Origin of the sequence: Paenibacillus sp. RUD330, from assembly GCF_002243345.2 — a bacterium.
Classification (GTDB): Bacteria; Bacillota; Bacilli; order Paenibacillales; family Paenibacillaceae; genus Paenibacillus_O.
Genome location: NZ_CP022655.2, coordinates 5269730 through 5327400, shown reverse-complemented (window position 1 = coordinate 5327400; position 57671 = coordinate 5269730). Strand labels below are relative to the sequence as shown.

Sequence of the window (57671 nt, the reverse complement as noted above, 5' to 3'; positions counted from 1 at the left end):
CCGCCTTCAGCCCGGATTCAATCCCGTTCCCGAGCCGTTTCCCGCTCTCACTTCCGCCGGGTATGCTAGATACTGGCTTTCATACAGAGACAGAGACAGAGACAATCGGATGAGGAGAGGATTCAAGGGATGAGGTCGTTGATCGAAGGGGCTTTCCGCAACAAAGCCGCGGTTGTTTTGTGTGTTGTTTTGGTGTTGGGACTCGGCATTTTCAGCTATAACAAGCTTCCGATGGAGTTTTTGCCGGAGGCGGACAATCCGCAAGTGACGATTACGGCCATCGGGCCCGGTTACGACGCAGCCTCTATGGAGACGCTTGTTACCAAGCCGATGGAGGAGGCGACGGCCGGCATTAAAGGCAAGACCGCCTCGTTCGCTTCTTCCGGAGACAGCTATTCGCAACTAAACCTGTCGTTCGATTCTTCGACCGACATGAAGCAGGCCAAGATCGAGGTCGACCGGGCGATCGCAACCGTGCCGCTGCCGGAGCGCGTCGGCGCGCCGTATGTCGTCCAGCTCAATACGTCGATGATTCCGATCAGCTGGGTGACGCTCACCTACGGCGACAGCCTGGATGCGGCCCGTCAGGAGCAGGCCCAGAAGGAGATCATGGAATCGTTCCAATCCATCGATGGCATCGGCTCCGTAACGGTGTCGGGCAGACCGCAGCCGCAAATCCGGATCGTGCCGGATGCGGCGCGTCTGAAGGAAAAGGGAGTGCCTCTTCAATCCCTTTATGCGGTCATGAACGGACGGTCCGCCTCCGCTTCGGTAGGCTCCGGCATATTGGATGGAGCGGCGGTCAACCTGAACGTCAGCTCCAGCCTCCATGACGAGGCCACGCTGAAGAAGCTGCCGGTGGCAGATGGAGTCGTACTTGGCGATGTGGCATCCGTCGAGCGGGAGAGCGGCAGGGAGAACGTCAGCCGCATCGACGGCAAGGATGCGATGGTGCTCACCTTCACCAAGGCTGCGGGAGCGAATGCGGTCGATGTCGGCAAGCAGGTCGAGCAGAAGTCGGAGCAGCTCAGCGAGGAGATGCCCGGCGTTCAGCTGAAGGTGCTCATGAGCACCTCCGAGCAGGTCGTTCATTCCGTGAACAGCATGATGCGCGAGGTGCTGATGGGCGCTCTGTTCGCGACGATCGTCATTCTCGTCTTCATGCGCAACATCCGGGCGACGCTGGTCACGATCGTGTCCATTCCGCTGTCGCTCGGCTTGACTCTGTACCTGCTCGACGTCTCAGGCGTCTCGCTCAACATCCTTACGCTCGGAGGCGTCGCCGTCGCCGTCGGACGGCTGGTGGACGACAGCATCGTCGTCATCGAAAATATATTCCGAAGGCTTCAGAAGGAAGCGTTCTCGCCGAAGCTGGTCATCGATGCGACGCGGGAGGTCGGAACCGCTATTACAGCATCTACGCTGACGACTGTCGCCGTATTCTTGCCCATGGGCCTGCTGCGAGGTTCGCTGCAGTCGTTCCTGCTGCCGTTCGCTTTGACGGTCACTTATTCCCTGCTGTCCTCGCTGCTTGTGGCGCTGACCGTCATTCCGCTCATGAGCTCCCGCATGTTCCGCAATGTCCGGATCACCGAGCATGCGCCGTCGCGGCGCTTCCAGAACATACTGGAGTGGAACCTGCGACGCAAGTGGGTTCCGCTGACGGCTGCCGTCATTCTTCTTGCCGGCTCGATCGGCGCGTACGCGGCCATGCCGAAGGGGGCGATCGACTCCTCGGACGCCTCCAACGTCAACATCACGCTTGCGTTCAAGGCCGACGCCACACAGGAGCATTTGCTGGAGGAAGGCAAAAGGATGGAGACGTTTCTGAAAGGCCTGGACGGACAGGACTGGGTCTATATGTCGGCCGGCAACAGCTCTGACGGCGCCAGATTCGGAAACGTCTCCTCCCCGACGGAGGTCACCTTCCTGCTTGGCATGAAAAAGGGCGCGGATGCCCAGGCCGTCATCGACTTGGTCAAATCCAAGCAGTCCGACTACGCGGATGCGGAGCTGACCGCTTCGGCGATGAGCATGATGTCCGGAGGCGGCGGATCGCAGGTATTCGTTGATGTCGCTGGCTCCGATCTCGCGGCCGTGTCGAAAACGGCGGACGAGGTGATGGCCCGGATCAAGCCCGTCAAGGACGTGCTCAAGGTCGAAAGCAATCAGCAGGAGCGCAAGCAGGTCTATACGCTGGAGGTCGATCCGGCGCAAGCCAAGGCCGCCGAGATCGCTCAGCAGCTGCAAGGCATGCTGAACCCGGTTCCGGTCGGCCAGCTCATGGAAGCGGACGGCAGGCAGACACCGGTCATACTGGAGCCGATGCTGAAGCCGGAGAAGGCATCCGAGCTGCCCGGCCTGACGGTGATGACGGATGCGGGGCCGAAGCAAGCATCGGCCGTCGCCCAGTGGAAGAAGGAAGAAAAGGCGGCCGTGTACTATCTCAAGGACGGCAAGCCGTACGTGAGGATTACCGCCTCGGCGGAGCCGAGCCGCCTGTCGGTCGTAGGCGCCGACATCAAGAAGGCGGCCGATGAAGTGAAGGCTCCGGCCGGAGTCCAGATCCTCGTCGGAGGAGCTTCCAGCGACCAGTCGCAGGACTTCGCCGATCTCGGCATGATCGCGCTCGTCTCCATCGGAATCGTGTACCTCATCATGGTGCTTACATTCAAGACGCTGCGGGCTCCGCTGGCGATCATGTTCACGCTGCCTCTGGCCGCGATCGGTGCGGTGCTGGGTCTGATCGTCACGCAGGTGACGCCGGACTTCACGGCGATGTTCGGGGCGCTCATGCTGATCGGCATCGTCGTCACCAATGCGATCGTGCTCATCGACCGCGTCAAGCAGAATGAAGAGCGGATGACAATCCGCGAGGCGCTGCTCGAGGCGGCGGGCACCCGCATGAGGCCGATTCTGATGACGGCCGTCGCTACCGTCTGCGCCATGCTTCCGCTCGTCTTCGGCTCGCCGGAGAGCGGCAGCATCGTGTCGCAGAGCCTCGCCATCGTCGTGATTGGCGGTCTGATCGTGGCGACCGTGCTGACGCTGATCATCGTGCCGTGCATCTACGAGCTGCTGTTCTTCCGCAAGTCGGCTCGCCAGCGCCGCGATGCGGCCGCGGCTGCCGCTGCGGGAAAAGCTTCTGCTTCTGGCCAGCCGGCCGTGCAGGCCGAGCTCTGATCCAAGCGCCGGAGCCTCCATCCATTGGATGCAGCCGGGCATCGAACGCAATGAAACCCGACCCCTTCAGGCAATCTGCCGAAGGGGTCGGGTTTTTTCTCGGCTGTCTGTCTGGGAGCCTCTAGGAGACGGAAATGCCTTTCCAGTCGCGGCTGGATTCCGCTTTGGCGCGCAGAATTTCCTCGTATTGATCCACGATGCCCCCCAGCACCTGGTCCCAGGATCGGCCCAGCGCCTCTCTTCTGCCCGCCTCTCCCATGGATGAGGCCTCCTCGGGGCGGGCAAGCAGCCGCTCAAGCGCGTCGATGAAGGAGGCCGGATCGCCCGGCGGACACAGGAGGCCGGTGCGTCCTTGGCGGACGAGCTCCTTGACGCCGCCGGCTTCCGCTCCGATGACCGGAAGCCCGCTCGCCATGGCTTCCAGGACGACGTTGCCGAAAGTCTCCGTGCTGGAGGGGAAGAGGAACATGTCTGCCGAAGCGTATAGGCGCGCCAGCTCCGCGCCTTCCCGGTATCCGGCAAAGGTGACGTTGTCCGGCATCTGGCGGCGCAGCTCGGGCAGCAGCGGGCCGTCGCCGACGACGAGCAGATGGAGCTGCTCGCGGGTTTCGCCGGACAGCCCGTTCATGACGGCTGCGAGGGTGGCGAGATCCTTTTCCGGCGCGAGCCTCCCGACATAGAGAGCCAGCTTTTTCCCCGGCAGGCCGAATTGCCCGCGGATCTCGTCCGGCGACCTGAGATTCGGGCGGTAGGCGCTGCAGTCCACTCCCCGCTGCCATAACCGGAGGCCGCCGAAGCGCTGCCGGTAGAGGGAGAACAGCGTCTCCCGCGAAGGGACGAAGGTGGCGGCGCATGTCCGATGGAACCAATGGGCATAGCGCCAATAGAGCCGAGAGGCATGCTGAAGGCCGTAGTAGGCCAGATACCGGTCGAAGTGGGTGTGGTAGGAGGCGACATGGGGGATGGCGTTTTTGCGGGCATAAAGAAGTCCGCTCAAGCCGATGTTGAACGGAGTCGCCAGGTGGATCAGGTCGGGACGGAAACGGTTCAGCTCGGCTTTGAGGGAGATGGGATTGGGCACGGCGATCCGGCATTCGGGATACAGGAAGAAGGGGATGCTGGGGTAGCTCCTTACGAAGCTCTGTTCCGTATCGGCGGAGCAGCGGGGCGTCAGCACAAGCGGCTCGATGCCCCTCTTTTCCAGGTAAGCGGCCAGACGTCCGAGCGTGCGCGCGGCTCCGTTTCTCTGAGGCACATAGGTATCGGTGAACAAGGCGACTCGCATGGCTCATCCCTCCGTTCTCGGTTGGGAAGAGAGTACCATGGGATTGTCAGGGGATGATCAAGGAATTGTATAGAGCCTTTGAAGATGGCAAGCCGCGTCCAGGCCTCGGAAGTGTTTGAAGGGCAGGAGCATCGCCATCGTCGGGATAGATCCTTTATCCGAAAAAGACACGGAAGCAAAAGAAGGGAATTCGGTCCAACGACCGGATTCCCTTCCGCCCATTCCGAAGCGGCCGGCGGATGCGCCGGCCGCTTCGGAACGGATGTTATGCCGGCTGCCTTTGGCGGCGCCAAAGGCCGGCAAGCCCGCTAAGCCTGCTCCGGCGCGAGCGCGACGATCCGGATGATGACCTCAGCCGCCTTCTCCATGCTCTCGGCGGATACGAATTCGTACCGGCCGTGGAAGTTCTCGCCGCCGGCAAAGATATTCGGCGTCGGCAGGCCCATGTAGCTGAGCTGGGAGCCGTCGGTGCCGCCGCGGATCGGCTTGATGATCGGCTCCACGCCGGAATCCAGCAGCGCCTGGCGGGCCAGCTCCACGATTTCCATGACCGGCTCGATCTTCTCCCGCATGTTGTAGTACTGATCCGTCAGCTCCAGCGTGATGCTGTCCTTGCCGTAGGTTTGGCGGAACTCATCGGCGATGGTCTCCATGGCGCTCTTGCGGTTCTCGAAGCTCTGGCGGTCGAAATCGCGGATGATGTACTTCAGCCGGGTTTTGTCGACGGTGCCTTCGATCGAGCTCAAGTGATAGAAGCCTTCGTAGCCTTCCGTGAATTCCGGCACCTCGCCGGCGGGCAGCCTGCCGTGGAAAGCCATCCCGATTGCGGCGGAGTTGATCATCTTGCCCTTGGCCGTGCCGGGATGGACGCTCTTGCCCTGGATCGTGACGACCGCCTGGGCGGCGTTGAAGCTCTCGTACTCCAGCTCGCCCAGCGGGCCGCCGTCCATCGTGTAGGCGAATTGCGCATCGAAGGCCGCGACGTCGAAGCGATGCGGGCCGCGGCCGATCTCCTCGTCCGGGAGGAAGCCGACGCGCACCTTGCCGTGGGGGATTTCCGGATGGGCGGCCAGATAAGCCATAGCCGTCATGATTTCGGCGATGCCGGCTTTGTCGTCCGCCCCGAGCAGCGTGCGGCCGTCCGTCGTAATCAACGTCTGGCCCTTGTAGGCGGCCAGCTCGGGGAATTCGCGGGGGGAGAGCAGGATGCCGTTCTCCGCATCGAGAACGATATCGCCGCCGTCGTAGCCCTCGACGATCTGCGGCCGCACACCGGTCCCGGTAAGGTCGGGAGAAGTGTCCATGTGGGCGAGGAAGCCGATCGTAGGCGCCGGCTTGTCCGTCGTAGCTGGAAGGGTCGCCATGACATAGCCGTTGTCGTCCAGCGACACCTCCGTCAATCCGATTTCCTTCAGCTCGGCGGCGAGCTGCCGGGCGAGCTCAAGCTGGCCGGGCGTGGAAGGGCAAGTCTCGCTGTTCTCGTCCGACTGCGTGTCCACCTGCGCATAGGCGATGAGCCTGCGGATCAAATCCTGCTTCAATTCCATCGTAATCCTCCTTCGGAATGCTCTTGGTCCTTTCATCATAGCAGGCAGGGACAGGCGAAGCCAACATGGCCGGCCGGCCGTGCCCAAGGCGGACGCCTCTTCATGCCGCTTGCCCAACCGCTGCGGGAGGCGACGGCATATGTTGGTGGCAAAGCCATGGAGCCAGCTTCCCGCACAGGAGATGATGATATGCCCAGCCATTCCGTCCCATCCGGCGGCGCCAGCACCCGGATCGACGTGCTTATCCCCGCAATCGAGAAGGACCTCGGGACGCTGCCTCATGCCGTCCAAGCCGTTCGCCGCCAATCTCTGCACCCCATCGGCGAGATTGTCGTCGTCGCGCCGCGTACGGAAGCGATGCAGTCGGCCTGCCGCACCCATGGATGGAGGTTCGTGGACGAAAATACGGTGCTTCCCCTGACGAAGAAGGATATCACCTACCGCTCGGCCAAGTGGGACCGTTCCGGCTGGCTGTTCCAGCAGCTGCTCAAGCTGAGCGGCGACAAGATCGTCAAGGCCGAGCATTTTCTCGTTCTCGACGCCGATACGGTGCTGATTCGTCCCCATTCGTTCCGCTCGGGGGGGAAGACGACATTTTATACCCGGAGCTGGAGCCAGCCGGAGTATTTCCGCACGTACAAAAAGCTGATGGGACGCGCTCCGTCGGCTCCCCGTTCGCTCGTCACGCACTATATGCTGTTCGAGAAAAGCAAGCTGCGCGAGCTGAAGCGCGATATCGAGCGGAGGCACGGCATGAGCTGGCATCGCGCCATTCTCAAAAGCATCGACCGGACGAAGCAATTCGGCTTCAGCGAATATGAGACGTATGGCAATTTTGTCTACAGCCGCTATCCCGGCAGCGTCCAGCTCCGCAAAGCGTTGAACCGCGGGCTTCATGGGCGGGCGAGCCGGCTGACGCCGCAGCGCAGCAAGGAGCTTGCCGCGAAATACCGCTCCGTCAGCTTCCATGAACGCAAAGGCTATGTCCGCAGCGGAAGTAAGGCGGCGGGCCGGATCAGGCAGCTTTCCTTGCAGGGCCGGACATCTCTGCCCGGAGGAGCCGCTGCTTCCAAGAGGGTCTATCGCTGATGGCCTCCCGTGCTGAGCGGGACCGGAACAAGGAGGGGGCCGGAGGAAACGGCATGCCGAAGCAGGCTATGGCAATCGATTGGCGCGGCCCGATCGGCCGCGGCAGCGGGCTCGGCAGCGCCAGCAGGGAATATGCGCGAGCGCTGCGGAGGCAGGGGTTCCGGGTCGAGGCGCGCGACGGCATGGGCGTCTATGGAGGGAGGCGGAAGAGCACGGGCCGGCGCATGCTCGTTTACCATTATCCGCCCCATACGATGAATCCTGCGGCAGCCAGGGCGCAGTATGACAAGGTCGTCTTGAATACCGTCTGGGAGACGACCCGCATTCCCGTACGATGGCGCTCCTCCATCAACCGATATGACGCGGTGGTCGTCCCGAGCCGGCATAACCTCAAGGCGATGCGCGACAGCGGGGTGAAGGTGCCGCTGCACCTGGCTCCCCATGGGGTGGACACGGCTGCTTTCCGGCCGTCCAATCCGCCTTTCCCGATTCCCGGCGGCCAAGGCCGGTTCGTCTTCCTCTCCGTGTTCGGGTTCCAGCACCGCAAAAATCCGGAGGCGCTGCTTCGAGCTTATTGGGAAGAGTTCACCGACAAGGACAATGTGCTGCTGGTCATCAAGACCAGCGGGTACGGAGCCCGGGAGAGCGGGGCCTGGATTCGGGAGAAAATACGGCGCTATCGGCGCTCTCTGCGCATCGCCCATCGAACCGCGCCGATTGTCCTGCTCACCCGCCGCATGAGCGCTCGGGAGCTCAGAGGCCTGTACACGGCTGCGTCGGCCTTCGTGCTGCCGACGCGCGGCGAAGGGGTGGGCATGCCGTTCATGGAGGCGCTGGCGAGCGGGATTCCCGTCATTGCGACGGCATGGGGCGGCCAGATGGATTTCCTGAAGCCTTCCAATTCCTTTCTCGTGCCCTACTCGCTGAAAAGCCCCGCCGCCTCGATGGGCAAGCCTTCCGCCATCTCCCATACGTTCCGGAGCCTGTTCGCCGAGAAGGGCCAGCTGTGGGCGGAGGCCGATGCCTCCAAGCTCAAGGAGCAGATGCGAAAGGCGAGCTCGAATCCGGCCTTGTGCCGCGAGAAGGGAGCCAAGGGCCGCCGAGATATGATCGGCATGAGCTGGCGGAAGGCCGGCGAGGCGCTGGCGAAAGCGCTGGAAGCGGTCCGCTCCGGCAAGAAGGGGCAGCCGGCAGGAGCTTCATCCGGAAAGCGGCTGCCGGTCCGGGCGTCCGGAACCAAGTCCGGGGCGTCCCGCCAGACGCCGCAGCGAGCCTCGGCCCGGTTGGCGGGGACCGGCGCCGCTTCATCCCGGCAGGCTCCGGGCAGGGCTGTTCCGTCCCGGCGAGAGATGCTTGCGCCGCAGGGTGTCTGGCGGGCAAAGAAGCCGTGAGCAGGAAATGGAGCGGCCCGAGCAAGCAAGCCGCTCCGCATAGAGAATCCAAGCAGGTCAAGAAGCAAGGAGGCTTGTCATCAGTTGCGCATCATTTTGTTGTCCGGAGGATCCGGCAAGCGGCTCTGGCCGCTGTCCAACGACGTTCGCTCCAAGCTGTTCCTGAAGCTCCTTCCTGGAGAGGACGGACGCCTGGAGTCGATGATCCAACGAGTCTGCCGCCAGCTCGCCGCGGCAGGCCTCGCGGCCCAAGCGGCGATCGTGACGCATCGCAGCCAGGCCGAAATCACGCGGAGCCATGTCGGGCTCGGCATTCCCATTATCGAGGAGAGCCGCAAGCGGGGCACCTATGCCGCGGTGGCGCAGGCATGCTCCTATCTCGCAGGCGAGCTGAAGGCAGACCGGGATGAGATCGTCTGCGTCTTGCCCGTCGATTTGTTCGTGGAATCCGATTTCTTCGACCTGCTGCAGCGGCTGCCGCAGACGCTGCAGCAGGCGGGCGCGGACATCGCTCTCGTCGGCACCGCTCCCTCCCATCCCTCCAGCCAATATGGCTATATCGTTCCGGAGCGGAAGAAGCGGGCCTCGCGCGGGAAGAAGGAGGCGGCTGAAGCAGGAGATGGCAAGGAGCTGCCCTGGTTTTCCGTCGAAAGGTTCGCGGAAAAGCCCGATCCGCCGACAGCCGCGAGCCTGATTCGCCGGGGAGCGCTCTGGAACTGCGGGGTGTTCGCCTTTCGGCTCGGCTACATGCTGGAGAGGATGGGCGGCGACGAGCGGCTGGCCGCGGACGGTGAGCGGCGAGAGGGCTTCCGCGGGCTGCGGGAATCGAGCTTCGACGAGGAGGTCGTCGAGCGGTGCAGCCGCCGGGCTGCGCTTCTCTATGAGGGGCCTTGGCATGATCTGGGCAGCTGGGAAACGTTCGTCAGCCATATGGGCGGCACGCAGATCGGGCCTGGGCATGTCGCTGAAGGCTCGCACAACACCCATCTGATCAATGAGCTGAGCAGCCCGATCCATGTGATCGGCTTGTGCGATGTCATCGTGGCGGCAAGCCCGGACGGCATTCTCGTCGCCAGCAAGAGCGAGGCGAGCCGTATCAAGAGCATGCTGGGCGAGCAGGCGCGGCTGCCGATGTACGAGGAGAAGCGATGGGGAATATGCCGGACGATCGATTACGCCGAGACCGAGGACGGGGCGGTGCTGACGCGCCGCGTGGAATTGCAGCCGGGCAGCCACACAAGCTACCATCTGCATGAGCGCAAGGAAGAGGTGTGGACGGTGCTGGCCGGAACCGGCCGCTTCATGCTCGAGGACCAGATCTATACGGTCGGACCCGGGGATGTGATGCGGTTTCCTCCTGGCGCCAGGCACGGAGTGAAGGCCGTCACGGAGCTGCTCTGCATGCAGGTCGAGATCGGCGATGTGCTGGATGAAAAAGACATCGAGCGGCTGCTGATGAGCTGGTAGCGGCCCCATTCCATGCGAAAAAAGGGCCATCGGCCGCGCATCAGGTTCTGACTGCGCAGCCGATGGCCTTTTTAGGATGGAACGGAGGGAAGTGCCGATTCCGCGCCGCTGGCGGGCGGGATGGACTCCCCCTCTTTTCTGCGGCAGGTCCCGCAGGGAACGGCGCTCAGCGTCGGCCTCAGTCTCCGCAGGATCCTCGGTCCGGCGTCAATCGGGCTCATGCTCCGCGGGCGCATCGTCCCCCCTTGGCCCGGCACCGAGACGATTCCAGCTCCGCCCGTTATCCGTCCTAAAGCGGCAATCCCAGCCGCTTCATCCGGTTGTACAGCGTCGCCCGCGAGATATCGAGCTTTTTGGCGACGGCCCGCTTGTTGCCTTTTTCGGCCTCCAGCATTTCGAGAATCTTCTGCTTCTCGACCTCATCCTTCATGGACTGCAGCCGGGCGCCGGCCTGCGCTTCCTTGACGGGGGCGGCCGGCGGCGCCGAGCCCGGAGCGCTCAGCACCGGCCCTGGCAAGTACTCCGGCTTGAGCTCTCCGTCCGAGGACAGAATGACGAGCCTCTCGACCGCATTGCGCAGCTCCCGGACGTTGCCGGGCCAATCGTAGCTCATCATCGCCTGCACCACTTCGCTCGGACAAGCCTCGATGAATCGGCCGTAGGCGACGGAGAACTCCGGGAGGAAGGTCTGGATCAGCTCATAAATGTCGCTCTTCCGATGCCGAAGCGGAGGCACGTCGAGCGTGACGACATTGAGGCGGTAGTACAGATCCTCGCGGAATTTATTGTCGGCGATCATGGCTTTGAGATCGCGGTTCGTGGCGGCGATGATCCGGCAATCCGCAAGCTTCAAGGCCGAGCCGCCGACCGCGTAATACTTCTTCTCCTGCAGTACGCGCAGCAGCTTGACCTGCATGTCGAGAGGCATTTCCCCGATCTCGTCGAGAAAAAGAGTGCCGCCTCCGGCCATTTCGATCTTGCCCTTCTTGCCTCTGGGATCGGCGCCGGAGAACGCTCCGCGCTCATAGCCGAACAGCTCGCTCTCGAACAGCGAGGGAGGGATCGCGCCGCAGTTGATGGCGATGAACGGAGCTCCGGCCTTCTCCCTCGAATCGTGGATGGCGCGCGCGTACAGCTCCTTGCCGACACCGCTTTCGCCGAGGATGAGCGCCGTCGCCTGGGTGGAGCCGATCTTGCGGGCCGTCTCGACGGAGGTCTTGAGCGCCGCGCTCGTTCCCTTGATGGAGGCGAAAGGATCGCTCGTCGGGCTGAGCTTGGCGACCTCCCGCTCCAAATGCTGGACTTTGGCCGCCATCGTGAACAGCTGCTTGTTCATCCGGATCTGGGAGGTGATGTCGATCTCCGCCGCTACCGCCCCGATCACCTTGCCGTCCAGCTCGATCGGGCGGGCGTTGATCATGGCATGGATGTCCTGCCGCGGCTGGTGCTGCATCTGCCGGACGGCGTCGCCCGTATGCAGCGTGCGCAGCACCTGAAGACGCTCCTTGGGGAAAAAGTCCGATGCCTGCTTGCCGAGAATGTCATCGCGGCGGATGCCGAACATCCGCTCCGCGTCGGCGGTCCAAGCGATCACCTCGCTGTGCTCGTTGATGACCGTAATCGCAATCTCCGAGGCTTCCAGAGCCGCGTCGAAGCCCGCCTTGAGCTGCCGGTAGGCGAGCGCAAGCTCCCGGCGGACATCGCTCATGCGGACCATGCCGCTGGGCTGTCCGGATGTCCCGGTAAGCAGCGCGTAGGGACAGTCCCCGGCAATGTCGGCCAGCTCGCCGAGTCCGGTTCCTTCCGGAACGGCATGGACCGCGATTCGGCCGGAATTGCCGGGAGAGCCGGGCACGAGCCATTCGTAGAGCCCTTCCGCAGAGCGGATGAAGGTAACGATGCCCGCCTGGGGCAAAATGCCGGAGCCTGCCTCTTCCTCGGTCCATAGGGCAAAGTCTTGCGTCATGATGCTGCAGCCTGCTGGAAGCTGGTGCCTCATCTCATCCCTCCTCATCCGCGGCTCCCATATGTAACCGTTATCTTTATTATAAGAACTGGCGGCGAAAAGTGTACAAAAATGTGGACACTTTCGGTCGAAACGCAAAAACAGGCTGCTTGTCCCCTTCGGGAGGGAGCAGCCTGCACGGAACGGGAGATGAGATGCTGAGGCGCCGGATCTATCCAGAAGCCGGTCTCCAGAAGCGTATTCTTGCCGTCTGCGCCATGAGCATATCGGACAAGCCCCATGCGCTGCGTTCGGGGACGCTTGAGGGCGGGCTCTCGTCTTCTTCCACCCGAGATGTGCCTGGCAAGACATGTCAAAAAAAGTCCAAAGTGTCTAATAAATTATACACTTTGGAAAGGGCTAGTTGAACATGTTTTTGAGGACCATCATCAGGTTGGCCGGCTTCTCCGCCAGGCGGCGAGTGTAATAGGGGTACCACATCGCTCCGTAAGGCACATAACACCGGACGCGGTAGCCTTGCCGGGCGAGCTCGGCCTGGCAGGACATGCGGAGGCCGTACAGCATCTGGAATTCAAAGGCGTCCTTGGAGATGCCGTTCTCCTCCACATATTTTTTGGACCAGTCGATGATCGTGTCGTCGTGGGACGCGACGGCCGTATAGATGCCACGGTCCAGATGGGCGCGGATCATATCCTTGAAATTGTCGATGACGGCCGATTTCTTCTGAATGGCGACCTCGGCGGGCTCCTTGTAGGCTCCCTTCACGAGGCGCAGGCGGATCCCGGATTCGATCATGTCCTCGATATCCTGCTTGGTCCGGTGCAGGTAGGCTTGAATGACCGTGCCGACGTTGGTCAGCCCTTCGGCATGCAGACGCTTGACGATGTCGATCGTCGCCTGCGTGAACGGCGTGTCCTCCATGTCGATGCGGACGAAGTTGCCGCATTGCTGCGCTTCCTTCACGACCAGGCGGATATTTTCGTAGCAAGCGTGGGGGTCGAGGGCGAGGCCCATCTGAGTCGGCTTGAGAGAGATGTTGGAGACGACTCCGGCTGCGGCGATCGCCTGGACGAGCCGGACGTATTCCTTGCGGTAGCCCTCGGCCTCGCGCATGCTTTTGATTCCTTCGCCGAGATGGTCCAGCGTGGCCATGATGCCTTTGCCGTTCAACTCCCGGATGGCTTCTATCGCTTCGGGAAGCTCTTGCCCCGCTATGAATTTGCCGGCAAGCTTTTTGCCGTATTTGAGCGTCAGCTTCTCTACCAGGCTGTTGCCCGTAATGGTAAGCAAGGTTTTGCGGTACAGCTCGGATCCGATTTCCATCCTCGATTGCCCCTTCCGTCGAAAAAAATAGATTCCCGAAGCCTTGTCGCCGGGAATCGGCTGCCTGCAAATAATAGAAGCAAGCGCCGTGCCAACATGGAGGGAACCGAGCTTGGAAAATAAAAAAACATTTTGCATCAACGAATAGCGGAAGTTGGCATGAAACTTGCTTGAATACTTATCGTTGAGAAACAGAGAAATGTGCCGGCCATGCGGACGCAGGGCCAAGAACGATATCCAAGGAGGCTGTACCATGAGAGAGGAATTTGTGAACGAGCCGTTTTCCAACTTCAAGGACGAAAAGACCGCCAAAGCCTACGACGAAGCTTTGAAAAAGGTGGAAGCCCAGCTCGGCCGAACCTATCCGGTCGTCATCGGCGGCGAGAAGATCGAGACCGGCAGCCTGCTCGACTCCATCAATCCGGCGGATACGAAGCAGGTTGTCGGCCGCGTCCACCAGGCGGACCGCGAGCTTGCGGAGCGCGCCATCCAGAAGGCATCCGGCACGTTCAAGACGTGGAGGACGATGGCTCCGGAGTCCCGCGCCCGCTGCCTGTTCAAGGCTGCTGCGATCATGCGCCGCCGCAAGCATGAGTTCTCTGCGTGGCTGACGTTCGAATCCGGCAAAAACCGTGCGGAAGCGGATGCGGACACGGCCGAAGCGATCGACTTCATGGAATTCTACGCCCGTGAAATGCTTCGTCTGCACGCGCCTCAGCCGCTGACCCGCCTCGCGGATGAGGACAACGAGCTCTATTACATGCCGCTCGGCGTCGGCATCGTCATCCCGCCGTGGAACTTCCCGCTGGCCATCATGGCCGGCATGACGACGGCCGCGCTCGTATCCGGCAATACCGTCGTCCTTAAGCCTGCCAGCCCGACGGCGGTCATCGCAGCGAAGTTTGTGGAGCTGCTCGAAGAAGCGGGCGTTCCCGCGGGCGTCGTCAACTTTCTGCCCGGACCCGGAGGGGAAATCGGGGACTACCTCGTCGAGCATCCCCTGACCCGCTTCATCAGCTTCACCGGCTCCCGTGACGTGGGCCTGCGCATCAACGAGCGCGCGGCCAAGACGGCTCCCGGCCAGAAGTGGATCAAGCGCGTCATCGCCGAGATGGGCGGCAAGGATTCAATTGTCGTCGACTCCGACAGCGATCTCGACCTGGCGGTGGAAGCCATCACGGCATCGGCGTTCGGCTTCTCGGGACAGAAATGCTCCGCCTGCTCGCGCGCGATCATCCACGAGGACGTCTACGACACGGTGCTGGAGAAAGTAACGGCGCTGACGAAGCAGCTCCGGATCGGCAACCCGGCCGAGGCCGCTTCCAATATCGGTCCGGTAGTGGACGCGAACGCCTACCGCAAAATCCAGGAGTACATCGAGATCGGCAAGCAGGAAGGCCGGCTCGTGACGGGCGGCGGCACCGGCGATCCGTCCGGCTATTTCATCGAGCCGACGATTTTCGCCGATGTGGACTCTCAAGCCCGCATCGCGCAAGAAGAAATCTTCGGGCCGGTTGTCGCGTTCATCAAGGCGTCCTCCTTCGACGAGGCGCTCGAGTTCGCCAACAATACGGATTACGGCCTTACTGGAGCGGTCATATCGCGCAGCCGGGAGAACCTGGAGAAGGCCCGCCGCGAGTTTTTCGCCGGCAACCTGTATTTCAACCGCAAATGCACCGGCGCCCTCGTCGGGGTCCATCCGTTCGGCGGCTTCAACATGTCGGGCACCGATTCCAAGGCGGGCGGACGCGATTACCTGCTTCTGTTCACGCAGGCGAAGCTCGTATCGGAGAAAATGTAGCCCGTTCCTGATAGGAAGCGGCTGTATGGAGAGAAATCAGCCGACTCTGAGAGAAAGCGGCTGATCCCAAGAGAAAAGCAGCCGACCCTGAGGGAAAGCGGCTGGTTCTGAAGGTTAGCGGCTCATGCCGGAGAGAGCGCAGCGGAATGGAGAGGGAGCGGGGACTGTCATCGTCCGCTCCCCTTGGGTATACTGGGGGCATGAAGCGCCGCTGGAATCTGGACCTAGGAGGCAGAGGATGATGACAGGACTGGAACTGCGCCAGGAGCAGAGGCTCAGGCTGGCCGTAACGCCGGAGATCAGGCAATCGATCCATATGCTGACGCTTCCCGCATGCGAGCTGGACAGCTATGTGCGGGAACTGGCTGCGGAGAATCCGGTTCTGGAGTACGAGGGCACCCGCGCCGGAGGCGCCTTGCGCAGCGGCGGGGCATCCACCTTCCTCGCGGATCCGCTCTCCCGCGCTGCGGAGGCCCAGCCGACGCTGGAGGCCGAGCTGGCCGGCCAGCTGCGCCTGCTGTCCCTGCCCCGGCGCATCCATCGGGCAGCCGCTTACATGGCGGGCAACCTGAACGACGACGGGTATCTGCAGCTGGATCTGGGCGAGATCGCCTCCGAGCTCGGACTGGATCCGGCGGAGGCGGAGGAAGCGCTCCGGCGGCTGCAATCGCTGCATCCCGCCGGGGTCGGGGCGAGGAGCCTGCAGGAATGCCTCCTGCTGCAGATCGCGCGCGACGCCCGGAGCCCGGCGAAGGCCGCAGAGGCGGTGGAGCGGCATCTGGATCAGCTGGCCGGCCAGAAGTGGGAGGCCGTCTCGTCATCCCTGGGCCTCAGCCGATCCAAGGTGGTCGAGATCCGCGATTATATCCGCCGCTTGAGTCCTCGCCCCTGCTCCGGGATAGGTTCCGGCAAGCCGCAGACGATCATTCCGGATGCCCGGATCGAGCGCACGCCCTCCGGCTTCGGCATCGAGCTCAATGCCTCTTGGGAGCCGCGGCTGTCGGTGAATGCCGGTTACGGAAGGCTGCTCGGAGACAGGCTGGGGGAAGCGGGCGCCTATCTGGAGGAGTGTTACCGGTCGGCCAATTGGATCATGCAGAGCCTGGCGAAGCGCAAGCGGACGATACGCCGAGTCCTTCAAGCGATCATGGACGAGCAGCCTGGCTTTCTGGAGAAGGGCGCTTCAGCTCTTCGGCCGATGACGCTTGCGGATATCGCGGCCGTCGTGCAGGTGCATGAGTCGACGGTCAGCCGGGCGGTCAGCGGCAAATACGTGCTGACGCCGCACGGAGTGTTCAGCCTCCGCTCGTTGTTCTCCGCCAGCCTGTCTCCGGGCGGCGGCGACGGGACTGCGGCTGCGGCCGCGAAGCAGCGACTCCAGGCTATGATCGGCGCGGAGAGCAAGGCGCATCCCTGGTCGGACCAGCAGCTCGCGGCTCTGCTGGAGGGAGAAGGGATCTCCTTGTCCCGCCGGACCGTAGCCAAATACCGGGAAGAGCTCCGAATTCCGGCTTCTTCGGTCCGGAAGCGCCGATAAGGGAGGGTAAGAGCATGCCTCGCGGCATGCTCTTTTTTTGCGCGGACAGATGCGGCAAAGGGGAAGGAGGCAGCGAAGCACGGGGCTTTTTGCGGCAGCGGAAGGATAGGCAAAAATAAATTCCTGCATCCCCCTTGACAGACCGCTGGTCGGTTTGTATTCTAATCATAACAGACCGCTGGTCGGTATGGAATTTTTGCGTAAGCCTACCTAAAGGGAGAGATGAAACATGACCCAGCAGCAATGGGATTTGATCGGCCGCTACAGCTCCTGCAGACCGGCAGCCGGTCTGACTTGGAGAAAGGAGCTGAACTAGCATGCCGGCCATTTTGTCGCCGATCGTCATCATCCTTCTCTTTCTCCTGATGCTGCGCTCGCAGCTGAAAACCCGACTATTGAGCGCCAGGCTGTTCGTTCTTCCCCTGTTGCTGCTGGGAAGCGCTCTCGCGGCCTCCTCCGGCGCTGAGGCTGGAGAGGGAGAAGGAATTCTGCTGCTGCTGGAAGCTTTGATGGGGATAGGCATCGGCCTGCTTCAGGGCCATCTGAGCCTGATCTTCCAAGAAGGCTCCGTGTGGGTCATACGGGGCTCCGTTGCGGGCGCGGCAGTCTGGATCTTTTCCATTCCTTTGAGGCTGGGCATCGAGCTCGGCGCGGCCAGCGCTTTCGGGATTCCAATGGAGCTGTCGCATGAGCTTCCCTTCGTGCCTTATCTGCTCGGCATCGGGGGAATATTCCTGGGCCGCGCCCTTCTCGCCGCGCTGCGCTACCCGCTGCAGATGGCCCATCAGTCCATATGAGGCAAGGAGGAGATCGAAGGATGACCTTGAAGACGAGAGCGGGGCTCTGGTCGCTCACTGCCGCCGCGCTGCTGCTCGTATTCGGCTATGTGCTGGTGCAGTACGGCATTGCGGGAGCGAGGCAGGCGGGGTTCGTCAATTACAAGCTGCAGTCGGAGGGGTTCAGCTACACGCCGTGGATCTACATGCTGTATGTCCACATCGTCACGGCAAGCGCCGCCATGCTCGGCGGCTTGTACGCGCTGCTGCGCCCTGCGGCCGGGCAGGCAGGACGGACCGGCTCGCCGTCCTCGAGAACGGTGCGGCTGCACCGGCTCGCCGGTCGGATTTATGCGGTTTCCGTAGCGCTCAGCAGCCTGGCAAGCCTGTATCTGGCCTTCAAAGCCAGCGGTGGCTGGATCGCCGGCGCCGGCTTCCTCCTTATGGACGCATTATGGCTGGCGACGACGATTCGTGGCGTCAGGCAGGCGATGCTTGGCCGTATCGCCGAGCATCGCCGCTGGATGATCCGCAGTTATGCCCTCACTTTTTCCGGCGTATCCCTGCGCGTGCTGCTGGCGCCTTTAACGCTGCTGCTCGGCTCTTTCAATCCGGCTTATCAGGCTGCAAGCTGGCTGTGCTGGCTCGCCAATCTGGCCGCCGCCGAATGGATCATCCGCAGATCGCGGGAGCGCGGATCCGGCTTGACCGGACCGACGGTTGGGATACAATGAAAAAAGACGATCACAGACAAGCTGAAGGAGAGGACCCTTTATGAACGAACCATCAAGCCGAACCTCCAGCTTCCAGCTCATTTTGGATACGGCGGAGCAGATCATTCAGGAGAAGGGCTGCCGCCAGACGACGATGCAGGACATCATCGACCGCTCCGGGCTGTCGAAGGGCGCGATCTATCATTACGTATCGGGCAAGGACGAGCTGTTCGGCCTGATTCTGAAAGCCAAGATGGACCAGATGAATGACAGCTTCAAGCAATCCGTATCGGAAGCGCCCAAAGGAGAGGCGACTCCTCCCATCCGCATGATCGCGGAGGCGATCCGGCGCAATACGGACCGGAATGCCGTCACCAACAAAATCTTCACGTATTTGCTCAGCCAAATCGACAATCCGAAAATCGAAGCCATGATGAACGAGCTTCACCGGTTCAATCTGGAGCTCAGCCGCCGCTGGATCGAGACCGGCCAGCAGGCAGGGGCGATTCCGGGGGGGATCGACGCCGCGAAGATGGCCGGGCTGTTCATCGTATTCAGCTATGGCATGCGGACGCTGGGGACGCTGGAACAGGAGGAGGGCTTGGCGTCGGCAGATATTTTTTCCCTGATTTCAAAGGCGCTCCGTTGATTCATCATGTAGATGAAGTTCATTCGACAACGGGAGTGGATGGGTTGGATGGCAGGTTCGAGAGTCAAGGCGCTGCGCCGGATTCCTGCAGGAGCGGCGGCGACGATAGCAATGAACACGGTTTTGCCCTTTGCGGCCTATCGCCTCCTGAGCGAGGGGGGCATGGCCGGACTGCAGGCGCTGCTGACCGCGACGTGCATCCCGCTGCTGGAGCAGCTGTGGCATTTGACGCGGCGCCGGACGCCGGACGCATTCGGCCTGCTTATGGCCGGACTCTTCATGCTTGGAGCGGGGGCCGCTCTGGCCGGAGGGGGAGAGCGGGCCGTGCTGCTCCGCGAGTCGCTGGTCACGGGAGCCGCCGGAACCGCTTTCCTGCTGTCCCTGGGAGGACGGCGTCCGCTCGTTTACCGGCTGGCGGCGAGGTTCGTGCCGGCGGCGGATGCCGCAGCGATGGAGCAGAGATGGGAGCTCGCGGAATACCGGCGGGCCTCGCGGGTGTCGACCGTGTTCTGGGGAGCGCTGCTGCTGTCGGAAAGCCTGCTGAGGATAGGGCTGGTTTTCATTTTGAGCGTCGAGACTTTTTTGGCCGTATCCGGCCTGATCCTCTATGGCGGGCTTGGACTTGGAGCGTTGTGGAGCTTGGCATACCGCAGGCGTACGCTGAGACGAATCGGCGCGGAGAGTGCCGGCCTGAAGGCTTCGGAAGCATGAAGGAGCAGCAGGACGAGGGCTTGACGGCAAAAAAGCAGGAGGGCGAGAACCCTTCCTGCTTTTTTTGGCGATGCAGCGGCGGTCAGCGGCGGCTCTTGCTCCGGCTGCGGTAGAACAAATAGACGGCTGCTGCGGCGCCGGCGGCGAGCAGTCCATAAACGACGTTGGAGAAGACGTCCATGAACCCGACGACCGATTCCCAGGAAGCTCCGACCGATGCGCCGACGCTTACAAGCACGATATTCCAGATGAGAGAGCCGATCGTCGTATACAGCAGGAACAGGGGCAGATTCATGCCCGACATGCCGGCCGGAATCGAGATCAGGCTCCGCACGAGCGGGACGAGCCGGCAGAGCAGCACGGCCCAAGGGCCGTAGCGGTCGAACCAGCGGTCGGCCTTGCGCACATCCTCCGGCTTGAGGCGCAGCCAGCGGCCGTACCGTTCGACGATCCGCTCCAGCCGCTCGGCATGGAGCCAGGCGCCGATTCCGTATAGGATCAGCGCTCCGGAGACGGAGCCGATCGTGGCGGCGATGACCACTCCGGTCACGGTGAGGCTGGTCTGTGTCGTCATGAATCCTCCGAACGTAAGAATGACCTCGGAGGGAATCGGAGGGAACAGGTTCTCGAGGGCGATCAGCAGCGCGACGCCGACGTAGCCGAACTTGTCCATGACCTCCGTAATCCAGGCTTCCAAAAAAGCGCACTTCCTTTCGGGAGTCCCGCCTCGGTCGGCGGACATTGGTTTCCCCTTATACGCTTGATGCCGCCGCTAGGATTCAGAAGATGCTTCCATGGCGGCCGCTCGCTCGGAGGACTATCGGGAGGCGGGAGGACAGGTTCCTTTTGCTCCTTACAAAAAAAGGGCAGCCGCCAGTCATGTTCATGACTGGCCGGAGCTGCCCTTTTATCATTCCGCTGTGGCGGCAAATAGGCTATGGCTAAGGAGCTGTCTCGTGCCGGGTGGCGGCGGGAGACAGGAAGCCGGATCAGCCCAGATGCTGGAGATAAGGAGTCAGATCGACGCCCAGCTCCGCGGACAGCCGCTTGCCGAGCTCGGCATCCGCACGGAAGAAGTTGCAGATCGCGCGCAGCTGGGTGGACGCCTCGACGGAGGCGAGATCGGCGGACAGATTGCGCACAAGCGCATCCTGTTCGGCCGGGGAATAGCGGCGGAACACTTGGCCTGCCTGGCCGAAGTCGTTGGTCTTGGCGATGCGCTGGCGACCTGCGGCGGCTCCGGCTTCGAGAGGAGCGGCAGCTTCGGCATAGGCCGGATCCGGCTGAGGAGCGTCGAGGTGGCGGCTCGGCTCATAATTGACGGAGCCGCTGAACTTGCCGTGCTGCATGGCGCCGTCACGCTGGTTGTTGCTCACCTGGGCGAACGGGCAGTTGACCGGCAGCTGCAAATAGTTCGGGCCGATCCGGTAACGCTGCGTATCGGAGTAGGAGAAGAGGCGTCCTTGGAGCAGTTTGTCCTCGGACGGCTCGATGCCCGGGACGACGACGCCGGGATTGAAGCCGGCCTGCTCCGTCTCCGCGAAGACGTTGTCGGGATTGCGGTTCAGCTCCATGGTGCCGACATGCACGTAAGGGATATCCTCCTCGAACCAATCCTTGGTCGGATCGAGCGGGTCGAAGTCGAAGGAATCGAGATCGGCCGGATCGAGGATCTGGACGAACAGATCCCACTCCGGGAAGTCGCCGCGGTCGATGGCGTCGATGAGGTCGCGCGTGGCATGGTTGAAGTCGCGGCCCTGGATCTCCGATGCCTGCTCGGAGCTGAGGCTGCGAACGCCTTGCTTCGGCACCCACCGCAGCTTGGTGTACACGCGGTTGCCGTGCTCGTTCACCCACTTGAACGCGTGGACGCTGGAGCCGCGCATCTCGCGGTAGTTCGCGGGAATGCCCTCGTCGGAGAACAGATGCACAAGCATGTTGGTGGACTCGGGCGTCAGCGACATGAAATCCCAGTAGCGGTCGGCTGTCTGCAGGTTCGTGCTCGGATCCGGCTTCAGGGAGTGGACCATGTCCGGGAACTTCATCGCGTCGCGGATGAAGAAGACCGGCAGGTTGTTGCCGACAAAGTCGTAGTTCCCCTCCGTCGTGTAGAACTTGATGGCGAATCCGCGTGGATCGCGCAGCGTCTCGGGGGAGTGCTGGCCGTGGATGACGGTGGAGAAGCGGACGAAGACCGGCGTCTCGGTTCCGGCGTCCTGAAGGAACGCCGCCTTGGTCCAGCGCTTCATGCTGGCCGCAGCGCGGAATACGCCATGCGCGCCTGCGCCGCGGGCATGGACGACGCGCTCAGGCACGCGTTCCCGGTCGAAATGGGCCAGCTTCTCCAGCAGCTGGTAATCCTCCAGCAGCGTCGGGCCGTTCTGTCCGGCAGTTCTGGAATTCTGGTTGTCTCCGATCGGGACACCCTGGTTCGTCGTAAGTCTGTTCATCGCAAGCTCCCCTTCCTTCGGCTCGAATTTTTCGGCATAAGCGCCATGTATGAGTTCAATCTGTCGCCATAACTTTATATCTTTCTAATTTGATAGTCAATACTTTTTTATAATCATTATAATAAACTGTCGGAAGGATTTTTCTGGCAGGCCGTGAAGTAATATAGAGCATCGGGAGCCGCTGCGGAGCTGCCGCAATTCCATCGGCCGGGAGTGAGAATCATGTCGTCCAAACGCGTGAATTCCACCTTTATGTACGCGCTGGGAATGTTCGCCATCATGGTGCCGAGCCAGGCTTTCACGTCGTTCTACAGCTATTACTACGTGGAGAAGCTGGGGCTCGGCATCGGTCTTGCGACGCTGGCTCGGTCCGTCTATCTCGTATGGGACGCGGTCAACCAGCCGCTTCTGGGCTACTGGTCCGACCGGACCCGCTCTCCCCGCGGCCGGCGCAAGCCTTGGCTCTACGGAGGACTGCCGGCGTTCGCCATCCTGTTCGTGCTGATGTTCTCCGTCCCGCCCGGGCTTACCGGAGCATCGGCTGCCGGAGAGCTGTTCTGGTGGTTTCTGATCGTGCTGATTCTGTTCGAGAGCGCTTCATCCGTCCTTTGGGTCAATTACGGCTCCCTCCTTCCCGAGCTGTTCGCCGGAGCCGCGCTCCGGGCCAAAGCCTCCGCCGTCCAGCAGAGCTTCCAGATGCTGGCCATCCTGATCGGCACGGCGGCCACGCCGCTGCTGTTCAAGGCGGTCGGCTTCAGCGGCATGTCTGTCGCGTACGCCGCTCTCTTCCTTCTATGCATGCTTGTCTTTCTGAAGCATCTGCAGGAGAGCCCCGCAGCCCGCGTCCCCGCTCCGCTGCCGCTGCGGCAAGCATTCCGCGAAACGCTCCGCAACCGCAACTTCTGGATCTTCCATCTGGCGAATTCGTTCGCCCAAACCGTGAACGGGCTGCTCAGCTCCATGATTCCGTTTTATGCCAAGTATGCGCTGCATATTCCGGAGAGCCAGGTTTCCATTCTGCTCGCCTCCGTATTCGTTTCCGTCATACCGCTGGTCGTGGTCTGGTATCTCATTGCCCGGCGTCTCGGGGGCTTGCGGAGCTGGCGGCTGTCGCTGGCCGTGTACGGAGTCACGGCGATTCCGCTCTGGTTCGCGGGAAGCCTCGGGACGGGAATCGCGGCGGGAATCTCGATCGGCTTCGGTCTGGCCGGATTTCTGGTGACTCCGGCGGTGCTGAACGGGCATATCATCGATCAAGACGCGGAGCGCACCGGGAGGAGGCGGGAGGGAGTCTATACCGCAGTCGGAGGATTCATCAACCGTTCCAGCGGGCTCATATCCGCTCTGGCTTTCTGGATTGTGGGCGGCATGTTCGGGTATGTCAGCGGCCATGACCCGGGACCGGATCCGGAGCTGGCCTTCCGCTGGCTGATCAGTCTCGTGCCGCTCGGCCTCATGGCCGTATCGCTGGCGCTATCATTGCTGTACCGGGAGGAGAAGCGGCATGGGGAGCAAAAAACTGATTCTTAACTGCGACGACTTCGGCCAAAGCCGGGCCGCCAACGAAGCGATCATCTGCCTGCTGGAAGAGAAGCTCGTCTCCTCGGCGACGATCATGGCGCCCGCCCCCGCATTTTCCGAGGCGGCGGCATGGTGCAGGCGGACCGGCGCCGCCAACATCGGGGCCCATCTGACCTTCACGAGCGAATTTCCCGGATACAGATGGGGCAGCCTCACCGGAGGAAAGTCTCTGCAGGATGCGGAAGGGTACTTGCATCTCACCGTGGAGGAGTTCGAACGCCGCGTCGATGCGCGCGAGCTCCGCAGGGAGATGAGGGCGCAGTTCGAAGCGATCCGGGAGGCAGGCATCCCGGTCTCTCATGCGGACAATCACATGGGCAGCCTGTTCGGCCTTGCTACGGGCAGAAGCTTCCTCCCGATGGCGCTGCGGGAATGCTCCCGAAGAAGGCTGCCGTACCGGCTGTTCCGCCGGATCTGGGAGCAGGACCAGTTTCTGGCTTCGATACCGGGAGCCCAAGGGATATTGGATAAAGTCCTCGTGCTCGCCGACGCCTTGAACGTTCCCGTTCCCGACTATCTGGTCAGCCATTCCTATCATGCGGAGCCCGGAGAGACGTACGATTCCTTCAAGGAGATGATGATCCGCAAGCTGTATGCCCTGCCGGAAGGCATCGTCGAGACGTACATCCATCCCGCCGCGCCCGATCAGGCGATGGCGGCCATCATTCCATCCTGGGAAAAGCGGGAATGGGAGTTCCTTCTTCCGCAGGATGCCGACTTCCGATATGCGATCCGCGATGCCGGCATCGAGCTGACCACCTATGCGGAAGTCGACCGGGTGCAGCGTCAGCCGAGGCTGCGCTCCTGGCTCCGCCTCTGGCGCTTATTAGGTAAATAAGCAAGAAAAAGGCTATTATTCGACAAACAATCATTAGTTTCGCCAAAATCTAACAAAATGCAACTCTATGGGCGATAATAAGAAGAGCAATAGGTCCGGCCCTGAGGCTAGGACCCTCTTCGCTCATGTAAGGTGCTCCGAGTTGCGGCGCACGGAATCGAGGTCTTCATGTTGTCCAGCAGCTACCGTCAATTTCAACGGAACCTGGTTCGCAATTATTTGGCGGGCTCTCTCCTGGCCGTATTGGGGGTAGGGGGAGCTATCATATGGATCACGCTCGGCGTCGAGGGCGAGCAGCTGGCCGTTGTGACCGCCGTGCTGCTGATATCCCTGCTGATCATGGGATCGCTGGAGGGACTTGTGTTCCGCAGCCATCTTCAGCCGATCCGCAAGCTGTTCATGGCGGATCAGTTCAGCGAAACGGAGATTCGCGCCGCTTATCTGAGAGCCCATCGCCTGCCGATTCTCGCCGTGCTGCGGATCATGGGACCGCATATGCTAGGCTTCATGCTGCCTGCCCTGATCCTATCCTCGATCAGCATGGAATCGGGCTGGCTTGCGATCAGGCCCTACTTCCTGATCATTGCGGGAGTCGCTTCGTTTCTCGTCGCCTGCCTGCATGCGCTCGTGGAATTCTTCCTGACGGTGCAGGCGGTGCGGCCGGTGCTCGTGCAGATACGCGATTGCGCCGTCAAGGCGGGAATCAGCGGGCTGTCGCTTGAGGGCAAGGTGCTGGTGCCGATCCAGCAGAAGTTCCAGCTGAGCGTATTCGTCATCGGAACGCTGCCCGTCATCCTGTTCCTGCTCTCCACGCAGATCCGCCAGGCCGTCCATGGCAGCGGCCAGCACAACCAGGATTGGGGCTGGTCGGGATTCGTCCTGGTCGTCAGCCTCGGCTTCGCTTCCTTTGCCGCCTGGATGCTCGGACGCAACATCAAGCAGCCGATCGAGGAGCTGTACGGGACGATGCAGCAGGTCCGCCGAGGCGATCTGGGCGCAACCGTTCCGGATCTCTACTCGGATGAATTCTCCCGGCTCGTCGACGGGTTCAACGATATGATCCGCAGCCTGGAGGAGCGCGCCAAGATGAACGAGCAGCTGCTGCAGAGCTACTTCTCGACGCTTGCCGCCGCGCTCGATGCCCGGGATACCTATACGGCGGGCCATTCCGACCGGGTGGCCGGATATGCGCTCATGATCGGACGCTCCGCCGGCCTGAATGCCTGGACGCTCGATGCGCTGCACAAGACGGCGCTCCTGCATGACATCGGCAAGATCGGGGTCAGGGACAGCGTGCTGCTCAAGGAAGGCCGCCTGACCGACGAGGAGTTCGACCAGATCAAGCTCCATACGGTCATGGGCGAGAATATCCTGAGGCAGATCGAGCCTGCGGAGGCGATGGCCGCCTTCCTGCCGGGCGTCCGATCCCATCATGAACGCTACGACGGCCAAGGATACCCGGACGGCCTGAGCGGGATGGACATTCCGATGATGGGCAGAATCATCGCCGTGGCCGACGCCTTCGATGCGATGACCTCCGACCGCCCTTACAGGCGCGGGATGCCGATCGACCGTGCGCTCCGGATTCTGGAGGAAGGCAGCGGCACGCAGTGGGACCCGGAGTATGCCAAGCTGTTCATCGATGCGATGGGCGGAGTGGATCAAGCCGGCGCGTCCGATCCCGATTCTCCCGCCCGCGCGGGAGGGCTTCTGCCCGGCGGGAAAATGGAAGAACGGGGTCTGGGGAAGCGGAAGAGCTCCTGAAGGGGCAAGGTTTTCGGCAATCGGCCGGGCGGGCAGCCCGGTTTTTTTGCGTTTTCGGCTCAACGGGCGGGATTCGGCGATTCCGCTCGAGGCGATGCCCGGGGCGATGAATTTTTTGTTTCCTGACAACAAGCTGTCAGCATTGCATGGGTATAATGGGAAGTAGATCAGCATGGGGAAAAGACGGGAGAACATAAATGGCGGGAATGGACCATTCCGGATGGGAACGGAATCGCGGCAGCGGATCGCTGCGTCAGGACGGAGTGCGGCGGGGAAGGCAGCAGCCGGTGGATCTGGTCCGCATAAGGCTCAGCCATGGCTGAGCTCGGCGGCTACCGGCTGCGGGGGCTGGAACGCCTGCGCCGCCCGGATGCCTTCGTCCGTGCGGCGGAAGTGATGGCGTCTTTGCCGGAGCGCGACCGGTACGGGCGCGGCGAGCTGCTGGTCCCTGGCTTGCTGCTGAGAAGCGCAGGAAGACTGCAGGAATATTACGCGCCCCACAATGAAATCGCGAGCAGCCGGGCGAAGGTCTTGATCGCCGGACTCACTCCCGGCTGGAGGCAGATGGAGATCTCGCTTCGGACGATGCGCCGCGCCCTGCTCGATGGCCGGGATGCCCCCGAGGCTTGCCGGATGGCCAAGCGGGAAGCGAGATTCGCCGGCTCGATGAGGCGCGACTTGCTGGCCATGCTGGAGCGGCTCGGCCTTCCCGGCAAGCTGGCGGAATGGGAAGCGGCGGAGCAAGCGGCTCGCGGACCGGCGGGGAAGCCTTCGCCGGCCTCCGGCTGGCTTGCTGGTTCTCCGGCAGGCCTTGACGGGCATGGGGCTGCGGATGAGTTGAAGGAGCGGAATCCTGCCGCGCAGCCAGACCTGCATGGCTCGCCCGGGGAGCCATTTGAGCTGCTGGATCACCCCTTGATCCATACGACATCGGTGCTGCCTTGTCCGGTATTCATGGACGGGGCGAATTACTCGGGCCATCGTCCGCCGCTCGGACGAAGCCCGCTGCTGGCCGAGATCGCGATGGGCCATATGGGGACAGAGCTGAGCTCGGTGGACAAGCCTCTGATCATTCCCCTCGGCCGCGCCGTCGAGGATGCGCTGCGGCTGCTTGCCGCAGACGGAAGGCTTTCCGAAGCTCAGGTGCTGTGGGGCTTTCCGCATCCGTCGGGCGCGAATGGCAGCCGCCATTCGCAGTTTGAAGCCGCGCTGCCCGGCATGCTTGAGCGCATACGGGACTTCAAGCCGGATTTTGCCCATCAGCCTCATGGAATGGGAGCCGAGCGGTCTTTATTAAACCTAGAGGAGTTGTGAAGCCGAACGATGGAGCCATTGCGCAATTTGTACACCGATGAGAAGCTCGAAGCCGTCGCGGAGGCGTTCCGCAAGCTGGAGCCGGCCTTTCCGGCAGAACGGTTCATGGACCTGGTTCGCCGCGACCCTTGGGGAGAGGCTCCGTTCAAGGAGAGAATGAGGCTCGTCTCGCTCGCTCTGCGGGACACGCTGCCGGAATCCTATGAACGGGCTCTGCATCTCTTATGCCAGGCGGCCAAAGAGTTCCGGGGCGTCGAATATATTTTCTTTCCCGATTTCATCGAGCTCAGGGGCATGGAGAAGCCCGAGCATGAACCGGCCTCCCTCGCGGCATTGGCCGAGATCAGCCGGTATTCGACGTCGGAATTCGCGATCCGTCCGTTCCTGCTGCGCCGCCCGGAGGCGGTCATGGAGCGGCTCGCGGTCTGGTCGAAAAGCCCCGACGAGCATGTCAGGAGGCTCGCCAGCGAAGGCTGCCGCCCGCGGCTTCCCTGGGGGACGAGGCTGCCGGTGTTCGTCCGGGATCCCGAGCCTGTGCTGAGCCTGCTGGAGACGATGCTCGACGATGCCAGCGAGTACGTCAGGCGCAGCGTCGCCAACAATCTCAACGATATCGCCAAAGACCACCCGCAGCGGGTGCTGGCGCTGGCCGTCCGCGAGATCGGAAGCTCGGCCCGGACGGACTGGATCCTGAAGCACGGCTGCCGCACCTTGCTCAAGCAGGGATTGCCGGAGGCGCTGGCGCTGTTCGGCTATCCGGCCGCGGCCGATGCCGGCGTGGAGCAGTTCCGCATCCTGACGCCGTCGGTGGAATTCGGGGGCGAGCTTGAATTTTCCTTTGAAGTGCACAATCGGGGAGAGAAATCCGTGCCGCTGCGGATCGAATACGAGATCGGCTTCGTCAAGGCAAGCGGCAGCCTCTCGGGCAAGCGGTTCAAGCTGTCGGAGCGCAGCTACCCGCCGGGAATCTCGGCCGTCGCCCGGCATCATGCCTTGAAGCCGATCACGACCCGCCGCTACTACCCGGGCGTCCATGCCCTGAAGGTGCTGGTCAACGGCGTCGAGCTCGCAGCCGGACCGTTCGAGCTGACGATGCCGTCGGCGGCAGAGGCGCGCGTATAATCCGAAAGCCCGGCTATGGATGAAGGTCATCCGCAGCCGGGCTTTCCTGCCGTGATTCCACTATATAGTCTGCCGCCTTGAAGCCGGAGGCTGGGGAGCGGGCCGGAAGCCGTCCGCAGGCCGCCTGCAGGGAGGCTGAGGCATAGACCAGAGCCCGCCGCAGGCTGACCGCGCTTCAAGCCGCATTTAAGCTTCCTGAAGCCTCTTGATCAAGCTGCTTCAAGCCTCCAGGCTGCCGCTGACCGGTCTGGCGGCTCGGATACGGACGGCCATGAGAGCCGCGAACAGGCAGGCGAAGCCAGCCATCGCGAAGGCGGCGGTGTAGCTGCCCATGAAATCACGGATCAGGCCGGCTCCGTAAGCGGCCGTTGAAGCGCCGATCTGATGGAAGACGACGATCCAGCCGAAGATCATGCCGGATTTCTCTTTGCCGAACGCCTCTGTGGCGAGCTTGACGGTCGGAGGGACTGTGGCGATCCAGTCCAGCCCGTAGAAGACGGAGAAGATCAGCAGGTGGACGGGGCTCGCATTGAGGGCGTAAGGCAGGAAGAGCAGGGACAGTCCGCGCAGCCCGTAGTACCAGAACAGCAGCCAGCGGCTGTCGAACCGATCGGACAGCCAGCCCGACAGGGTCGTGCCGACGAGGTCGAACATGCCCATGAGCGCCAGCAGCCCGGCGGCCGTCACGGCGGCGATGCCGACATCGCCGCAGGCGGGAATGAGATGGGTGCCGATCAGGCCGTTGGTCGAGAAGCCGCAGAAGAAAAAGGTGCCGGAGAGCAGCCAGAACACCGGTGTGCGGGCCGCATCGCGCAGCGCCTGCAGCGGGCCGAGGAACACATTGCCGCGGAACGGTTCAGGCGGCGAGGCGTCGTCGGATCCGTAAGGAGCGAGGCCAGCCTGATGAGGATGGTCCTTCATGAACAGGGCGACCAGCAGCAGGACGGCAATGACGGCCGCGACCGCAGCCAGCACTGCCGTTCTCCAGCCGGAGCTGACGGTGACCTTCGCCAGCAGCGGCAGGAACAGCAGCTGCCCGGTGGCGGCGCTGGCGGTCAGCATGCCGACGACGAGTCCGCGGCGCTTGACGAACCACCGGCTGGCGACGGTCACGCCGAGCACGTTGGCCATCATGCCGGTGCTGAGGCCGGACAGGACGCCCCAGAGCAGCTCGAACTGCCATAGGCGGGTGATGAGCGGAGTCAGCGCCAGGCTGACGGCCAGAGCGGCCAGAGAGAGCACGACGACACGCTTGATGCCGAATCGGAGCAGGAGGGCGGCCGAGAAGGGGCCGGCCAATCCGTACAGCAGGATCCCGATGGAGACGACGCCCGAGATGCTGCCCCTGCTCCAGCCGAATTCGTTCTGGAAGGGCAGCATGAACAGGCTCGGCATGGAGCGGACGCCTGCGGACACCAGCAGCGTGACGAAGGTGACGGCCAGCACGAACCAGCCGTAGTGGAGCCGCTTCGCTTGCGGAGGAGAGAGGTTCATGAATCGGACCGCCTTTAATTTTAGTTGTACATACAATATATAAAAACGAATCTCCGCGAGCCTTGCAGCTTGGCGAAGTCCGGATATGGGGCGGTTATTCCAGCGTTCCGCTGGCGGTCTTCAAATCTCCCGACAGCCTGCGGGCCGTCTCGGGTCCGAGCAGCTCCTCGTAGCGGATGCGAAGGCTGCGGGACGCCTCGCGAATCGTATCGCCCAGCTCCAGCCCTTTGGGCGTCGGATAGACGCGGACGGTCTTGCCGTCGACGCGGCGCTCGGCTAGCCGTCGAATCTCCAGCTTGTCGATGAAGCGGGTCAGAGTGGAGGGCGCGATGGAGAGCTTGGAGGCCAGCTCCTTCTGCGAGATGCCCGGCGTTCCGTTGACGAGGCGGATGACATAGCCGTACATGGGCGTGAGCCCGGTCGGAGCGAACTCCTCCTCCGCCATGCGGGTGATGGCGCGGCCGAGACGGTTGGCGGTGAAGAACAGGCATGTGTCCAGGAAGCCGTCATCGGGTCCCTGTCCAGCTGAAGGGTGGGTATCCATGGATCAACCATCGCCTTTCAATTTTGTATGTACAACGAATATAATGGGGAAGGATGCAGCTGTCAATGGGCATGGACGGGCAAAATGAAAAAAGAGCGCCGAGGGCGCTCATCATCCTGCAAACCCGCCTGCTGCCTTCCGGCTGAGGCCGGGCTTCAGCGGCTCATATCGGATTTGATGTCCTTCACCAGCTGGATGGAAGCTTCGATCTCGACCTTGCGGGTCGATACGCTCTCGATGCTGCAGCCGATCGGCATGCCCTTCTCCAGGCCGAACTGGTACAGCTCCCGGAAGGTTTCCCGCGAGAGCTGGACGGATTTGTCCAGAATATCGTGGGAATGGACCAGCTCGTTCTCGAGCCATTTGGGGATGCTGATGCCGAGCCACTTCATGAATTCCAGCGTTTTGGCGGAGCCGCAGGGCGCGAGGTTGAACAGAATCGGCGCCATGCCGATGCCGTTGTCGCGGCAATGGTAATAATAGTCGGACAGGAAGCTTTTGGATGCCTCTACGTCGTAGGTCGCCTGGGAGATGAAGAAGGCGCAGCCGGACTCCTGCTTGTGGAGCGCGCGCAGATGCTCGTCTCCCTTGCCCCGGTGCCGCTCCGGGATGACGACGCCGCCGAGCATCAGCTTCTCGTTCAAGCTGGTGCCCAGACGATAGGCTTCGGGCAGCTTGACCTGCACCTGCTGCCTGCTCGAAGAGGCGCCGACGAACACCGAATAGCGCTGCTCGTCGCGGTTCTGATGAATCCATTCCTCCAGCTCGCTCCGGCTCCCGCCGGCGACGCAGCGGTAGATGACAGCCGGAAGGCCGAGCTCCTGCTGGAGATAGTCCCGATAATAGGCGGTCGGATCAAGCGAGGCCAGATAGGGGAAGGGCCGGTCCTTGTCGGTGCGCTGGGCTTCGTCCTGGACGTCGTACAGCACGAGGCCGTCGATGCCGATGCCCTGCAGGCGCTCGATCTGCTTGTCGGCGATTTCCCTCACCTTCTCCGCCGGATGCGTATTTTTGGGCGGGGTCATGCCGTAGGTGATGATGCCGCTCTGCCGGCTCAGCAGCTTGTCCTTAAGGGTGGGGGTACTCATGAAGGGCCTCCTTGTGCCGCGCTTGCTAGTCTTTCACCTAGTTTAGCACTTCGAATACCTGTCTTGATATTCCTTTTCCGAATAGCTGGTTATAAGCTGAAAAGCCCCTGCCGGAGGCAGGGGCTTTCGCTATTCTCCTTTTGGATCGGAAGCCTGTCAGGTCTGCAGCAGCCACAGGGCCGGCGTCGTTGCCGGCTCCCAGCCTGTCAGGGAGGTGTGGTTCTGGCGGCAGGAATACGTCTTGCCGCCGTACGTGACCAGATCGCCTATTTTATAGGCGACGCCCGCGGCCCAGGCTTGAGGGCCGGCAGGCGGCGTGCTGGAGTCGGCAGTCTTGCCGGCAACCGTCGCCGACGGGCTGACGTTGCCTGCCGCATCGACGGCCTGCACGCTCAGAGTGTAAGAGGTGCCGGCGCTGAGGCCGCTCACCTTGTACTCGAGCGTCGTTCCGGAGACGGTGGCGACAAGGGTGGAGCCGTTGTAGATGCGGTAGCCGGTGACGCCTACGTTATCCGTCGAAGCGCTCCACATGAGCGAGATGCTGGAGGCGTCGAAGGTATGGATATGAAGGCCGCCGGGCACGGTCGGAGCCGTCGTATCCGGCGTGGAGCCCGTCGGCGTCGTGACGTTCAGGGCGGCGCTGGAAGCGCTGGTGTTGCCTGCGGCGTCGACGGCCTGGACCGTGAAGCTGTAGGCGGTGCCGGCCGTCAGGCCGGTTGCCGTGTAGGTCGTCGTGGAGCCGGACACGGTGGCCAGCAGCGTCGTGCCGCGATAGACTTTGTAGCCGGTAACGCCGACATTGTCGGAGGAGGAATTCCAGGCGAGGCCTACGCTCGTGGAAGATACCGTCGTGGAGCGAAGGTTGCCCGGGACGGATGGAGCTGTCGTGTCGACCGGCGTGCCGCCGCCGTTCGTCAGGTTGACGTCGATGGCTTGGTAGAAGGCGTTGCCGGTGTCCGCGATTTCCCAGACGCCGAGGATCACGTAGTAGCCGCTGCGGTCGGTCGGAACGCTGCAAGTATGCGTGACGGTGGCTTCAGGCTGCTTGCCTGTATCCTTGATGTAGCAGAACTGCTCGAGATCCGCGCGGGCGATCGCCTTGTTCGGATCCCAGCCTTTTTTGGTGATGTAGTATTTCCATTCCGTCGTGGCATGGCGCGCCGTCAGCTTCCAGGTGAACGTGTTCGTGCCGCCGCTCAGGTTGACTTTGCTCCAGCGCGTCGCGGATTGCGCGTTCATCTCGGGGAAGGCGCCTGCGCCCGTAATTTGGCCGTCTGCCGGGCCGCCTGTCGGGAAGTTGCCTTTGGCCTCAAGGCTCTGGGGCTCGTACTGGATTGCGCCGCAGCCGGTGTTGACGCCGGTGCTGCACAGCTTGGAGCGGCTGGACGGGGAATCGATATAGCCATGTGCGGAAGCGCTTCCAGCAAAAGCCTTCGCGCAGGCGAGGGCCAGCAGCATCAACGCGAAAGCGGCTGCCAGCTTCCAGATGAACATGCGGCTGTCATTCATTCGTACACTCATTAATCATGCCTCCTGTAAGATGGATAAATGAAGTTCCTTCTGTCTGATCCGTGGCGGGAACGGGGTTCCTCCGGGTCGGCGACAGGCCTCCTTTGCGATAAAGTGGGAGACATGGGAAGGTCTCTTGCTACCACAATAAGGCATTTAACGTGAAAGCAATAGGGGGAAAAATATTCATAGCAGGGGGTAAATAATGCTTTATCCAAACGAAGCGCAGGCAATTCCGCCTTTGCGGCTCTTCCCGGCGGGAGGCGGAATTGTGCTTCGGCGGATGCCGAAGGAGCGCATGCGCAAAAAGACCGTATCCGCCTTAGGCGGATACGGTCTGATTCCAGCAAGCTCCGGCAAGGGGGCTCCGTCAGCTGCCGCTCTGCAGGCCCGCGGCAACCTCCCGGATCTGATCCAGGTGGCGCGCTTCATGGAGCGGAATCAGCTCCACCCATTGCTTGGCGCTCATCGGCCCGAACGCAGGGTGGTCGAAGCCGTGGCTGTCCATGGCGTCGGTGCCGATGGACGAAGCCAGCGCTTCGAGCGTGCTTTGCCGCACGCCATTGAGAGCCTCAAGCGCGTCCGCGAGCGTATGGAAGCGCCCTGAAGGCTCGGCCTGGCTTGGAGCCTGAAGCTTGCGGGAGCGGTCCTTGACGAGCTCCAGCGGGGCAGGGCGGAGATCGCCGCGTTCCGGGGCCAGCAGCGAGGCCTGGATGCCCTGGACGATGCGGGCCTCCAGCAGCGACAGATGCTCCAGGATTTCCATGACGGACCAGCCGCCTCCTGCGGGCTTCTGCGTCAGCCGTTCAACGGGAATGGCATGGACCTCTTCCACAAGCTCCGAGCGGGTCATTTCCAGGGAGTCGATTACATTCATGGTCATAGCTCTCCTTTTTTGGGGGACAGGCGCAGGCTCATGCTCTGAGACGCTGCTCCTGAACACCGTGTTTTTTTACCGGCATGCCGGTCTGCAAATGATCGGAGGGGCGTCCTATTCGCCGCCCTCAGGCTCTACGTCGAACTCGGGCAGCGCCCATACCGAGACGCTGCCGCCATTCACGGGGAAATCGGCGAATCCGTCCTCGCCGATGACGATCCGCTCCGCGCGGGTGTTGGTAAGATCGACCCACACCTGGCCGGAGCGCTCCTCGCCGACGAACATCCGCTTGGAGCATTCCTCCTTGTTGCAGACCACGACCGCGCAGCCGGAGCGTTCGAATTCTTGCACGCCCCTGCGCACCCATCCGATCACGTTCGGATCGTCGAAGTAGTCGTCCTGATCGCCGTAAGCGCGGTGATAGCGGGCGTACAGCAGCGGATCGATGGCCATCTTCTTGCCTTCCACCGGCGCCTCTCCGCCGATGCCGTAATAATCTCCGTAGAAAACGACCGGATAGCCGTCCTTGCGGAGCAGGATAAGCGCATACGCGCTCTGCTTGAACCAGTCGTCCACCCACGATTCCAGCGCTTCTCCCGGCTGGGTGTCATGGTTGTCGACGATCGTCACCGCCTCCAGTGGGCGTTCCTTGACGATCGAGCCGTCGAAGATCGTGCGGAGGTCGAAGCCTTGACCGGCCTGGGCCGCTTCCTTGAACCGGTAATGAAGAGGGGCGTCGAACAGGTCGACGCTGCTCTCCACCGCATCCAGATAAGCGAGGCAATCCTCCGGAATGCTGTTCCAGAACTCGCCGACGATGTAGAACGGACCGTCCTGGTCCTCCTGGAGGGCACGGGCGAAATCACGGATGAACGTATGGTCGATATGCTTGATCGCATCCAGCCGGAAGCCGTCCACGCCGGTTTCCTTGACCAGCCATTTGCCCCACTTGATCATTTCTTCCCTGACCTCAGGGTTGTTGTAGTCGATGTTGGCGAACATCAGGTAGTCGTAGTTGCCGAACTGGTCGTCGACATTCTCGTTCCAGTCCTTGTTCTCGCCGAGGATGCGGTATACGCCGGTTGCGTCCCGCTTGGCGTCGAAGTCGGTTCCGTTGAAATGGTTGAAGTTCCAGGTGAAATCCGAGTATTTGCCGCCGCGTCCGGGGAACGTGAATTTCGTCCATCCCTCGATGTTGTGGGCATCGGAAATCTCCTCCTGGCGGTTGCCGCCTTCGACTTCGACCACCTTGAACTTCTCCTTCTCGTCCGCGCCGGCCTTATGGTTCATGACGAGATCCGCATAGACGGCGATGCCTTCCTGCTTGCAGGCCTGAATGGCTTCGAGCAGCTCCGCCTTCGTCCCGTATTTCGTACGGACAGCGCCCTTCTGGTCGAATTCGCCCAGATCGTACAGGTCGTAGATGCTGTAGCCGTTGTCCTCCGGAGAGGAGGCTTTGGTGGCGGGAGGGATCCAGACGGCATCAATGCCGGCCGCCTTCAGCTCGGCGGACCGTTCCTTGAGCCGCTGCCAATGGCGGCCGTCGGCGGGTACATGCCATTCAAAAAACTGCATCATCGTATGGTTGCGCTCCATCGTGCGGAAATCACCCTTCTGCTTGTCGTTTCCGCATCATTAACCTTCGGAGGCGGCCGGTTAATCAATGCCTTACTCAATCTGAATGAGCTGGTCAGGGAGCGAGCCCCTTGGCCAGAAACGCGATCGTCGCTTCGAGCTCGGCCTGCTCGTCCCAGCCGCGGGCATTCCGCTCGGCGGCGACCAGATGGGCGAGGATGTAGCCCATGATGCCGGAGGCGGTGAGCCGGAGAACGGTCAAGGGCGGCAGCGGGGCGAGGCTGCCCTCGTCCTGGAACTTCCGGATGACCGACAGCAGCTGGGGAAGGACGAGCGGCATCAGCGTTTCCTTGGCCTGCTGCTGAAGCTCGGGGTGGAAGGGGAGCTCCTGGAGCAGCACCTTGAACAGCCGCTTGTTCTGGGAAATAAACTGCAGCCGGTTCGTAGCGACGGCCCGGAGGAACTCCTCGTAGGTGCCGTAGCGGGTGTGGAGCACGTCCTTGAATTCCCGCAGCAGGAAAGGCGCCAGCAGCTTGATGATCGCCGGCTTCACGATCGTCAGCAGCAGGTCCTTCTTCGTCTTGTAGTGGCGGAATATCGTGCCTTCGGCAACGCCCGCCCTGGAGGCGATCTCGCTCGTGGAGGAGGAGGCATACCCTTTCTCGGCGAACAGATCCGCGGCGGCGGCGATGATGCGCGCCTGCTTGTCGGTCATCTTGCCCCCGCCGCTCTGCAGCAGCTCCTCCAGCCATGGTTCTCTCTCATCGTTCATCATGCCAACTCCTTATGCCGTCCATCGTAACACAGCCGGCAGGCTCGTTTAAATGGAGCGCTGCTTCTTGAGCGCCAGCACATTGAGCAGGGCGAACACCAGGGAGAAGCCGAACAGCACGGCGAGATCAAGCCATATGGAGGCAAGCCCTTCTCCCCGCAGCATGACGCCCTTCAGCGCGTCGGCGCCGTAATAGAGGGGCATGACGAGGCTGAGCTGCCTCAGCCATTCATTCATGGCATCGAGGCTGAACAGGCCGGAGAAGAACACTTGCGGCACGATGACGAGGGGAATGAATTGAATGATCTGGAACTCGTTGCCCGCATAGGTGGAGAGGAGCGTGCCGAGAGTGAGCGCCGTCAGCGCCAGCAGCAGGTTCACAAGCATGAGCAGCCAGAAGGAGCCCTCCATATACAAGCCAAGCACCGACGTGGAGTACCAGGCGATGAGGGCGGCTTGGAGCAGGGTGAACAAGCCGAATCCGCCCAGATAGCCGGCGACGACCTCCCATCTGCGGATCGGCGTGGCCAGCAGCCGCTCCAGCGTCCCGGTCGTCCGCTCGCGCAGGAAGGAAACGCCCGCCAGCAGGAAGACGAAGAAGAACCCGAACAGGCCGACGAGCACGGGGCCGAAGGAGTCGAAGGAGCTGAGGGCGGCGGAGCCGTGCAGGTAGGCGACCTGCAGCTTGCCGTCCATGCCCCCGGATGCAGCCGTGTCAGGGGAAAGGGCTTGCTGGAGAAGTCCGAGCGACGCCTTCGATACGGCAGGATCGGTACCCTCCAGCGTGATGCGCGGCGCGGCGCCTCCCAGATCCAGCAGAGCGTCGATATCCCCCTGCTCCAGAGCGGTCTCTCCTTCCTCCGGATCCGCATACCCGCGGATGGTCGCTCCGGCTTGCTGAAGCCTTTCGGACACGGACGCCTGGGAAGCTCCGGAGCCGGAGACGAGACCGATGGAAGGAGCCGGGGACGAGCCGCCGAAGACGAAATGCATGAGCGTCAGCACGAGCAGCGGCGCCAGGAACAGCAGCGCGAGCGTGCGCTTGTCGCGTAGGAACTGGCGGATGATGCGGTAGGCGAGGGCGCGTGTCCTCATGCGGTGGCACCTTCTCCCATGGCGATGAACGCCTGCTCGATGCTGGAGGCGCCGCTGCGCTCCATCAGCTCGCGCGGAGATCCGGAGGCGGTCAGCTCGCCGCTGCGGATGAAGGCGATGGAATCGCATTTTTCGGCTTCGTCCATGACGTGGGTCGTCATCAGAATCGTCGTGCCGGCGTCCCGCAGCTGCAGCAGCTCCCGCCAGATGGATTGGCGCAGCACGGGATCGATGCCGACCGTCGGCTCGTCGAGCAGCAGCAGCTCCGGCTCGTGCAGCAGCGAGATGGCCAGCGACAAGCGCCGCTTCATGCCTCCGGAGTAGGCTGCGACGCTCTTGTGGAGATGGTCGTCCAGAGCGACGAGCGCCATCACGGCGGCGATTCTTTCCTGCAATCGGCTTCCGCGGAGCCCGTAGAGCTTCCCGAAGAAGAGCAGATTGTCCTTCGCGGTCAGATCGGCATAGAGGGCGTCCGACTGCGCCATATACCCGATGCGCTGGAGCACGGGCAAGGCGGGCATGCTGCGGCCAAGAACCGTCACCTCGCCTTCATCCGCTCTATCGATGCCGGCAAGCAGCTTGACGAGCGTGGTCTTCCCGGAGCCCGACGGGCCGAGCAGTCCTGTCAGGCGGCCGCGAGGAAGCTGCAGGCTGAGATTTCTCAGCACTTCACGCTTGCCCAGACGGCGTGTAATCTGCCGCAGATCGGCGGCTGGAAGCGTCGGATTTTCCATGGATGCTTCATCTCCTTCTGATAAGTGATTACTCACATTTATTTTAAGCGAACTAGAGAAATATAGAAGGCTTTCCTTTTCGGCGCCTATCCCATGCCTAACGGATGCCTATCTCACGTACGCATGGAAGGGGACGGCTCCATCGCTGCCGCCGTCCGGCGCAGCCGGCTCCGGTCCTGCGGGCAAGCCGTCCTATTCTCTATTAGGCCCCTTGGCTGCTGCCCCACAGCGTCAAAAGCGGTCCTTCCCTTCCGTAGACGGGATCGGAGGCGGGCATCGGCACGAGCCGGATCTCCTCCAGCACGCGCGGACGCTCGCCGGGCCCGCCTGTGCGGATGTTGTAATCCATGCCTCCGGGATAACCGCCGGAGATCAGGAAATCGGCGCTAGCCTGAAGCTTCTTGTGTCCGGTTCCGGCCGGCAGGACAATGACGTCGCCCGCCCGTACCTCGACGGTGTCTCCCTGCTCTCCTCCCAGCCGGAGCCTGGCGCTGCCGCGCGCGACGCCGAGCGCCTCATGGGCATTGCTGTGGTAGTGATGATAGGAGAAGACCCCGTTCGTCCACGTATTTCCCCAGCCGTTGGAGGCGAAGAGAAGCTCCATCCGTCCCGGCTCGGAGACGGCCCGAGGATAGAGAAGGACGGGGAGGCGGGGATGGTTGGGAATGCTGCCGTCATCGCGGAATGAAAACGTTCGGACGCAAGGGCGATGCTCGGGACCGGGTTTCATGGCGGACCTCCTTGGTTTTGCGGTTATGAGGCTATCATACCCGCGGCGCGGTGCCGGCAACCTTTTCTTCCCGCGCGCGGCGGCTTCGCCAGATTCACGCCGGGCTCTTTCGAGGTAAGAGAGAGAAAGACTTCATGACGGTCGAATACGGAAGAGCCGAAGGGAGAACTGGGAATGGAAGAGCGGGTATATGGACACGACGAGGGACGGGAATTGCCGGAAGCGGATCGCGTTCGGAAAATGGCCGAGGAGGCCATGCAGGGCGAGGCGGATGCCATGATCGAAGCGGGGCGTGCGGCGGCGGCCGGATTGCCTGCCGGAGCGGCTTCATCCGAAGCATCCGCTGCTCCCGCCTCCGCATCGCTGACGGATGGGAGCGCATCGTACGCGGCGGCCTTCTCGGATGGCTCCGAGGACGGAGCAAGCGCGGCGGCGCCCTCGGGAGGGGATGCCGCGGATGCTTATGCCGCCGCTGCCGAGCTGGATCAGGCGTCGAGCCAGCAGAGCGCCGGCGCTCTGCTGGTCCACCCGGCGGAAGGAGGCTCCATGTGCGCGCTTGCAGCCGGCATGGATGATTCCCGGGCGGACTCCGGCCTGCTCTCGCCTCCTCTCGAGGAACGCCTGAACGAGCTTCTGCCCATAGCTTCCGGCTGGGAAGTGGAATGGAGACGAGCCGCGGAGGCGCAGTACGAGCAGCATATGGCCGAGATCGGCAGGGAGCTCGACCAGGATATTCTGATCGCGCTCGTCGGCGACGTGAACGCGGGCAAATCCTCGACCCTCAACCGCATCGTCGGCGAGACGGTGGCGGGAGTCGGGGCGGAGCCTGGAGAAACGGCCGATATCCGCCCGTACCTGTTCAAGGAGCGGATCTTCTTCGTCGATACGCCGGGCTTGAACGACGTGCGGGTGGAGAATTCGCAGCAGACGATGGACTACTACCGTCAGGCGGACATCATCCTGTTCTTCCTGAATGCAGCCGGAACGGTCTATTCGGAGGCGGAGAAGCGCTCCTTCGAGGCCATCCGGGACACGAATCCCAATATTCTGATCGTGCTCAACAAGATCGATGCGGCGGACGAGGTCGATCGCATCGCCGCTAGGGTGAAGCAGGAGACCGGAGGCAAGTACGATGTCGTTCCCGTCTCCTCCCGCACCGGCGAGAATATCGAAGCGCTGAGGGCCGCCATTCTGGAGCTGCTCCGAAAAAAGTCCAAGGATCTGCTGTTCGCGAAAAATCTCAAGGAGAAATCGGCGGCGGCTAACAAGTGGATCCTGGGAGCGGCCGCATCCGCGTCGGCTATCGGCGCGGCTCCGATTCCCGGAGCGGATATCGTGCCGATCACGGCGGTGCAGATCGGACTGCTTACGCGGCTGGCCGTCTTGTACGGCAAGCCGATCAGCAAGGAGACGGCGCGCGAGCTCGTCGTCGCCACGGTGGTCGGCAATATCGGCAAAAGCGTATTCAGGCAAGTGCTGAAGCTGTTTCCCGGAGCGGGGTCCGTAGCCGGGGCTTCGGTGGCCGGAGCGATGACGCTGGCGCTCGGCTATGCGGTCAAGTATGCCTACGAGAACAATATGGATATCAATGCCGCTACGATCGGCAAGCTGTACGGCATGTTCCGCAAGCAAGCCAAAGGGTAGGACGGCTTTGCTGAACGGGGCCTTGCGATCGGGGCAAAGGATGGAGACAAGGCCTGCCGGAGCGTTGCTGCCGGCGGGCTTTTTGATGCGCGCGGAGTCTTCGGGGAAGCCGGGTCCGAGCCCGATGCGGATGAAGGCCGGATTCCCGCCGAAAATAGTTTTCCCAATGGCTAATACAAACGGTTCAAGCCGCCGAATGAAGGGTAAAGAAAGTCCATATGCCTATCGGCATCCTATCATCCATCGATTTCTATACCAGCCGCGGGGAAGTGTCGTTTTTGAGTACAATAGCCCACCTAACACCTGAGAGCACGCAAGTGCTGGAGGGGAATTCCGTCCTGGCTGCGCTTGAGCAGGCTTTGGCGATGATCGAGTTCGATGCCCAAGGAAATGTGCTTTGGGCCAATGAAAACTTTGCCGCGGCGATGGGATACCGGAAGGACGAGCTGCCGGGCCTGCATCACAGGAAGTTCTGCACGGCTGAATTTGCGGCAAGCGACGCCTATCCGAAGCTGTGGACCGAGCTCAGGGAAGGCCGCAAATTCCAGGAGAAGATTCAACGTCTGGCCAAGGATGGGAGCCGGCTGTGGCTGGAAGCGACCTATATGCCGATCATCGGAGCCGGCGGCTGCGTGGAGGCCGTCTTGAAGGTGGCGACCGACATTACGGATCGCGAAGCCGCAGCTGCGGGCGTGAAGGAGAAGCTGACGGAAATGGCGGAGGAGCTGCTGGAGCGGACAGAAGCGGGCATTCAGCGCAATGAGCGCATTGCCTCGACGTTCGAGGAGCTGGTCGAGGACAGCGAGTCGAAGCTCGGCTTTCTTCTGGATCTGGAGCAGCAGGCGGAAGCGGTCGGCGGCATCGTCCAGATCATCGGTGAGATATCGTCCCAGACGCATCTGCTCGGCCTGAACGCGGCGATCGAAGCCGCCCATGCCGGGGAGCATGGACGCGGGTTCAATGTCGTGGCCACGGAAGTGAGAAAGCTCGCCCAGAGAGTGCAGACCTCCGCCAAGGAGATCGAGGAGACGGTCGAGACCATATCCGGAAAGATCGGCCGGCTGAGCCAGGACACCCGCAGGTCGCAGTCCGCGATGCGGGACAGCCGGGCCCGGATCCGGGAGGCCGTGGCCGAGTTCCATTCGATCGGAGAAGCTGCGGAGCAGTTGGAAGTCGAAGCCCAGGCTTTGAACCGGCTCCTCTGAGCGGCTGTCTGTCTGCAGGGTGACATTTGAGTTCCACGGCAAAAAGGCGCCAAGGCGCCTTTTTGCCGTTCGGCAGGCCGAGCCGTCCTTCGACTGCCGCCGGCTCTGCCTGCACCGTTCCAAGCGGCGGCGCAGCTCATTGCGCAGCCGGCAGTTGTGCGCATGCCGCCCGTACCGCGGCTGCGGAGAGCGGAGAACATAGAAATCAGGCGCTAGCTTCCTGCTGCCTGGGCTCGAACGTGCGGCAGCCCGCGTCCTCGGCCTTGCGGTCCGTCCGCTCGCCAGCCAGCGCCACTGTGATCGCTGCCGCCGTGCAGACATTGTTGAGAGACCAGTTCTTGCAGCTGCTGACCTCGCATGATACTTCGCATGCCATTGCATTCACCTCCGTCTCCATGCTGCTGGATACCTGTCCCTAATAGGGTATGCAGGCTGCCGGACCGGCATGACTCGCATGGATGCGGAGAGGACTTTGATTCTCCTGCAACCTTCCCGTGTATATACCGTCTGAAAGGGTAAGCAGGGTGCGCACCTGAAGCAAGAGCTGAATCTAGGGAGGAACGACATGATGAACAAGACTTGGAAACGAACCGCAGGCTCTCTCCTGGCTTTGACGATGGCTCTCTCCGGAGGCGGCGCTGTATTTGCCCTCGAAGGCCAGCCGGCACCCGCTGCAGGCGAGGCTGCCATAACCGCCGTTCCCGCCAATGCGGCAGCGGTCAAGAAGATGTACAACGAATATATCAGGCTGGCATCCAGCTCCAAGACGCTGAGCCAGGCCGTTGCCTATTTGAACAAGCATATCGGTGAAGCCGACAAATGGACGGGCTCCATGATGGTGCTGCGTCTGGAGAACGCGCAGACTGCCGGGCTGGAATCCCTGCAGAACCGCATCGCCGCGAGCTCCGTGCAGAAGTCGATCGACGCCGCTTGGCGCAAGGGAAGCAGCGGCTCGATCGACTCGCTGATCAAAAACGCGGCTGACGAGAAGACGAAGAAGCTGCTCGGCGAAGCCCGCAGCCAAGGCTACCGCATCTCCACGGCGGAAGGGATGTACTTCCCCGAAATCGATTATGTGTCCTATGAAGCCTACAAGTCCCACGTCGGGGCCGACATCGCCGCTTATATCGCCATGATGTCCCTTGAGACGTCGAAACCGACGCTTAGAGATGCGGCGATCATCATCGGATGGGGAGAGCTGCTGCAGCGCAACCTGGCCCAGGAGAAATTCCTGCGCAGCTATCCGTCCTCGAACCGCAAGGCCAAGGTGGAGTCCATGTACCGCCTGACCAAGTGGAACGTCTTTTATGGCAGCAACAATACGCCTTTGTTCGATTACGAAAGCAAAGTCATCAACGCCAAGGCGGTTGAAGCCTACAAGAAAGCCGTGGCGGACGGAGATGTCTCCAAGAGCCCGCTGCTGCTCAAGCTGTCCAACTTCCTCAAGGTGTCCGACCGCAATGGCGGCAAGCTGACCGATGAGCTGAGTCTCTGGAGAAGCAAGCAAATTCCGATGCAGTACAACTGAGCGCTCCCTGAAGCATCGACAGCCGGCCGGATTTCCCGGGCCGGTTTTTTTGTCGCTGGCGGCCCCGTGTCCGGCTGGCGGCAAGCGATGCGGCCGCCCCGTTCAGCCGCGAAGCCCTCTTGCGCCGATGATTCCGGTATGGGCTTGCCATCTTTCGGGAAGGCTCTTTTAACAGCGAGACAGGAAAGGCGTTTCTAAATCCGGGAAACCGTTGAAGGAAGAACATGAGGTTTACTATACGGGAAAGGGATGAGGACATGGAATCATTCGCGGAGAAGGACAAGTCGGTGCGCGATGGAGCCGAGAGCGAGGAGGCCGAAGTCGGCAAGGGGGGCGCCGAAGTGCCGAGCGAGACGGTCGAGCAGCAGGACGATCCCGAGCCGGAAGGCGGCAAGGCAAGCGGCCAATCCGGGCTGAACGCTTAATACATCTGCAAAAGGGTATCCGGCCGCGCGGCCGGATACCCTTTTTTTCCTACCCTCTCAAGCTGCTCCTGCCAGGCTGCCGGCTCTCTTCCCCTGCGCTCTCGCGGAGGCGGGCGGCTAGGCGCGAGCGCTCCTTGCGGAGCTTCCAGGCCGCTTCCCACAGCTGGGCGCGGATCTCGTCGTTCTCCGCTTCCTTCAGGCGGCCGTAAAGGCCTTCCAGCCTGCGGTTGATTTTCTCGAACTCTCTGCACAGCTGCGAACGGGCCTGATCCCGGAGCAGCTGCTCGTGGAAGCTTTCTTTGTCCTGCAGCTGCCGCAGCAGCTCGAGCCGCCATGGATCGTCGCCGATCCGTACGGCGTAATTGTACAGATCCAGCTGGTCATCCATCCACTGAGCATACTTTTGCGCATTCGTCATCGGCGTCTCTCCTGTTCTCCAAACCCATTTATACCGACTATTATACTCGGTTATAAAGGAAGCGCAACCCTTCCTCCGCTGTCGGGCAAGCGCGGAGGGGCGCTTGCCGGCTGCTGCCAGAAGAAAGATTCGGCTTCGGGACAGCGGATTTCATGAAGACGGAGCGGTGATGACGCGGTTCCTTCCCTGCTCTTTGGCTGCATATAAGGCTTGGTCGGCGGAGCGGAACAACATCCGGCAGGCATCCTGCACGGGCAGTGCCGCGCTGCCGAAGCCGGCGACGTCGAAGCCGGCGACGCCGAAGCTTGCCCGGATGCCGAGCGGCCGTCCGTCCGGGTCGAGGGCAGGTGTGCTCTCCAGCGCCATGCGGATGGATTCCGCCAGCTGCCCGGCCGTGAAGCTGGCGATGCCGGGCAGCAGCAGCACGAATTCCTCGCCGCCGTAGCGGGCGAACAGGTCGCCGGGACCGAGCAGGGAGCTGCAAACGGAGACGGCGTGCAGCAAGGCGGAATCGCCGGCTTCATGGCCTAGCGTGTCGTTGATGCCTTTGAAGTGGTCGATGTCGAACAGGATCATCGAGACGGGAAGTCCGTCGCCGGAGCAGCGGACAAGCGCTTCCTCCGCTTCGCGCATGAAGGCGCCGCGGTTGAGAATGCCCGTCAGCGGGTCGCGGGAGGCCAGCCGCTTGAGCTCCTCCTGCATGCTTCGCCTCTCCGTGATGTCGCTCAGCACGAGCAGGCAGCCGCCGGCATGTCCGCCGCCTCTTGAGATGGGAGCGGCGTAGACCTCGCACCAGCGAGGCTCTTCGCCTGGCAGCGAAGGGCTCGCGAACGAATATGGCTTGCCCGGCTGCTCCCAGGCGCTGCGGAAGGCGGCGGCGGCTCCGTCCGGAAGCTCGAGGCTGCCCAGGCTCTGTCCCAGGGCGGAGCGTGCCAGCGCGGGCAGCAGAACGCGGGCGGAACGGTTGCTGTCGAGCAGCCGCCAGGAAGCGTCCAGCACGAGCACGCCTTCGCCCATGCTCTCCATGACGTTTTCCCGCGCGACGGGAAGCAAGGCCATCTTGTCCGTGGACAGGAAGGCATAGACGAACAGAAGGCTCGTGAAGCAGAGCACGACCGGCACGGGATCGACTCCGTTCGGACTGAAGCCCAGCAAGTAGAGGAGCGAGGCTGTGATCGGAAGCAGGATGCCTGCGAACAAAGCGATCAGCTGGCGGCGGTAGGTTTCGTTTCCGGGACGGAGCAGCGCCTGGAACACGAGGCAGAGAGCCGCGAATAGGGTGCCGAAGGTGTAGCAGCCATGGACCACGTACCATTCGCCCATCGTGAAATCCATCGTCGGCATGGACGAATCCCCATGGAAGTAGATGTCCTGGTAGAAGAGATGATGATGGCTGTTGGTCAGAACAAGGAGAAAGGTGATGGAGGGTATGACGAACAGAAGCCAGCGTCCCCAAGCGGGAATCAGGTCGGCCTTGCCCAGAAAGTGGAGCGCGAGCAGCAAGGTGAGCACCGCGGAGAAAGGCATCCCCGCATACTGGACGGTCGTCCAGAGCATCATGCCGTCGAGAGTCTCGGACGTCTTCTCCAATGCGGCCCCGAACGTATAGAAGGAATTGGCCAGCGCCATCAGGATGAAGACTCGCTTGCCCGGGAACAAAGCCCTGCCCATGAGGGCATAGAGGGCGACAAAAACGTTCAGGACGCCGGCCAGAGCCGTCAGAACGATATAAGTAGAGGTAAAGGCTGTCACGTCATACATCCCGTTCCAGTGGAATCTAGTTTCCTCAGCGTAGCACAGCCGCAGGCTCGATGGAACAGCGAATGTGACGATATGCCGCAATATTGATGGAAAAGGAAGGAAAAAAGCCCCGGAAAGGGGCTTTTCATCTCCAGGAGCGTCTGAATTCCAGCTTCCTGCCCGATAGCGGGTTAGGAAGCAGAGCCAAGGCTAGAGCGCGCGTCCCGCCGCTGCCGCTCCGCTGCCGGCTCTCAGCAGGTCCAGCAAAGACTCGTTGAACAGGGCCGGCTCATCGTAGAGCATCGCATGGCCGCTTTCCTCGAAGCGGATCATGGTGGAGCCGTGGATGCGCGCCTTGATCTCCTCGGCCAGCTCGAACGGGCAGATCTCGTCCTTGACTCCCTGGAAGATCGTCGTCGGCACGCTGATGTTCGAGAGATCATGCCGCAGGTCTTCGTCGCGGAGCGATTCCATCGCCCGGATCGTGCCATGCGCGGACGCCTCCAGGCAAAGCAACGACAGATAGGCCTCGAATGGAGGCGAGGGCTTCCGGAGCGTGAATGTGGCGCCGAAGTCGCTGATCATCGCCGGACGGTCGCGGTAAGCCTCGTTGATCATCTCGTCGACCATTTCCGGCGGCGTGCCGTAAGGGAAGCTCTCGGATTGCGTGAAGCGCGGCGCGGCGGCGCCCGCCAGAATGAGGCGCTGCACGCCATGCTGCCGGTGGCGGCTCATGTACCGTACGGCGATCGCACCGCCCATTGAGAAGCCGAACAGGGTGAACGACGAGAGGCCGAGCTTGTCCACGACGGCCCTCACATCATCCGCCATGCGGTCATAATCATAGCCTTCCCATGGGGCGTCGGATTTGCCGAAGCCGCGGAAGTCGATGCCGATGTAGCGGCAGCCGTTTTTCGGGAGAAGCACGGATTGGGTCTCGAACATGCGCTGGCTGGCCGGCCAGCCGTGCAGGAACACGACCGGATGGCCTTGGCCGAGGTCCTCGACGTACAAGCGGACGTTCGGCTCCGCTTCGATATAGGTTCCCATTGGTAAAAACCTCCTTGAGATCTTGTGTTTTAGTCGGGCTGCATCCTGCAAGTCGGGAAGGATGCGGAGCGAGCTTGCTTGTCCCCTTCTTACCCGGCACGGCGCATGGCGACGCGCCGGCTCCGGTTCCCGGCCGGAAGCCGGGTCCGTCTGAACGGCGGAGGTAGTTCCGGAGCGGGCGTCGATCGGGGACTGGCCGGCGGGATCGTGCGGGGTGCCGGTTCGTGCTACAATGGAGGAACGAGTGTTCGCAGAAGGAATCGGAAAGGGGACGGCGCGGATGGAACGGCTTGAAGCGGAGGAGAGCGGAGCGGAGCAAGCCCGCGGAACGGATGCAGGCGGACCGAAGCAGGCTGCGGAAGCGTCCGCAGGCCCGAATGCTGCCGATTCGGCAGCGGCGCCGGAAGCGCTGGGGAACCCGGAAGCGGCGGAAACGCCGGAAGCGCAGGGAAAACCGGAAGCGGCGGAAACCGCGCCAACGGTTCGAATCGCGGTAAGGGCGCTGGCCGAATATGCCTGCCGCAGCGGCAGCATCGAGGCCGGCTTCCGCAGCCTGACATCCTTGACGGAAGGGACCCGGATCCACAAAGCGGTTCAGGCTGAATACGGAGAAGGCAGCCAGCGCGAGGTGTTTCTGCGCATGGAGATGGCCCTGGGCGGCGTGGATTGGACCGTGGAGGGACGCTGCGACGGCTTGCTCGCCGAAGAAGGCGGTCCCGTCATCGACGAGATCAAGTCGACCTCCGGGAGGCTGGAGGATCTGGGAGAGGAAGGCCACCGGGTCCACTGGATGCAAGCCCGGGGCTACGCCTATATCTATGCCGTGCAGCAAGGCCTGGAACGGATGGACGTCCAGCTCACCTATGTGCAGGTCGACTCGGGAGCGGCGTCACGGATCCGGCGGAGCTTCGCGCTGGACGAGCTGCGGGAGGGAATGTTCTGGATGCTGGAGCAGTACGCGCCCTTCGCCCGGATGCTGCGACGGCATCGTCTGGAGCGGAATGCCAGCCTGGAGCGGCTGGAGTTCCCGTTCCGGGGCTTCCGTCCCGGTCAGCGCAAGCTGTCCGCCGCCGTCTACAAGACGCTGGAGGACAAGGGAGGGCTTTTCGCCAAAGCTCCTACCGGCATCGGCAAGACGATGTCGGTGCTCTGGCCCGCTGTGCGCGCCCTCGGAACGGGTGCGGCTGCACGGCTGTTCTATCTGACGGCGCGTACGACGACGCGGGCTGCCGCCGAGGATGCGGTCCGCCGCATGGAAGAGCAAGGACTGAAGCTCCATGCCGTCACGCTGACGGCAAAGGAGAAGATCTGCCTGCAGGAGACCGTCAGCTGCCGCAAGGAAGACTGCCCGTTCGCGGACGGATACTACGACCGGATCAACGGCGCGGTGCTGGATTTGATGGAGCATGAGACGCTGATGACGCGCGAGGCCATCGAGCGGTACGCGCTCAAGCACCGGGTGTGCCCGTTCGAATTTTCCCTTGAGGCGGCCTATGCCTCCGATGCCGTCATCTGCGACTACAACTACATCTATGATCCCAAGGTATCGCTGAAGCGGTTTTTGGCCGAGCAGGCCAAGGGGACCGCGCTGCTTGTCGACGAGGCGCATAATCTGCCCGACCGCGCCCGCTCCATGTACAGCGCGGAGCTCGACAAGGCGCCTTTCCTGGCGCTTCAGCGGGCTTACAAGGGTTTGTCCGCCGGGCTGTCCGCCGCTGCCAAGGGCGTCAACGCGGCGTTCATCGCTCTGCGCAAGGAAGCGGAGGCTGGAGCTGCCGCGGGCGGCGGAGGGCTGCGTCCGGCAGGTCCGGGCGCCTATGTATCGGAAGCTCCTCCGCAGCAGCTGCTGGAATCGGTCCAAGCGTTCATCGCGCAGGCGGAGCCGCATCTGGCGGCAGGCGGGGATGAGAGCGGAGCGGAGAACGCGGCGATGCTGCTCGAAGCCTACTGGGCGGCCAAAGCGTTCGCAGCTGCCGGGGAGTGGATGGACGAGCGGTTCGTTGCGATGGCCGAGCTGGCAAGAGGCGGCGTGAAGGCGAGAATCATGTGCCTCGATCCGTCCCATCTGCTGCAGCAGACGGGCAAGGCCTACGGAGGACGCGTGTTTTTCTCCGCGACTCTGTCGCCGCTGCCCTTCTACATGGATCAGCTCGGCGCCATGGAGGAGGATCGCTCCTTGACGCTGCCGTCCCCGTTCGGACGGGAGCAGCTTGAGGTCCGCCTCGTGCCGCTGTCCACGCGTTATGCCGACCGCGGCGCCACGCTTCAGCCGCTCGCCCGCCTGCTGCTGGAAGCTGTGCGGGAGAAGGGAGGCAACTGGCTCGCCTTCTTCCCCTCCTATGCTTATATGAACGCCGTATACGGACAGCTTCTGCTGGAATTGAATTCCGGCAGCTCCGACGCGCTGCATGCGGCAGATAAGCCTGCGGGTGCCGGAGAGCCTGCCGATGCCGGAGAGCCTGCCGATGCCGGAGAGCCTGCGGGTGCCGGAGAGCCTGCGGAAGAAGCGCTGTTCCCTGCGCGGTTGGAAAGCCAGGGCAAGGAGCGCGGCTTGCGGCTGCGCCTTCAGAGGCCCGACATGGACGAGGAGGCGAGGGATCGCTTCCTCGCCGCTTACCAGCCTCCGAAGCCCGGAGGCGATGCCCTGCTCGGCATGGCCGTCATGGGCGGCATCTTCTCCGAGGGCGTTGATCTCGCCGGCGAACGGCTGGAAGGCGTCGCGGTCATCGGCGTCGGGCTGCCCCAGCTCGGTCCCGAACGCGACCTGCTTGCCGCCTACGAGAAGAAGCAAGGCAGGAGCGGCTTCGATTACGCCTATGTCTATCCCGGCATCAGCAAGGTTCTGCAGGCAGGCGGGCGTCTCATCCGTTCCGAGAGCGACACCGGCGTCCTGCTGCTCGTGGACGACCGCTATATGCAGCCCCGCTATCAGCGGCTGCTGCCGGAAGAATGGCGAAGGGAAGGGGAGGAGTAGGGCTCGACGGGCAGGGCAAGCCAAATCAAGCGGCTTCCATCCCTCCTTCTGGAGGAAGCCGTCTCTTCCGCCGACCGGATAGATTCAGCCCGTGGCTGCTGCCCTTGGTTCGGGCTTTCACGGGTCGAGAAGGCGCGCCATCGGTTGAGGAATAGAGAGCGGAGCCCGCAGCAGAGAGATCTGCTTGCGGGCTCTTCCTTTTCATACATGCATGGACCGGAGAATCGCAGCTGCTCGTTGCCAGTCGCTTGGCGGTTCGCCTTCGCCTCCAGGAGCTCCATTCTCCGCGCTCGACGGCGTGACCGGCGTCCGGCATCCATCCCGTTGCTCTTCAAGGAGCTCCCAGTCATCCTGCGGCTGCCGCCGCTTTCCTATCGAATCCTTCCTTCCGTTCTCAATCGTACTTCCCGCTCATATCCTGCAAGTACAAGCTTGGAGAATTTATCTTCATGCCCGCCTGCGGACAAGCAGGAGAATCCGGATGGAAAGAGAAATAGTCCGGATTGATAATTATACCATTGGGTTAATTAATGGCTATGGTTAAGCTTTCCTCTATGTCTATTTTCAGCCTGGCAGATCGGATAATGGGAGCGGTGATGGGATGGTTGTGGGGAAAAGGGCTGTCATAATCGGCGCCGGACCGGGCGGGCTGGCGGCAGCGATGCTGCTGGCCGCCCAGGGTGTGGACGTGACTGTCGTGGAGAAGCAGCCGTATGTGGGAGGGAGAACCTCGGGCCTGCGCCTGGGAGCATACAGCTTCGACCGCGGGCCGACGTTCCTCATGATGCTTCCCGTCATGGAGGAGCTGTTCCAGCGCAGCGGGCGCAGGCTGCAGGATTATGTGGAGCTGAGGCGCGTCGACCCGCTGTACACATTGAAGTTCGGAGAGAAGGAGTTTTCTCCCGGCGGCAGCCACGGGGACACTGCGGCCCATGTCGAGGAGCTGTTCCCGGGCAATGGGGCGAGCTACCTCCGGTTCATGGAGCGCGAGCGCAAAAAGCTAGCCGCCCTCCTGCCGCTGCTGCGGCAGCCCTTCTCGCGGCGGTCCGACTATCTGTCGGGACGGATGCTGCGCGCGCTCCCGAAAATGGATGTCCTGGACACCGTCCACAGCCGGTTGTCCAAGTATTTTACGGATGAGCGGCTGCGCTGGGCGTTCTCTTTCCAGTCCAAATACCTCGGCATGTCGCCTTGGGAATGTCCCGGGGCCTTCACGATGCTGAGCTTCCTGGAGCATGAATACGGACTCTACCATCCTGTCGGAGGCTTGCACCGGCTCTGCGAGGCGATGGCGCAGGTGGCGCGCGAGCATGGAGGCGTCATCCGCACCGGAATCGGGGCGGAGCGGGTCCTGCTGCACGCCGGCCGCGCCGCGGGCGTCCTTCTGGAGGACGGTACGGCCGTCGAAGCGGACGATGTCGTCATCGGAGCCGATTACGGACATGCCGTCAGCACGCTGTTCGGGCCGGGTGAGCTTCGCCGTCATGCGCCGGCCAAGCTGGAGAAGAAGAAGCTGAGCCTCTCCACATTCATGCTGTATCTGGGCATCGGGGCTCCGCTGCAGCTTCCCCACCACAAGATCGTGTTCGCCGAAGATTACCGCCTCAATGTGGATGACATGACCAAGCGGCTCCGGCTGTCCGAGAACCCGTCCGTCTACATCCACAATCCGTCGCGGCTGGATCCGACCTTGGCTCCGGAAGGCAAATCGGCCGTGTATCTGCTGATGCCGGTGCCCAACAACCGGTCGGGCATCGATTGGGAGCGGGAAGCTCCCGGCATCCGCAGAAGGATGCTGGACGTACTCGCCCGGGAGAGCGGCCTGGCGGAGATCGACAGCCTGATCGAGGAGGAACGGATGCATACGCCTGCGGACTGGGAGAGCGGGTCGTTCGTCTACCGGGGAGCGACCTTCAATCTCGCCCACAGCCTGGATCAGATGATGTATATGCGGCCGCATAACAAGTTCCAGGATGCGGAGCATTGCTTCCTCGTCGGCGGCGGCACCCATCCCGGCAGCGGATTGCCGACGATCGTGCAGTCGGCGATGATCAGCGCGGAGCTGCTGCTGGGGCAGTACGAACGGCAGGCGCGGACGGCTGCTCCTGCGCCGCTGCAGGCGAGGAGGGCGGGGCGATGAGGATTGCCGTCATCGGCGCCGGTGTCGGCGGGCTGGTCTCGGCGCTGCTGCTGCGCCGGCAGGGACACGACATCGACATCTACGAGAAGGAGGCGGTGCCGGGAGGACGGCTGGCCTACGAAGCCGACGAGTCGGGCCTGTACCGGATCGACCGGGGGCCGACGATCGTCCTGCTGCCTGAGCTGCTGAGGGAGATTCTCGCCGAAGCCGGAGTGCCGGACGATGCCGTTCGGCTGCTTCGCTGCGATCCGCTGTACGATTTCTACTACCCGGACGGAACCCGCTGGACCAAGTGGCAGGACAGGGGCCAGCAGGAGGCCAATCTGGAGAGAACGTATTCCGGCGGAGGGGCTGACTTCCGGCGGTACATGGAGGATATGGAGGAGCTGTTCGAATACGGCTTCGATGCGTTCCTATCCCGTTCCTTCCCCGGCATCCGTTCCTTCCTGACGCCTGCCAACCTGAAATTCCTGCTCCGCTCGCGAGCCTACCGGGCTATCGATCCCTGGGCCGGCTCCTACTTCCGCAGCCGCCGGATCCGCGAGGCGTACTCCCTGCAGTCGCTGTACATAGGAGGATCGCCTCAGGAGGCCCCGGCCCTGTACGGCTTGATTCCTTACAGCGAGCACAAGCACGGCATCTGGTACCTGAAAGGCGGATATGCCGGCTTGGCGCCAGTGCTTGAGCAGGCCTGCGCCGAACAGGGCATTCCCATCCGTTGCTCGGCTCCGGTGGACAAGGTTGTCGTGTCGGCCGGACGCTGCACGGGCATCCGGACCGGCGGGGAGGAGCTCAACTACGATGCGGTCGTGTTCAATGGAGACTATCCGGCGCTGGCCGGGCTGCTGGAGGGATGGCGCGGCAAGCCGCGCCGCTTCCGCCCTTCCTCCGGCTGCCTGCTCATCTATGCCGGGACGGCGAGGCGATGGGATCATGCCGGCGTCCATCAGTTCTTCCTGGGCGAGCGCCACGGAGACCATATGAAGGATCTGTTCCGCCGCGGACGCCTGTCCGAGGAGCCCTCCTTCTACATGTTCAACCCTGCTGCCGTCGACCCGGATGCCGCTCCCGAGGGACATAGCGCGCTCTACTTCCTCGTCCCCGTGCCGGCCGACGAGGCTCTGGATTGGGACGGTGCCGGCGAGGAGCTGGCCGGGCGCGTGCTGGAGCGGGCCGAGAGGCTGCTGCTCCCCGGCTTGCGGGAAAGCATACGCTGGCGCCGCATCCGGACGCCGCGCGATGCGGCCCGCGACGGCCTTTACCGGGGAGGCAGCTTCGGCATCGCCCCGGTGCTGACTCAATCCGGCAGCTTCCGTCCTCAGGTCAAGCCGCTTCCGGTTGAGGGGCTGTACGCGGTCGGAGCTTCGGTCCATCCCGGCGGCGGCATTCCGATCGTCATGCAAGGCGCGCGCCTGCTCGCCCAACAAATCGCAAAGGAGCTGGAACCATGTTGAATCCGCGGCTGGCCGCCTCATGCGAGGAGGTCATGAAAAGAAGCTCAGCCAGCTTTTACGAAGCCTTCCGCTTGTTGTCCTCGCCCCGCCGCGAAGCTGTCTTCGTCATCTATGCCTTCTGCCGGATGATCGACGATTCCGTGGACGAGCCGGACAAGGCGGACTACAGCCTGGATGAGCTGGAGGCGCTGTTCGGCAAGCTCGACGAAGCCGAAGGCCACTTCATCTGGCCCTCCCTGCGCTGGCTGATGGCAAGCTTCCCGATCGCGAAGGAGCCGTTCCTGACCCAGATGAGCGGACAGCGGCTGGACCGGGTCCAGACCCATTACGACACGCTGGCGCAGCTGGAGGATTACTGCTATCGGGTAGCCGGCTCCGTCGGCGAAATGCTGCTTCCCGTCCTGCACGAGAGTCCGGACAGGGACATCGTCGAGGCGGGGATCTGGCTCGGCAAAGGCATGCAGGTCGTCAACATCATCCGGGACGTCGGAGAAGACCGCGGTCTTGGAAGGCGGTACATCCCGCTCGAGCTGATGAAGCGCTGCGGGTATCCGGAGGAGCGGTTCGCGGCCGGAGAGGTGGACGCAGCGTTCCGCCGCCTGCTCGGCGAGCTTGCCGGGACGGCCAGGGAATGGTTCGGGCGGGGCCTCGCCCGTCTGTCCTCGTATCCCCAGGAGAGCGCGTTCGCTATCCGCCTGGCCGCCCATTACTATTTCGCCATTCTCCACGCGGTGGAGGAGAACGGATACGATGTCTACGGCAAACGGGCGTATGTGAGCGACGAGGCCAAGAAGACGATTCTCCGTGCCGTTATGGCCGATATGGCCGAGGCGGAGCGGGAAGCCGCCGATCCGGGGGAAGGCTTTACGGCAGCGGAGCAAGCCGGGATGCAGCCCTCGTCTCCGGAGAGGCTGGCTCAATGAGCCGCCCCGTGCAGGAGGAGGCCTTCCCCGTCCATCCTACCGGGAGAACGGACCGGAAGGAGCCGGTGGACTACGGCTTGCAGGATCGCCAAGAGCGGCAGGGAAGCCTGGAACGCCAAGCACGCCAAGAACGCCAAGCACGGCAAGATCAAGGATGGCGGGCGGGTGAAAAGCGGGCAGCGGGGCTTGGGCAGCGGGTCGCTCTTCGGCGGCTTGCGTCCGCTTATCCCGTCACCGCCCTGTTCGCCGTCTGGTATTCCGTCGGCTTCCTGCTCATGGTGTTCGCCGAGGTGCCGAAGCCGCTTGAGTTCTCCAACGGCGTGTTCCTGGTCCTCTACGCGCTCTGTCTCTGCGAGCTGGCCGCGACCGGAACAGGCGCAGCCCGGAAGCATCAGGACGAAGCTCTTTCCCCGCCGGCGGGCTGGAGCCGTCTCGCACTGTCCGCCGCCGGCATCGCGGCGGGCACCTTCGCGGTCGAGTATGCGGGCGTGCATACCGGGTTTCCCTTCGGTTCCTACCGGTACGAAAATACGCTGGGATCGCTGCTCGGCGGCGTTCCGTGGACGATGGGGCTGGCATGGGTCGGAGTCATTCTGAACGGCGCCCTTCTGGCGGGCTCGCAGGGCAGGCTTGTCCGCGCCCTGGAGACGGGCGCATGGGTGGTGCTGCTCGATCTGGTGCTCGATCCTGTCGCGGAGGCGCGGGGATTCTGGCACTGGCAGGACGGCGGAGCCTATTACGGCATCCCGGCCGCTAATTTTGCCGGCTGGTTCGTCGTCGGGGCGCTCCTGTCCCTGCTGCTGCCATCGGGCAAGGTGCCCGCTTCAGTCCGCTTCGCCGCGCTTCGGGTCATGCAGGCAATGCTGCTGCTGTTCGGGCTGCTCGCGGCCAAGGCAGGCCTGATGCCTGTATTTCTGCTGTCGCTGGCGGTCATGGCGGCGGCCGAAGGGAGGGTCCGCTTTGATTCAGGCCGATAAGAAGGCATGGTTCCGGCGGTTGTTTTTCCGCTACCAGAAGCATTACCTGTTCCCGCGATATCTGCACGGCCTGTATGTATCGGGCGACATGGAAGGCGGCCGGGAAGGAACGGACGGCACCGGCGCAGGCGTCCCCGTTCTCTATGCTTGCAACCATGTGTCCTGGTGGGACGGGCTTGTGCTGTTCCAGCTGGCGGAGCAGCTGTCCCGGCAGGACCATTACATCATGATGGACGAGCAGGGCCTCCGGAGATATCCTTTCTTCCGGAAGATCGGGGCGTTCTCGGTCAACCGCGGCCGGCCGCGGGACATGCTGGAATCGCTGGGCTACGCGGAGAGCCTCCTGCAGGCGGGGGCGCCGGTATGGGTCTTCCCGCAGGGCGCCATCACGTCTCCGGACGCGGACATCCGGGCCGCAGGCGGAATCGGCCATCTGATGCGACGGGCCGGACAAGCCGAGCTCAGGCCGGTCACGCTGCGCTATTTGCTCGGCGATCATCAGAAGCCCCTTGCGGCGGTCCGCTTCGGCGAGCCGGTCCGGCGGGATTGGGGCGGGATGGACCGCGGCGAGGCCGCTTCCGAGGTCGAGGCCCTGCTCAGGGAGCAGGCGGCCGAGCAGCGGCGGATTCTTGCGGAATGCCCGCTGCCTGGGACCGGGAACGGATATGAGGCGGTCTGGGAAGGCGGCAGGAGGACGACTGCGGACCGGTACCGGAAGCTGAAGGAGGGGGTCGGGCCATGGCAGCCTTTCTCGCGGCATTGACAGGCGCGCTCGCCGTTCAGCTGCTGTTCGTGCTGTGGAACCGCCGCTACCATGTCGAGCTTGGAGAGCCGGACAGGCACAGGGGGAGCGGGCAAGAGGCTGGAGGCCGGAACAAGAAGGAAGCCGTGAGCCGGGGCGGAAGAGACGGAGCCAGTGCAGAACCCTGCTCGGAGGATTGCAAAATAATGCCGAGTGACATTTCCGTTCTCGTGCCGGCCCGCAATGAAGAAAGGAATATCGGAGACTGCCTGCAAGCGCTGCTGGCGCTGCGCGGGCGGCCGCATGAAATTCTGGTGCTTGACGACCATTCCGAGGATGGAACGGCGTGCATTGTGAGCAGCATCGCCGGCGATCCCGAGACGGGCGTGAAGCTGCTGCAGGGCCTGCCGCTGCCGGAAGGCTGGATGGGCAAGTCCCATGCCTGCTCCCAGCTGGCTCTAGCCGCTTCGGGCCGGTGGCTGCTGTTCGTGGACGCCGATGTCCGGCTTGGCCCGGACGCGCTGGAGGCGGCCGCGGCGGAAGCCTCGCTCCAGAGGAGCGGACTCGTCAGCGGATTTCCCCGGCAGGAGACCGGGGGCTGGATGGAGCGGCTCGTCGTATCCATGATGATGTTCACGATATTGGGCCATCTGCCGCTGCGGCTCGTCTCCCGCTCGGATGATCCGCGCTTCGCCGCCGCCAACGGCGCCTTCGTTCTCGTGGAAGCCCGGAGCTACGCCCGAATAGGCGGGCACGGGGCGGTCCGGGAGTCTTTATTGGACGATATGGATCTGATCCGCCAGGCGAAGCGCCGGGGCGAGCCGGTACGGCTGGCCCGGATCGACCGGATAGCTTCCATGCGGATGTACCGCAGTCCGGGCGAAGTATGGAGCGGTTACCGCAAAAACCTGTTTCCGGGCCTCGGGAGAAGCTTCCCTTTGATGGGATTCGTGTTCTTGGCCTATGCGCTGCTCTATCTGGCGCCTCCGGCCGCCCTGCTCGGCGGCCTGACGGCATGGGCCGTCTCGGGAGCGGCTCCTCTCTGGCTGGGATGGGCCGCGGCCGCTGCGGCGCTGGGAATGGCGGTGAAGACGGCAGCCGACGTATCCAGCGGACTCCCGGCCTGGTACGGCATGTTCATGCCCGCCAGCATCGTCCTCACGATTCTCATCGGCCTGGATTCGGCGCGGGTCCATTATGCCGGAAGCGGCTACGAATGGAAAGGGAGGCGGTACGCATGAGCGGGAGCCGAAAAGCCGTCGTCGTCGGCGCCGGCCTGGGGGGGCTCAGCTGCGCGATCCATCTGGCCCTGCAAGGATGGAACGTGACGGTCGTGGAAAAGGAGCCCCTTCCCGGAGGCAAGCTGCAGCGCGTGGAGGAGGGCGGCTACCGGTTCGACAACGGCCCGAGCACGATGACGATGCAGCCCGTATTCGAAGCGGTGTTCGAGGCGGCCGGGCGGCGCCGAGAGGATTATGTCGAGTTCCATCCTCTCGATCCCGTCGCGCGCAATGCCTTCCATGACG

The 57671-nt window shown here is 62.8% G+C and carries 48 protein-coding genes (1 of these 48 cut by a window edge); 28 read left to right on the top strand and 20 right to left on the bottom strand.

Going from position 1 to position 57671, the window contains the following annotated elements; genetic code table 11:
- Window positions 1-129: 129 nt before the first annotated feature.
- On the top strand, window positions 130-3183 hold the full coding sequence (locus CIC07_RS24050; protein ID WP_076357500.1) for an efflux RND transporter permease subunit: 3054 nt from the start codon (window positions 130-132) through the stop codon (window positions 3181-3183).
- 121 nt (window positions 3184-3304) lie between these two features.
- Here CIC07_RS24050 and CIC07_RS24045 read toward each other — a convergent pair whose 3' ends face one another.
- Window positions 3305-4468: a glycosyltransferase family 4 protein gene (locus CIC07_RS24045; protein WP_076357502.1), complete on the bottom strand. Its 1164-nt coding sequence runs from the start codon at window positions 4466-4468 to the stop codon at window positions 3305-3307.
- 308 nt (window positions 4469-4776) lie between these two features.
- Complete coding sequence (pepT, locus tag CIC07_RS24040) at window positions 4777-6009, bottom strand: peptidase T (protein WP_076358007.1); 1233 nt, start codon at window positions 6007-6009, stop codon at window positions 4777-4779.
- A gap of 195 nt (window positions 6010-6204) precedes the next feature.
- Between pepT and CIC07_RS24035 the strand changes: the two genes are divergently transcribed.
- From CIC07_RS24035 to CIC07_RS24025, 3 genes are all read left to right on the top strand, one after another.
- Window positions 6205-7104: a DUF6492 family protein gene (locus CIC07_RS24035; RefSeq protein WP_076357506.1), complete on the top strand. Its 900-nt coding sequence runs from the start codon at window positions 6205-6207 to the stop codon at window positions 7102-7104.
- Between the two features lie 53 nt (window positions 7105-7157).
- On the top strand, window positions 7158-8495 hold the full coding sequence (locus CIC07_RS24030; RefSeq protein WP_234992959.1) for a glycosyltransferase family 4 protein: 1338 nt from the start codon (window positions 7158-7160) through the stop codon (window positions 8493-8495).
- Window positions 8496-8579: 84 nt separating this feature from the next.
- Window positions 8580-9962, top strand: coding sequence for a sugar phosphate nucleotidyltransferase (locus CIC07_RS24025; RefSeq protein ID WP_076357510.1), 1383 nt, complete (start codon window positions 8580-8582; stop codon window positions 9960-9962).
- 289 nt (window positions 9963-10251) lie between these two features.
- Here the strand turns inward: CIC07_RS24025 and CIC07_RS24020 are convergent, their stop codons facing one another.
- Both CIC07_RS24020 and CIC07_RS24015 read right to left on the bottom strand, forming a co-directional pair.
- Window positions 10252-11961, bottom strand: coding sequence for a sigma-54 interaction domain-containing protein (locus CIC07_RS24020; protein WP_076357512.1), 1710 nt, complete (start codon window positions 11959-11961; stop codon window positions 10252-10254).
- Window positions 11962-12327: 366 nt separating this feature from the next.
- Window positions 12328-13251: a proline dehydrogenase family protein gene (locus CIC07_RS24015; RefSeq protein ID WP_076357514.1), complete on the bottom strand. Its 924-nt coding sequence runs from the start codon at window positions 13249-13251 to the stop codon at window positions 12328-12330.
- 253 nt (window positions 13252-13504) lie between these two features.
- On the opposite strand from CIC07_RS24015, the gene pruA reads away from it, so the two are divergent.
- From pruA to CIC07_RS23985, 6 genes are all read left to right on the top strand, one after another.
- Window positions 13505-15052, top strand: a complete 1548-nt coding sequence (gene pruA, locus CIC07_RS24010; RefSeq protein WP_076357516.1) for an L-glutamate gamma-semialdehyde dehydrogenase — start codon at window positions 13505-13507, stop codon at window positions 15050-15052.
- 238 nt (window positions 15053-15290) lie between these two features.
- The gene (rpoN, locus tag CIC07_RS24005) at window positions 15291-16589 is read left to right on the top strand and encodes an RNA polymerase factor sigma-54 (RefSeq protein WP_076357518.1); all 1299 of its coding nucleotides are present in this window, start codon (window positions 15291-15293) and stop codon (window positions 16587-16589) included.
- Between the two features lie 317 nt (window positions 16590-16906).
- A complete protein-coding gene (locus tag CIC07_RS24000) occupies window positions 16907-17386 on the top strand; it encodes a hypothetical protein (RefSeq protein ID WP_076357520.1) in 480 nt (159 codons plus the stop codon).
- Between the two features lie 20 nt (window positions 17387-17406).
- A complete protein-coding gene (locus CIC07_RS23995) occupies window positions 17407-18099 on the top strand; it encodes a DUF2306 domain-containing protein (RefSeq protein WP_076357522.1) in 693 nt (230 codons plus the stop codon).
- A gap of 40 nt (window positions 18100-18139) precedes the next feature.
- Window positions 18140-18727 carry a TetR/AcrR family transcriptional regulator gene (locus CIC07_RS23990; RefSeq protein ID WP_076357524.1) on the top strand — a complete coding sequence of 196 codons (588 nt, stop codon included), beginning with the start codon at window positions 18140-18142 and terminating at the stop codon, window positions 18725-18727.
- A 48-nt stretch (window positions 18728-18775) separates the two neighbouring features.
- A complete protein-coding gene (locus CIC07_RS23985; RefSeq protein ID WP_076357526.1) occupies window positions 18776-19438 on the top strand; it encodes a VC0807 family protein in 663 nt (220 codons plus the stop codon).
- An 82-nt stretch (window positions 19439-19520) separates the two neighbouring features.
- Here CIC07_RS23985 and CIC07_RS23980 read toward each other — a convergent pair whose 3' ends face one another.
- The gene (locus tag CIC07_RS23980) at window positions 19521-20135 is read right to left on the bottom strand and encodes a DedA family protein (RefSeq protein WP_076357528.1); all 615 of its coding nucleotides are present in this window, start codon (window positions 20133-20135) and stop codon (window positions 19521-19523) included.
- 292 nt (window positions 20136-20427) lie between these two features.
- On the bottom strand, window positions 20428-21888 hold the full coding sequence (locus CIC07_RS23975; RefSeq protein ID WP_076357530.1) for a catalase: 1461 nt from the start codon (window positions 21886-21888) through the stop codon (window positions 20428-20430).
- A 222-nt stretch (window positions 21889-22110) separates the two neighbouring features.
- Here CIC07_RS23975 and CIC07_RS23970 point away from each other — a divergent pair, with 222 nt between their 5' ends.
- The 6 genes from CIC07_RS23970 to CIC07_RS23950 all read left to right on the top strand — a co-directional run bounded on the left by CIC07_RS23970 (window position 22111) and on the right by CIC07_RS23950 (window position 28507).
- On the top strand, window positions 22111-23418 hold the full coding sequence (locus CIC07_RS23970) for an MFS transporter (RefSeq protein WP_076357532.1): 1308 nt from the start codon (window positions 22111-22113) through the stop codon (window positions 23416-23418).
- Complete coding sequence (locus CIC07_RS23965; RefSeq protein WP_076357534.1) at window positions 23393-24307, top strand: polysaccharide deacetylase family protein; 915 nt, start codon at window positions 23393-23395, stop codon at window positions 24305-24307. Before CIC07_RS23970 ends, CIC07_RS23965 begins: the two co-directional genes overlap by 26 nt.
- A 168-nt stretch (window positions 24308-24475) precedes the next feature.
- Window positions 24476-26071, top strand: a complete 1596-nt coding sequence (locus CIC07_RS23960) for an HD domain-containing phosphohydrolase (protein WP_076357536.1) — start codon at window positions 24476-24478, stop codon at window positions 26069-26071.
- Between the two features lie 197 nt (window positions 26072-26268).
- Complete coding sequence (locus CIC07_RS25730; protein WP_268802140.1) at window positions 26269-26394, top strand: hypothetical protein; 126 nt, start codon at window positions 26269-26271, stop codon at window positions 26392-26394.
- The gene (locus CIC07_RS23955; RefSeq protein ID WP_076357538.1) at window positions 26387-27385 is read left to right on the top strand and encodes a hypothetical protein; all 999 of its coding nucleotides are present in this window, start codon (window positions 26387-26389) and stop codon (window positions 27383-27385) included. Before CIC07_RS25730 ends, CIC07_RS23955 begins: the two co-directional genes overlap by 8 nt.
- Window positions 27386-27394: 9 nt before the next feature.
- Window positions 27395-28507, top strand: coding sequence for a DNA alkylation repair protein (locus tag CIC07_RS23950; RefSeq protein ID WP_076357540.1), 1113 nt, complete (start codon window positions 27395-27397; stop codon window positions 28505-28507).
- A gap of 219 nt (window positions 28508-28726) precedes the next feature.
- Here the strand turns inward: CIC07_RS23950 and CIC07_RS23945 are convergent, their stop codons facing one another.
- From CIC07_RS23945 to CIC07_RS23900, 10 genes are all read right to left on the bottom strand, one after another.
- Window positions 28727-30001 carry an MFS transporter gene (locus CIC07_RS23945; RefSeq protein WP_076357542.1) on the bottom strand — a complete coding sequence of 425 codons (1275 nt, stop codon included), beginning with the start codon at window positions 29999-30001 and terminating at the stop codon, window positions 28727-28729.
- Between the two features lie 94 nt (window positions 30002-30095).
- Window positions 30096-30545: a MarR family winged helix-turn-helix transcriptional regulator gene (locus CIC07_RS23940; protein ID WP_076357544.1), complete on the bottom strand. Its 450-nt coding sequence runs from the start codon at window positions 30543-30545 to the stop codon at window positions 30096-30098.
- A 155-nt stretch (window positions 30546-30700) separates the two neighbouring features.
- Window positions 30701-31633 carry a methylenetetrahydrofolate reductase gene (locus CIC07_RS23935; RefSeq protein WP_076357546.1) on the bottom strand — a complete coding sequence of 311 codons (933 nt, stop codon included), beginning with the start codon at window positions 31631-31633 and terminating at the stop codon, window positions 30701-30703.
- Window positions 31634-31789: 156 nt separating this feature from the next.
- The gene (locus tag CIC07_RS23930) at window positions 31790-33154 is read right to left on the bottom strand and encodes a lytic polysaccharide monooxygenase (protein WP_076357548.1); all 1365 of its coding nucleotides are present in this window, start codon (window positions 33152-33154) and stop codon (window positions 31790-31792) included.
- Between the two features lie 358 nt (window positions 33155-33512).
- Window positions 33513-34019, bottom strand: coding sequence for a DinB family protein (locus CIC07_RS23925; protein ID WP_076357550.1), 507 nt, complete (start codon window positions 34017-34019; stop codon window positions 33513-33515).
- A gap of 114 nt (window positions 34020-34133) precedes the next feature.
- Entirely contained in the window at window positions 34134-35615 is a 1482-nt protein-coding gene (locus CIC07_RS23920) for an alpha-amylase (RefSeq protein WP_076357552.1), read from the bottom strand.
- 94 nt (window positions 35616-35709) lie between these two features.
- Window positions 35710-36369 (bottom strand): TetR/AcrR family transcriptional regulator, encoded by a 660-nt coding sequence (locus CIC07_RS23915; protein ID WP_240923497.1) that lies wholly within the window; start codon window positions 36367-36369, stop codon window positions 35710-35712.
- 45 nt (window positions 36370-36414) lie between these two features.
- Complete coding sequence (locus CIC07_RS23910) at window positions 36415-37461, bottom strand: ABC transporter permease (protein ID WP_076357556.1); 1047 nt, start codon at window positions 37459-37461, stop codon at window positions 36415-36417.
- Entirely contained in the window at window positions 37458-38195 is a 738-nt protein-coding gene (locus CIC07_RS23905) for an ABC transporter ATP-binding protein (protein WP_076357558.1), read from the bottom strand. Before CIC07_RS23905 ends, CIC07_RS23910 begins: the two co-directional genes overlap by 4 nt.
- 202 nt (window positions 38196-38397) lie before the next feature.
- A complete protein-coding gene (locus CIC07_RS23900; protein WP_076357560.1) occupies window positions 38398-38925 on the bottom strand; it encodes a cupin domain-containing protein in 528 nt (175 codons plus the stop codon).
- A gap of 174 nt (window positions 38926-39099) precedes the next feature.
- Between CIC07_RS23900 and CIC07_RS25785 the strand changes: the two genes are divergently transcribed.
- Together CIC07_RS25785 and CIC07_RS23890 are read left to right on the top strand one after the other, a co-directional pair.
- On the top strand, window positions 39100-40569 hold the full coding sequence (locus CIC07_RS25785; RefSeq protein ID WP_327205388.1) for a GTPase: 1470 nt from the start codon (window positions 39100-39102) through the stop codon (window positions 40567-40569).
- Window positions 40570-40838: 269 nt separating this feature from the next.
- Window positions 40839-41774: a methyl-accepting chemotaxis protein gene (locus CIC07_RS23890; protein WP_442953347.1), complete on the top strand. Its 936-nt coding sequence runs from the start codon at window positions 40839-40841 to the stop codon at window positions 41772-41774.
- Between the two features lie 205 nt (window positions 41775-41979).
- Here the strand turns inward: CIC07_RS23890 and CIC07_RS23885 are convergent, their stop codons facing one another.
- A complete protein-coding gene (locus CIC07_RS23885; protein WP_076357562.1) occupies window positions 41980-42150 on the bottom strand; it encodes a DUF1540 domain-containing protein in 171 nt (56 codons plus the stop codon).
- Window positions 42151-42339: 189 nt separating this feature from the next.
- Between CIC07_RS23885 and CIC07_RS23880 the strand changes: the two genes are divergently transcribed.
- Together CIC07_RS23880 and CIC07_RS23875 are read left to right on the top strand one after the other, a co-directional pair.
- Entirely contained in the window at window positions 42340-43302 is a 963-nt protein-coding gene (locus CIC07_RS23880) for a hypothetical protein (RefSeq protein ID WP_083688183.1), read from the top strand.
- A gap of 257 nt (window positions 43303-43559) precedes the next feature.
- On the top strand, window positions 43560-43727 hold the full coding sequence (locus CIC07_RS23875; protein ID WP_157741977.1) for a hypothetical protein: 168 nt from the start codon (window positions 43560-43562) through the stop codon (window positions 43725-43727).
- A 49-nt stretch (window positions 43728-43776) separates the two neighbouring features.
- Here the strand turns inward: CIC07_RS23875 and CIC07_RS23870 are convergent, their stop codons facing one another.
- The 3 genes from CIC07_RS23870 to CIC07_RS23860 all read right to left on the bottom strand — a co-directional run bounded on the left by CIC07_RS23870 (window position 43777) and on the right by CIC07_RS23860 (window position 46935).
- Window positions 43777-44145 carry a hypothetical protein gene (locus CIC07_RS23870; RefSeq protein WP_076357564.1) on the bottom strand — a complete coding sequence of 123 codons (369 nt, stop codon included), beginning with the start codon at window positions 44143-44145 and terminating at the stop codon, window positions 43777-43779.
- Between the two features lie 150 nt (window positions 44146-44295).
- Window positions 44296-45897: a histidine kinase N-terminal 7TM domain-containing diguanylate cyclase gene (locus CIC07_RS23865; protein WP_076358011.1), complete on the bottom strand. Its 1602-nt coding sequence runs from the start codon at window positions 45895-45897 to the stop codon at window positions 44296-44298.
- Window positions 45898-46095: 198 nt separating this feature from the next.
- Window positions 46096-46935, bottom strand: a complete 840-nt coding sequence (locus CIC07_RS23860) for an alpha/beta fold hydrolase (RefSeq protein ID WP_076357566.1) — start codon at window positions 46933-46935, stop codon at window positions 46096-46098.
- Window positions 46936-47215: 280 nt separating this feature from the next.
- On the opposite strand from CIC07_RS23860, the gene CIC07_RS23855 reads away from it, so the two are divergent.
- The 8 genes from CIC07_RS23855 to CIC07_RS23820 form a co-directional block, all read left to right on the top strand.
- Window positions 47216-49909: an ATP-dependent DNA helicase gene (locus CIC07_RS23855; RefSeq protein WP_083688300.1), complete on the top strand. Its 2694-nt coding sequence runs from the start codon at window positions 47216-47218 to the stop codon at window positions 49907-49909.
- A gap of 601 nt (window positions 49910-50510) precedes the next feature.
- Window positions 50511-52049 (top strand): phytoene desaturase family protein, encoded by a 1539-nt coding sequence (locus tag CIC07_RS23850; protein ID WP_076357568.1) that lies wholly within the window; start codon window positions 50511-50513, stop codon window positions 52047-52049.
- Window positions 52046-53503: a phytoene desaturase family protein gene (locus CIC07_RS23845; protein ID WP_076357570.1), complete on the top strand. Its 1458-nt coding sequence runs from the start codon at window positions 52046-52048 to the stop codon at window positions 53501-53503. Before CIC07_RS23850 ends, CIC07_RS23845 begins: the two co-directional genes overlap by 4 nt.
- The gene (locus CIC07_RS23840; RefSeq protein WP_076357572.1) at window positions 53497-54426 is read left to right on the top strand and encodes a phytoene/squalene synthase family protein; all 930 of its coding nucleotides are present in this window, start codon (window positions 53497-53499) and stop codon (window positions 54424-54426) included. Before CIC07_RS23845 ends, CIC07_RS23840 begins: the two co-directional genes overlap by 7 nt.
- Window positions 54423-55403, top strand: a complete 981-nt coding sequence (locus CIC07_RS23835; RefSeq protein WP_094248280.1) for a carotenoid biosynthesis protein — start codon at window positions 54423-54425, stop codon at window positions 55401-55403. The genes CIC07_RS23840 and CIC07_RS23835 overlap by 4 nt, the downstream gene beginning before the upstream one ends.
- On the top strand, window positions 55387-56166 hold the full coding sequence (locus tag CIC07_RS23830; protein ID WP_076357574.1) for a lysophospholipid acyltransferase family protein: 780 nt from the start codon (window positions 55387-55389) through the stop codon (window positions 56164-56166). The genes CIC07_RS23835 and CIC07_RS23830 overlap by 17 nt, the downstream gene beginning before the upstream one ends.
- Entirely contained in the window at window positions 56142-57386 is a 1245-nt protein-coding gene (locus CIC07_RS23825) for a glycosyltransferase family 2 protein (protein ID WP_076357576.1), read from the top strand. The genes CIC07_RS23830 and CIC07_RS23825 overlap by 25 nt, the downstream gene beginning before the upstream one ends.
- Window positions 57383-57671: the 5' portion of a phytoene desaturase family protein gene (locus CIC07_RS23820; RefSeq protein ID WP_083688187.1), read on the top strand. It continues 1235 nt past the right edge of the window; only the first 289 of its 1524 coding nucleotides appear in the window; the start codon lies at window positions 57383-57385; the stop codon falls past the right edge of the window. The genes CIC07_RS23825 and CIC07_RS23820 overlap by 4 nt, the downstream gene beginning before the upstream one ends.

What these genes read in the sequence shown, in the direction of transcription:
- CIC07_RS24050 (WP_076357500.1), top strand. Translation starts at nt 130, where the DNA reads ATGAGGTCGTTGATCGAAGGGGCTTTCCGCAACAAAGCCGCGGTTGTT.
- CIC07_RS24045 (WP_076357502.1), bottom strand. Translation starts at nt 4,468, where the DNA reads ATGCGAGTCGCCTTGTTCACCGATACCTATGTGCCTCAGAGAAACGGA.
- CIC07_RS24035 (WP_076357506.1), top strand. Translation starts at nt 6,205, where the DNA reads ATGCCCAGCCATTCCGTCCCATCCGGCGGCGCCAGCACCCGGATCGAC.
- CIC07_RS24030 (WP_234992959.1), top strand. Translation starts at nt 7,158, where the DNA reads ATGCCGAAGCAGGCTATGGCAATCGATTGGCGCGGCCCGATCGGCCGC.
- CIC07_RS24020 (WP_076357512.1), bottom strand. Translation starts at nt 11,961, where the DNA reads ATGAGGCACCAGCTTCCAGCAGGCTGCAGCATCATGACGCAAGACTTT.
- CIC07_RS24015 (WP_076357514.1), bottom strand. Translation starts at nt 13,251, where the DNA reads ATGGAAATCGGATCCGAGCTGTACCGCAAAACCTTGCTTACCATTACG.
- pruA (WP_076357516.1), top strand. Translation starts at nt 13,505, where the DNA reads ATGAGAGAGGAATTTGTGAACGAGCCGTTTTCCAACTTCAAGGACGAA.
- rpoN (WP_076357518.1), top strand. Translation starts at nt 15,291, where the DNA reads ATGATGACAGGACTGGAACTGCGCCAGGAGCAGAGGCTCAGGCTGGCC.
- CIC07_RS24000 (WP_076357520.1), top strand. Translation starts at nt 16,907, where the DNA reads ATGCCGGCCATTTTGTCGCCGATCGTCATCATCCTTCTCTTTCTCCTG.
- CIC07_RS23995 (WP_076357522.1), top strand. Translation starts at nt 17,407, where the DNA reads ATGACCTTGAAGACGAGAGCGGGGCTCTGGTCGCTCACTGCCGCCGCG.
- CIC07_RS23990 (WP_076357524.1), top strand. Translation starts at nt 18,140, where the DNA reads ATGAACGAACCATCAAGCCGAACCTCCAGCTTCCAGCTCATTTTGGAT.
- CIC07_RS23985 (WP_076357526.1), top strand. Translation starts at nt 18,776, where the DNA reads ATGGCAGGTTCGAGAGTCAAGGCGCTGCGCCGGATTCCTGCAGGAGCG.
- CIC07_RS23975 (WP_076357530.1), bottom strand. Translation starts at nt 21,888, where the DNA reads ATGAACAGACTTACGACGAACCAGGGTGTCCCGATCGGAGACAACCAG.
- CIC07_RS23970 (WP_076357532.1), top strand. Translation starts at nt 22,111, where the DNA reads ATGTCGTCCAAACGCGTGAATTCCACCTTTATGTACGCGCTGGGAATG.
- CIC07_RS23965 (WP_076357534.1), top strand. Translation starts at nt 23,393, where the DNA reads ATGGGGAGCAAAAAACTGATTCTTAACTGCGACGACTTCGGCCAAAGC.
- CIC07_RS23960 (WP_076357536.1), top strand. Translation starts at nt 24,476, where the DNA reads ATGTTGTCCAGCAGCTACCGTCAATTTCAACGGAACCTGGTTCGCAAT.
- CIC07_RS25730 (WP_268802140.1), top strand. Translation starts at nt 26,269, where the DNA reads ATGGCGGGAATGGACCATTCCGGATGGGAACGGAATCGCGGCAGCGGA.
- CIC07_RS23955 (WP_076357538.1), top strand. Translation starts at nt 26,387, where the DNA reads ATGGCTGAGCTCGGCGGCTACCGGCTGCGGGGGCTGGAACGCCTGCGC.
- CIC07_RS23950 (WP_076357540.1), top strand. Translation starts at nt 27,395, where the DNA reads ATGGAGCCATTGCGCAATTTGTACACCGATGAGAAGCTCGAAGCCGTC.
- CIC07_RS23945 (WP_076357542.1), bottom strand. Translation starts at nt 30,001, where the DNA reads ATGAACCTCTCTCCTCCGCAAGCGAAGCGGCTCCACTACGGCTGGTTC.
- CIC07_RS23940 (WP_076357544.1), bottom strand. Translation starts at nt 30,545, where the DNA reads ATGGATACCCACCCTTCAGCTGGACAGGGACCCGATGACGGCTTCCTG.
- CIC07_RS23935 (WP_076357546.1), bottom strand. Translation starts at nt 31,633, where the DNA reads ATGAGTACCCCCACCCTTAAGGACAAGCTGCTGAGCCGGCAGAGCGGC.
- CIC07_RS23930 (WP_076357548.1), bottom strand. Translation starts at nt 33,154, where the DNA reads ATGAGTGTACGAATGAATGACAGCCGCATGTTCATCTGGAAGCTGGCA.
- CIC07_RS23925 (WP_076357550.1), bottom strand. Translation starts at nt 34,019, where the DNA reads ATGAATGTAATCGACTCCCTGGAAATGACCCGCTCGGAGCTTGTGGAA.
- CIC07_RS23920 (WP_076357552.1), bottom strand. Translation starts at nt 35,615, where the DNA reads ATGGAGCGCAACCATACGATGATGCAGTTTTTTGAATGGCATGTACCC.
- CIC07_RS23915 (WP_240923497.1), bottom strand. Translation starts at nt 36,369, where the DNA reads ATGATGAACGATGAGAGAGAACCATGGCTGGAGGAGCTGCTGCAGAGC.
- CIC07_RS23910 (WP_076357556.1), bottom strand. Translation starts at nt 37,461, where the DNA reads ATGAGGACACGCGCCCTCGCCTACCGCATCATCCGCCAGTTCCTACGC.
- CIC07_RS23905 (WP_076357558.1), bottom strand. Translation starts at nt 38,195, where the DNA reads ATGGAAAATCCGACGCTTCCAGCCGCCGATCTGCGGCAGATTACACGC.
- CIC07_RS23900 (WP_076357560.1), bottom strand. Translation starts at nt 38,925, where the DNA reads ATGAAACCCGGTCCCGAGCATCGCCCTTGCGTCCGAACGTTTTCATTC.
- CIC07_RS25785 (WP_327205388.1), top strand. Translation starts at nt 39,100, where the DNA reads ATGGAAGAGCGGGTATATGGACACGACGAGGGACGGGAATTGCCGGAA.
- CIC07_RS23885 (WP_076357562.1), bottom strand. Translation starts at nt 42,150, where the DNA reads ATGGCATGCGAAGTATCATGCGAGGTCAGCAGCTGCAAGAACTGGTCT.
- CIC07_RS23880 (WP_083688183.1), top strand. Translation starts at nt 42,340, where the DNA reads ATGATGAACAAGACTTGGAAACGAACCGCAGGCTCTCTCCTGGCTTTG.
- CIC07_RS23875 (WP_157741977.1), top strand. Translation starts at nt 43,560, where the DNA reads ATGGAATCATTCGCGGAGAAGGACAAGTCGGTGCGCGATGGAGCCGAG.
- CIC07_RS23870 (WP_076357564.1), bottom strand. Translation starts at nt 44,145, where the DNA reads ATGACGAATGCGCAAAAGTATGCTCAGTGGATGGATGACCAGCTGGAT.
- CIC07_RS23860 (WP_076357566.1), bottom strand. Translation starts at nt 46,935, where the DNA reads ATGGGAACCTATATCGAAGCGGAGCCGAACGTCCGCTTGTACGTCGAG.
- CIC07_RS23855 (WP_083688300.1), top strand. Translation starts at nt 47,216, where the DNA reads ATGGAACGGCTTGAAGCGGAGGAGAGCGGAGCGGAGCAAGCCCGCGGA.
- CIC07_RS23850 (WP_076357568.1), top strand. Translation starts at nt 50,511, where the DNA reads ATGGTTGTGGGGAAAAGGGCTGTCATAATCGGCGCCGGACCGGGCGGG.
- CIC07_RS23845 (WP_076357570.1), top strand. Translation starts at nt 52,046, where the DNA reads ATGAGGATTGCCGTCATCGGCGCCGGTGTCGGCGGGCTGGTCTCGGCG.
- CIC07_RS23840 (WP_076357572.1), top strand. Translation starts at nt 53,497, where the DNA reads ATGTTGAATCCGCGGCTGGCCGCCTCATGCGAGGAGGTCATGAAAAGA.
- CIC07_RS23835 (WP_094248280.1), top strand. Translation starts at nt 54,423, where the DNA reads ATGAGCCGCCCCGTGCAGGAGGAGGCCTTCCCCGTCCATCCTACCGGG.
- CIC07_RS23825 (WP_076357576.1), top strand. Translation starts at nt 56,142, where the DNA reads ATGGCAGCCTTTCTCGCGGCATTGACAGGCGCGCTCGCCGTTCAGCTG.